The organism is Pseudomonas abyssi (assembly GCF_003444685.1).
Taxonomy (GTDB): Bacteria; Pseudomonadota; Gammaproteobacteria; order Pseudomonadales; family Pseudomonadaceae; genus Halopseudomonas; species Halopseudomonas abyssi.
Window position 1 is genome coordinate 1 of record NZ_LMAZ01000005.1, and the last position, 57671, is coordinate 57671.

The window sequence follows — 57671 nt, forward strand, 5'->3', positions numbered from 1 at the left end:
CCTAGGGCGCCTTTTTTACTTAGGTTAAAGGACGTATGAAAATGAGTCGGCCACTACACACAAGCGGCCGTGCTGGCAGGCAGTACTACTGGGCGGGATATTCTGCAACGACCTGATCAGAACCCGTCTTGGTCAAGCCAATGACCTGGTAGGCATGCTGTACGCCATCGACTTCCATGCCGGGGGAGCCCGCCGGCATCCCGGGAACAGCGATGCCCAGCAGATCATCGCGCTTGGTGAGTTCGATGACCTGAGCCGCCGGCACATGACCTTCGACGAACTTGCCGTCAATCACCGCGGTGTGGCAAGACGCTAACCGTGGCGCGACGCCCAGTCTTTGCTTCACTGCTGTCATGTTGCTTTCAACATGGTCGACGACTTTGAAGCCATTCGCTTCGAGGTGTGAAATCCACTTCTTGCAACATCCGCAATTGGCATCACGATGGACATCAATCGTCAGGGCATCAGCTGCTTGAACCGCAGACGTGACGGAGAGAGCGGCCAGTAAGGCCAGATATTTAGCTTTCATGTACGTGCTCTTTGCCATCGGCGTGGGTGTGGGTCTTGGGCGAGGCGTTCGGAGCCTGCTCGGCGTGATGATCACCTCCGTTGGACGACGCCTCATCCCCAGCATGGTGGTCATCGCCACTCATATCCGAATGGTGACCTGCCTTAGGTGCGGAGCCACCCTCGCTATCCGTAGCCGCGGCATCGTGATGACCAGGCTCTCCAGCATCACCTGATCCATGATGGTCATCGCCACCGCCACTATTGTCATGATGGCCAGGCTTGTTGTCGCCGTGCTGTCCTTCATGGTTATGCATCTGCGTTTCCCCACCACCGTGCTGATGGCCGCCACTGGATGCGACGAGTGTTTGGTATTGCTTGGCATCCATCGTCGGCAGTTGGTTGAGGAAGGCAACCATGCCCCAGATGTACTCGTCTCCCATGCTCTTGCCCCACGCAGGCATACCCGTTGCCTTGATGCCATGCTTGATCACCCAGAACGCTGCTGACGGATTGCCATCGACACCGATCTTGGCGAGGTTGGGGGGCGCAGGATAAAGCGATTGGCTTAGCTCGGTCTCCGCCACACCTGGCGCCAAATGACAGCCGATACACATGGAGTTGTAGTTGCCCGCACCGGCGCGAATAAGAGCTTGATCATCTAGGTTGGGAACCTCGATGTCCCGCGAACGGACTTCGATAGAGCGGTCACGGGCCATCGTGAGAAACGCATGCACTGCAGGAAAATGGGGATCGTCGGCCCCCACGTTGACCACGCCAAAGTAGGCGCCGGCCAGGACAGCTGTGCTACCGACCACGCCGGCCGCCACCAAAGTTTTAATTGTTCTTTTCATGTCAGGTTCTCAAAACCACATCCGGATACCGGCGACAAAACGCGCCTCGTCTACATCACCGCCCTCGTCGCGCACCATGTCTGCCGTGTTGCCATAGGAGCGGCTCCAGGAAACCCCGATATAGGGGGCAAACTCCCTGACAATCTCGTAACGCAGACGCAAGCCGAGCTCGGTATTTGCCAACCCAGACCCCACACCTCGCTCAGGATCGTTCTTGCCGTAGAAGTTCATTTCGGCAGTTGGCTGGAGAATCAGCCGGTTGGTCAGCAGAATGTCGTACTCGCCCTCCAGTCGGGCAGCAGTTTGGCCATTCTCGCCGACGAAGGCCGTGGCTTCGGCCTCAAAGGCGTAAAGCGCCATGCCCTGGATACCGAAGGCAGCCCAAGTCTGCGGCGACTCCGGTTTAAAGTCCTGGCGAACGCCCGCGACGACATCCCACCAAGGGCCGATCGAGCGGCCGTACAGCAGCTGTAATTCAGCGTCCTCGGTAACGCCGTTGGTACGCTCGCCTTCGGAGCGGAACCAGACCCGGTTGATATCACCGCCTACCCAACCCGACGCATCCCAGGCCAGGGTGCTGCCCTCATCTGCGTCTTGGTATTCGAGCTGATCGAGCAGGAAAAAGCTGTTGATGGCGCTGTCATGCACCTTGTGGCCAGGCAGTGGCGGGAAAGCCGCTTGGCGATCAGCATCCGTCAGAACGGGAATCGGCGTACGACTGGTAGTTCTCGGGGCTTCAGCGGAGCCATGGTTCATCTTCGAATGATCCATGCCCTCCATCTGTCCCTGCATGGTGCCGTGTCCCATCTTGCTGTGGTCCATGGCTGGGGCCTTCTCTTGGCTCTGGCTGTGGCCCATCTGGCTATGGTCCATGCTGCCCGATTCGCTCTGCATGGCACCATGATCCATCTTGCTGTGATCCATGCCCTCCATCGGCGCTTTGGCGGAACCGTGGCCCATCTGGCTGTGGTCCATCGACATGGAGCCGTGCCCCATTGCCGAATGATCCATTTCTTCCGCAGCCTGGGTAACGCCGCCGCTGAGTGCACTCAGCGACACGGCCAGCGCTATGAGGGACGGGCGTGAAAACCTAGTGGTCATGGTTCGAACCTGCTTCGGCTTCGGTGCCGCCATGCTTATCCATCATCTCCTCGTGCCCCATATCGTCATGGTTCATACCCTCATGATCCATGGCGCCATGATCCATCTGATGGCCAGCGGCCTTGCCTTTCGATTGATCTGCAGGCTTGTCACTGGCGTCGGGCGCAGCCGACTCGGCAGCATGTTGTTCGTGCTCGCTGTGTCCCTCACCTGCCAATGACGTCGGCGCGTGCAGAACAGCCAAAAGACTGAACATCGCTGCGCTGCCAAACAGGGCATTACGCTTCATAAAAGTACTCATCAGAAATCTCCTTTACTCATCCACACGGACTTCACGGAACATGCCCGTTTCCATGTGGAGCAACAGGTGGCAGTGATAGGCCCAACGCCCCAACGCATCGGCGGTCACCCGATAGCTGCGCTTGGAACCTGGCGGCATGTCGATGGTGTGTTTACGCACCAGGAAATTGCCGTTCGCATCCTCCAGATCACTCCACATGCCATGAAGATGGATCGGGTGAGTCATCATGGTGTCGTTGACCAGCGTGATGCGAACACGCTCGCCGTACTTGAGGCGTAGAGGCTCGGCGTCAGAGAACTTGATTCCATCGAAGGACCAGGAGAATTTCTCCATATGCCCGGTGAGGTGCAGCTCGATGGTGCGACTTGGCTCACGCCCGTCCGGATCAGGGAAGGTGCTGCGCAGGTCAGAGTACGTCAGCACGCGCCGGCCGTTATCACGCAGGCCGATACCTGGGTCGTCCAGCTTGTGCGTCGGCGTCATGGTCTGCATGTCGACCAAAGGATTGTTGGTCTCTGAGGCCGGGTGTGCCTGCATGTTGCCAGCCATGCCAGCCATATTTGAATGATCCATTCCGGCCATCTGGCTGTGATCCATACCAGCCATGCCACCCTGCATGCTGCCATGATCCATTCCCGCCATATTGCCCTGATCCATCCCGGCCATGTTCCCGTGATCCATACCGCCCATGCTGCCGTGATCCATACCCATGTCGCCCATGGCAATCAGCGGACGCGGGTCGGGGCTGGGTACTGGTGCACTCAACCCCTCCTGTACAGCAAGGGTGCCGCGCGCATAGCCAGTGCGATCCATGGATTGTGCAAACACGGTATACGCCTGTTCGCTGTCTGGTTCGACGATCACGTCGTAGGTCTCGGCCACGGCGATACGGAACTCGTCGACGCTGACCGGTTTGACGTGCAGACCATCGGCCGCGACTACCGTCATCTTCAGGCCCGGGATGCGCACATCGAAATAGGTCATCGCCGAGGCGTTGATGAAGCGCAGGCGGATCTTTTCGCCTGGTTTGAATATGCCGGTCCAGTTGCCATTGGGTGCCTGGCCATTCATCAGGTAGGTGTAGGTGTAGCCACTGACGTCAGCGAGATCCGTCGGGCTCATCTTCATCTCGGCCCACATCTTACGGTCGGCTACGGCGGCGGACCAACCCATCTCGCTTACGTCATCGATGAAGTCACCAACGGTGCGTTTGTGCTGGTTGTAGTAGTCCGACTGTTTCTTGAGCTTGGCCAGTACCCGCGTTGGATTTTCATCCGTCCAGTCGCTCAGCAACACGACGTAATCACGGTCGTAACTGAAGGGCTCGGGCTCCTTGGCATCGATGACCAGCGCACCGTATACGCCGACCTGCTCCTGGAGCCCAGAATGGCTGTGATACCAGTAGGTGCCGTTCTGGTTGACCTTGAACTTGTACTCATACATGCCATCAGGGGCGATGCCATGGAAGCTCAGGCCAGGAACGCCATCCATGTTCGCCGGCAGGATGATGCCGTGCCAATGGATGGAGGTGTCCTCCTTGAGGCGGTTGCGCACGCGCAATGTGACGGTATCGCCTTCGCGCCAACGAAGAATCGGCCCAGGGAGCGAGCCGTTGATGGTCATGGCCGTGCGCGCTGCGCCGGTGATGTTCACCGGGGTTTCACCGATGAATAGGTCGAATTCGTTACCAGTCAGTACGTTGGGCTGGCCGGGGCTGTTCACCGCCCAGACCGGCGTGCGCCACAGGCCAAGTCCGCCGATAATACCGGTGGCTGCCAGGCCTTTGACGAAGGTGCGCCTTGAGGTTTTGCTTTGCATGCCGTTTTGTCCAATCCGTCAAATGAGCCGGTGATGGTGTGCCCGGTCTCGGGTTCATGGCTGCTTCAATGTCGGGGATTTACCCCTCAACTTTCCACGTCGGTGCATTGCACAATGCCTTACCGACGATGAGCAGTATGAAACTGCCATATCCCAACCATCCGGGTGATTACATTTCTGTAAGGTAGATGACTTCAGCAGTTGGTGTGCTCTGCTTGCTCGGTTGGACTGCTGGCTACAGGAGCCTCAACTTTCTGCTGCTGGGCCACCCGGTAGGCCTCCAGAGACGTCTGGCGTGCCTGCTCCATGCGCGCGAAGATTCGGTCAGCACCACCTTCAGCCATTGCCAAGCTGGAGATGCTCAGAGCAGTAACTACAAGCAGAGCTTTGATCGATTTCATTTTGGGTATTCCTCGTAAGTTAAGTGGTCCCTGCAACTGCAGAGGCCGAGCTTTAGGCTCGATGTCACGTTAACTAAGAGGGCCTGTCAGCAACCTGAGTCGAACATTACGGTTCTGTCAGGTTGCTATTTCTTTCTTGTAGCCCATCCAGAAGGCTCGGTACTGTCTTTCATGCCCTCATAAAGCCTTGCGAATTTCTTGAGAGGGCATGCTCGGCAGCGATGCCTAAGCTACTCAGGGTCATTCGCACCCGCGGATAAGACCACCAACAATTAAGAGACATTGTCACTATGTCGAATAAATCCAACGTCGCTACCGGTGCCGCTCTGGCTCTCGTGGCCGCCAGCCTGTTTGCTACCCTGCCTGTCCAGGCCGCCCAGGACACCAAAGCAGCTGAAGTGAAGTGCTTCGGCGTCAACGGTTGCAAGGGCCAGAACGACTGCATGACCGCCAAAAATGCCTGCAAAGGCCAGGGAGAATGTAAAGGCCAGGGTTTCAAGCTGATGACTCAGGCCAAGTGCGATGAGGCCGGTGGTAAGACCAGCGAATAATGCCGTTGCGGGGAGTGCCTGCCACTCCCCTGCTGGAGTCTTGAATGAGTAAGCACAAAACACTGGGGTTCGGTCTTGGCCTTCGCAGTGAGTATTACCAGCAGATTCTTGAACAGCGACCTGCGGTCGACTGGTTTGAGATCATTTCCGAGAATTACCTGGTGGGCGGTGGCAAGGCCCTCTACTTTCTCGATGCGATTGGCGAGCAATACCCGTTGGTGATGCACGGAGTATCGCTGTCGATCGGCGGTTCACATAACCTGGACATGGGCTACCTACGACAGCTCAAGCAACTGGCGGACCGGATACAGCCCCAGTGGGTTTCCGACCACTTGTGCTGGAGTCGCGGCAACGCCCATCAACTCCACGACCTGCTGCCGCTGCCATTTACCCAAGAAAGCCTGCTGCATGTCGCCGCGCGGGTGCGTCTAGTGCAGGATGTTCTGGAACGTCCCATTGTGCTGGAGAACGTTTCCTCTTACGTGCAGTGGAAGACGTCCAGCATGAGCGAATCGCAGTTTCTCTCGGAACTGAGTTTCCTGACCGGTTGCGAATTGCTCCTTGACGTGAACAACGTCTACGTCAGCGCACGAAATCAGGATTTTGACCCATGGCAGTTCATCTTGGAATTGCCGCACGAGCGGATTCGTCAAATTCATCTGGCCGGGCATAGCGATTACGGGCAATACCTCATCGACACCCACGACCAGCCCATCGCTGACCCGGTTTGGGCGCTCTACAGCAAGACTTTGAGCTACTTGGGTCCAACGTCGACGTTGATCGAGCGGGATGATCATTTTCCACCGTTCGAGGATCTGTTATCCGAGTTGGAGCATGCCCGAGCTATCGCCAATGGCGTGATATCGAGGGCAACCCTTTGAGCCTGAGCGCCTTACAGACTGCATTTGAAACTTACCTGACAGATGGTGCCCTGCCCTCCAACGAGCTTTTGGAGCAAGTCCGGGGTTGCACTGCGCTGAGTGCCCTCGAAGGCCTGCGGATCTACCATAACGCCTATCGCTCGCGCCTGCTGGCGGTGCTGCGCGAGGATTTCCCGGCGCTGCAGCAATGGCTGGGAGAAGAGTCGTTCGAGCAACTCGCACTGGCCTATTTCACCGCCTGGCCACCACGGCATTTCAGCATTCGCTGGCTTGGTGAGAAGCTGCCCGAGTTTATTGGCAGCTACATTGCGGAACCTCAACTTTCACCGATTCGCGAACTCGCGGAGCTTGAGTGGACTTTTACACTGGCTTTCGATGCGCAGGACGTCGAAGCGCTTTCACTGCAGGCCATCAGTGAGTTTTCGGCTGAAGACTGGGTTTCATTCAGGGTTTCCCTGACTCCATCTGCCAGATGGCTGCGATTGCAGTACAACACCCTGGCGCTGTGGAAGGCTGCCAAGTCTGGGGATCTGCTTCCCGTTGCCACCCAACCAGCCGGGAATCGAGACTGTCTGGTCTGGCGTCATAACCTCGTATGCCAGTACCGAAGCCTGGAGCCAGAAGAGGCGTCAGCATTGCGGTTTTTCGTCGAGGGTGGATCGTTCGCCGAACTCTGCGAGTCATTGAGCGCAATACATGGAGAGCAAGCCCCCCTGCAGGCCGCAACTTGGTTGAAATTGTGGGTCAACGAAGGTTTGCTAAAGCTCAGGGCAACTATTCACGAATGACCCGGAACCTATAGGCTAGCGACTTCTCTTTGGCCACTCCCGAGCGCGTCTATGACACACCGCATCATTCATTTCAAACAGCAAGCCTTGCTGGACCCAGAGACTTACCAGGCGATGCTGGCCGACGGCGTAGGTCATTGGGAGGCGCTTGTAGGAAAAGTCGTCGGAATAGAAGACGAGAAAAGCCACGAGTTCGCCGCATTGAAAAGCCTGTTCAAGCGAAAGCGCTACTCCTATGACACGCTGGAAATGCGCGAGCCAGGCAATCACTCAAACTGGCTTCGCGGCCGAGATGGGGAAGAAGGTATTACTAACGAGGTCACCAGTATCCACGGGCTGAAAGAGCTCTCAGAACTGGAGATTTAGTCGGTCGGCAGGCCAGCGCTCAAGCGCTGACCTGGGCCGCATAACCAAGCTCCTGGATCAGCTCGCGGATCGATTCGGCACTTTCTGTGCTCTCTACAGTGACCTTGCCGGCTGCCCGATCCACCTCTACGCGTGCGTCCTGATCCAGCGTCTGGATGGCCTTCGTGATTTTGCTGACGCAGCTGCCACAACCCATACCCGAAACATTCAGGCTGAACATCTCTCTCACCTCATTTCGTCCGCGGCTCAAGTTACCGCACAGACAGTATCGACCTTGACACGATGGCAAGGTCAAGTGCGCAAACGCAACAATAAGGCTCAGCCGTTGTTCACAGGCATCAGGATGGGGTTCGATGAACACACCACTACGTGCCTTGCGCCCCTCGTCAGGGCGACATACAGATTCTGAGCGGTCATAAGTTCAGGATGCAGAACAACCGAGACATCCGCCTCGAGCCCCTTGAGAAGTAATGTGCTGCCTACCGAGCGTCTTGCGATGGGGCGGGCAAGGTGTCGATTGCGTTCTCGCGCTTGAATGGCTGCACTCAGAAAGTCGGCTGTACCTCCCGCCACAGCTTGCATAGCGGACCGGCAGCAGTGCAGAACTTCCGGTCGGTACACCCGTGCCCCCGGCTGTTCGGCGAGGGCGTTGAGCACAAGGAGTGCTCGCTGCGGTGTTGGCTCCCCGACGAATGCGACGGCCTCGGCCTCGGCCGGGGTCGGTGGCGTTCGGGCACGTCCTGTGCGCAGAGACTCCACACGCGTTCGCAGGTTTGCTGCACCCACCCCCGTCATCACGCTTGAAGCAAATTCCGCAAGTTGTGCCAGAGCATTGGCACCCTGCAGGTTAAAGTTCCTGGCGAAGTTGACGAGGTCCCTTAGGTCGACGGCTTCGACGGCCATGGCGCCGGGTGTCTGGCTCGTGAGCTGATGGCGACCTTGCACGTTGATGGAGTCCCCGATGATGAGGACGCTGCCCCGAGCGTTGGGTGACTCGGTTCTCGCGGCCACCAGCCGCTGCTTGACTTCGGTCCCGGCGTTGAGCTGCACCCAGCGCACTTCTGCCGGAGCCGTGCGCAGGTCCACCGGCTGGCCAGCTTGAAGTTGTTGCCGTATGGCGAGCAGCCACTGCCCAAGGTTCTCAGCTCCGGCCAGCCGCCAGCGCCAGGGTATCCTCAGCTCTCCCGCCGCGGGGAACAGGGGCTGCACCTCATTCGCCCAATGCACTAGTCGATTGCCACGGAAGTCGAAGATGGCTTGCATTGGGTCACCGAGCACGCAGGTTGGTAGCACCTGGGCCAAACCTGACACGATGGCGTGCTGGACGACGTTGCAGTCCTGGTATTCGTCGACAAGCAAGCGCGCGTAAGTGGCACGGAGAGGCTGAGCAAGGTGGCCTGCCTGCAGTAACAGCATGGCGGCGTGCCGAATTGCCGGGTAGTCGGTGTTGGGCTGGTGGAGCTGTAAGATCTGTGGGTTATGGCCGCTTCGCGCTGGGAACTTAGCGATGAGGCGCATCGAGAATCCATCAATGGTGGAGACTCGATATGCGGAGTTAGGAACGCCGGCTCGTCTCAGGCGTGCCCGTAAGGCCGCAACGCCTGCGTTCGTGTGCGTCAGTACGAGTATGGGTTTGCTCTGCCTATGCGCGATGAGCGTCTCGGCAATCAATTGCGTTTTTCCACAACCTGCGGGGGCTGTTATGGAGCCACGCTCAATAGCGAAAAGATCGATCTCAAGGGGCACTTGTAAACGTCCAGAGCTGATTCGTGACTGCCATGAAGCCCGGGTCGGCGTTCTGTAGAGACGGGCCGACGATGTCCCTTGCAACCTCCTGATAGGTTGTCAACGACTTGAACCACCCGCTGTTGCGGATACGAGATGCGGCTCCCAAAAGCTCTCGCGTCGCGGGCAAGTAGCCCTGAATAAGTCTTTCAGCTTTGATGTCATGTAGTGTCACACGTCCTTGGGACTTCGTCTGGATGTGCGCATTCATCAGCTCTGCACCCACTATTGTTTCGGCTTTCGCCAGAAGAGCATCGAGTGCTTGGTCACTGAGATGGCGGAAGATCTCGTCCTCCAGAGTGAGACCTGGTCGCCATGTCAGAATTTGTCCGCCTGCGGCCAAGAATGCTTCAGGTAGCCCTGCGGTCGAAGGTTTGTCGGCGTCTACAAAAACCATCACGCGATAGCCTAGGTTCTGAAGTGCCGTTCCACGGATAAGACTGTTATCGGGACTTCCCCCGCCGGCGTCCACATAAGCGCCACCATGAGCCAGGAATGAGGTAGCGCCAAGGCTGCCCCACCATTGGTCAAGGCCACGCGCGAAGCCAACCTCGCTGGCACCCTCGCAAACGATAATGGATTTGGCGAGGAATGCCTCTGGGTCCTTCCGAAGGGTACTTTGTACTTCGTTGGCCTCCCCTGCCGCCATAACGCTGTGGCGTTGAGGCCCAGACCGAACAACGAATAACTGGCTGCCGGACAATTCGCGCAGCGCGATCGGTGAGTGAGTCGTCATGAAGACCTGCAGCGGAGCGGCAGCGTACTTTGCGCCCAGGGAGTCCAAGAATCGCATGAGCCGATGAGGTTCAAGCCCATATTCCACCTCATCAACCAGGGCAATTGGCGCGGCGCTGGCCGCAGCCCTTTGAAGCCCTGCCACTAGCAAGCGTGACGAGCCCGTGCCAAGGGAGCGCAGCGGAATACCTGTTTCACTGTGCAGCGCGATCGCCCCCTCGCCAATCGACACAGAATGTGCGTCAAGGAGCGCCTGAGGCATAGCCCCGACCGAAACGCCAAGATGCTGTGCTGTGCGTTGCACGACCTCAAGCGTCTGGGTCAGATGTTCGGCTGCTTGATTGCCAAAGTTCGCTCTTGCTTGCCTAGCGGCGCGCGCCAGTTCAGCACCAAGCTCGGCGCGCTCATCGGTAAGTCGATTGAGCACTGAGCCACGACTCCACGACAAGTTCGAACTCGCAAAGCTGCCGATACGGGCGGGTGCTAGTGCCGCTCGTTCCTTCCAGGGAAGAGTGCGTTCGAGTTGCTGCTGCTCCGCACGCTCAGAAAAAAGTGTCCAGGTAGGTTCCAAATCGGCACCAACTTGCAGGAGCAAGGTGATAACGGTCTCCAGCCCCGCTCGCGGTTCGTCTTCGACTTCTCCCGTTCCTGGATTGAATCCACGCAAGAACTCGCCGTAAACATCGATATCCATCAGCGATACCGGCAAATCGCCAAGCGTCACACTGATGGTGATGGGTGTTTCGACGTTCAGAGCGAAGAAGTCCATGTCGCCGAACGTGCCGCCCCGGCGGGCACCGACGCAAAGGTCAATCGCATCTAGAATGCTGGACTTTCCACTATCGCCAGGACCTATGAGGCAGTTAATTCCTGAGGCCGGCACCCAGTCGAGCGCCTGGATAGATCGGAAGTTGCTGATAATCAGTCTGCGAATGCGGGCCACGGAGAGTCCTCATGGGTTAACGACGACCAGTCTCCTACCCGCAGCGGCAACAGTCCATCGAACGTCACCTCGTCACTATGTGTTGCGACAGATAGGTCGGACCGGAAACTACCGTACGGCATTTTCCGGTCAGATGCGCTTCTGAATAATCACCTGGTCGGTGGTATGGAAGCCTATCCGATGTCCGTTGATTTCAACCTCAGAGCATTGAAGACCACCGACGCCGAGCTGACACTCATCGCCAGCGCAGCAATCAAGGGCGACAGAAGATGCCCCGTCAGCGGGTACAGCAGCCCCGCTGCTAGCGGGATTCCCATCGCGTTGTAGAGGAACGCAAAGGCGAGGTTCTGCCTCATGTTTTTCACGGTTGCCACTGACAGGGTGCGCGCTCGCAGGATGCCCATCAGATCTCCCTTGACCAGCGTCACTTGGGCGCTGTTCATCGCCACATCGGTACCGGTGCCCATGGCGATACCTACGTCAGATCTGGCCAGGGCGGGCGCATCGTTGATGCCGTCACCCGCCATGGCGACACGACGGCCATAGCCCTGCAAATCGGCGACCAGTTTCTCCTTATCCTGCGGTTTGACCTCACCATGCACTTCCTCGATTCCGAGCTGCTTCGCCACGGCTCTTGCTGTGGTGAGGCCATCACCAGTGGCCATGATGACCTTTACGTCTTCGCTTTGAAGCTTGGAGACAGCCTGTTGAGAAGTAGGCTTGATCGGATCGGAAACGGCCAGGAGTCCCGCCAGGCGACCATCAACGGCCAAATAGATGATGCTGATGCCTTCCAGACGCAGTTGCTCGGCGCGATTGCGCAGCGGGGTAATATCGACGCCCGCCTCGTCCATCAGTGCGGTGTTGCCGAGCTGCAGCTGATGGTCATCGACCTGGCCGCGCACACCAATACCCGAGCCAGATTCGAAAGTGTCCGGTTTGACCAGTGCAATGCCCTGACCGCGCGCATGATCGACGATGGCATGAGCCAGCGGGTGCTCACTACCCTGGTCGAGACTAGCAGCCAGGCGCAGCACTTCATTGGAGTCGTAACCGCCTGTCCCTTCCGCACTATGAAATACGGGACGCCCCTCAGTCAGGGTTCCAGTCTTGTCGACGATGAGCGTGTCGATCTTGCATAGATTTTCGATGGCGCTGGCATCGCGGAACAACACACCGCTGCTAGCGGCCTTGCCAGTCGCAACCATGACGGACATCGGGGTTGCCAGACCCAGAGCGCAGGGACACGCAATGATTAGCACCGCCACCGCATTGATCAGGCCAAATACCCAGCCTGATTCCGGCCCTAATAGCCCCCAGCCGAAGAAGGTCAGAATCGCGATCAGGATCACCCCGACCACGAAATACCCTGCCACCGCATCAGCCATACGCTGCATGGGGGCCTTGGAACGTTGGGCTCTGGCCACCATCTGAACGATCTGCGACAGCATGGTCTCGGCACCGACCTTCTGCGCCTCCATCACCAGGCTGCCGTGGGTGTTCAGGGTGGCACCGATAAGGGCATCCCCTACCCGCTTGGTCACGGGTAACGGTTCTCCGGTAAGCATCGACTCGTCGACGGCGCTCTCCCCCTCTAGAACCGTACCGTCCACCGGGACTTTCTCTCCCGGCCGGACACGTAGGTGGTCGCCCTGATGGACATGTGTCAGCGGAATATCTTCTTCCTGGCCATCGGGCTTGATGCGACGCGCAGTCTTTGGTGCCAGCCTCAGCAGTGACTTGATGGCTGCCGAAGTCTGCGAGCGGGCCTTGAGTTCGAGCATTTGGCCCAACAGCGTGAGTGAGATAATCACCGCGGCTGCTTCAAAATAGACGCCGATACGTCCGTCCTGGGCAAAAGCCGCCGGAAACCACTGCGGAACCAAGGTAGCGGCCACGCTGTAGAGGTAGGCAGCGGCCGTTCCCAAACCGATCAGGGTCCACATGTTGGGGCTGCGGTGGCGGATGGAGTCAATGCCGCGGGTGAAGAATACCCAGCCACCCCATAGCGTCACGGGCGTCGCCAGAGCCAGCTCGACCCAGTTCTGGGTCGTGCCATGAAACAGTTGCAAGGAATGGCCGGCCATCGCCAATACGGTCACGATGACGGTCAACGGTAGGGTCCACCAGAACCGCAGCGAGAAGTCCTTCAGCTCTGGATTTTCCTCCTCTTCCAGCTCCGGGATGACAGGTTCCAGCGTCATCCCGCAGATCGGGCAGTTTCCGGGAGCCGGTTGACGGATTTCTGGATGCATCGGGCAGGTGTATTCAGCACCTACAGGTGTCGATGTGGGTGCTGGAGTCGCGTGCTGGTGATGCTCCCCATGAGACTGATGGCTCATGTACTGATGAGGATCTGCTTGGAATTTCTCTAGGCACTTCGCACTGCAGAAATGATAGGCCTTCCCTTCAAAGCTCTCGCGATAAGGGCCATCAGGTTTGACCTCCATGCCACACACCGGGTCGCGCTGGCTCTCGGAGTGGGCGTGCGAGTTATGTGAATGATCCTGGTCATGATGGCAGGAGGTCTTTTGCATGCGATCTATGTCCTTTCTTCGTCCTTGGAAACAGCGGTGCTGCTGGAGTGGGAGTGCCCGCCGTGATTGTGGCCAAACAGATGCATCAGCGGGCATAGCAGCAGGATGAGGTACGGCAGGGCCTGCGAAAGATGACCGTAATGCTCACGCGCTACATAGAAGATGCCGATTACGGCCAGCATGATCAGCGCAATGCCAATCTTGCTCTTCCAAAAAGGCGGCTCAGTGGTACTGGTGTGATGGGTATGGTCCACGACAATAGCCTCGTTTCAATGGCGGCCGGATCAGTATAGGTGTCTCAGACTGGACGGAGTTTACGAGTATCAATAAACGTCAGCGTACGGTCACCTTACCGACCATTCCCGACTGATAATGTCCTGGAATATTGCAGGCGAACTCCAGTTCGGTGGCGGCGGAGAAGGTCCAGATCAACTCTTCGCGTGCTCCAGGTTCGACAAGAACACTGTTGGGGTCATCGTGTTCCATACCGACCATCTTCATGCCGCCCATGGCATGGCCCATATTGCTCATGTCATGTGCACCTGTAGGGGACAGCGTGCCGTTCTGAAACATCGCGGCCATCTCTTTCTGGTGCGCGGCATGGGATGCCGCTTTGCCAAGATTGAATTCGTGTAGCAGTGCACCGTCATTTTTCAGGACGAAGCGAACTGTCTCGCCTGCTTTGATCTCCATTGCTTTGGGTTCGAAGAAGATGTCCCCCATCCGGACTTCGATGGTGCGATCTACTGCCTGACCGTCTCCCGGTTGCCCAATACTGTCTTTCTTGTGGCCCGGGCTGGCCAGCGCATTGGCAGCACTGAGCAGCAAGCCAAGGGTGGTGATTATGAAAGCGGGTCTGAGTTTCATGGTGTGCCTCTGAGGTGTTGAGGAGGGATGAGTCCCGATGCTAATGAGGTGCAGCTGGCGGTACGCTGACGTGAAAACTACATCGCAGTAAGGTTCGTCAGATCGGTGCTACCCAGCTCGCGGCCAACGGGTAGCACCGATGCCGGACTAACGCAGAGCAAACTCACCGACCATCCCCGCCTGGTAATGCCCAGGCAATGTACAGGCGAAGCTCAAACTGCCCGCCTTAGGGAAGGTCCACACGAACTCTTTGGTTGTGCCGGGCTCGACGAGAACCGCGTTCGGGTCGTCATGCTTGGCTTTGATGACTTCCGGATAGCCTGGAGGGTTGGAGTCTCCCGTGCCATAACGCTCATGCCAGACAATGCGCTCGGCCATGCCGGTCGGGGTCAGTGTGCCGTCCTTGAACAAGGACGCCATCTTGCGCTGGTGCTCCAGCTGGGACGCTGCCTGCCCGATGTTGAACTCGTGCATCAACGCGCCCTCGTTCTTCAGAACGAAGCGCACGGTTTCACCTGGCTTCACATCGATCGTTTTCTGGCTGTAGTTGATGTCGTCCATCTTTACCAAGATGGTACGAGTCGCTGGCGTCGCCTGGGCCTGCTGCCCAATGCCATTGCTACTGCCGCCGACCTCGGCAAATGCCGGAAAGGTGGTGCTGATGAACAGAGTGCTGATCAGCAGTTTAAGGGGTAAGCGTTTCATGGTGAGACCTCGAGATGGGTGCTGGAAATCTCATGCTATTCCCCGCTTGCTGCCAGGCCGCTGACCCCAAAACTACAATTGCGTCAGCTGGGAAAAAGCACGGCGCCATAAAGGCGCCACTAGGCCGAAGGAGCAATCACGAAAGGCCTGTAAGATGGGGGAAATCTTTACTGATGGCATTCCTTGTCGGCCATCATCAGCTTGTGCTCTCGAATCATTTGACCCAGCACGTCGTCTACCAGCTTGTCATGCTTTTCCATCCAGGCCAGATGCTCTTCGGCAGACATGTTTGGCGCGGGATGTTCGTTGTGCAGCTGGCTCATGATGTCTTCGAGCATGTTCATATGCTCCTTCATGTGCACATGCCGCTCGCCGACCGAGGCCTTCTCCGCCTGGATCAGCACGGCTTCTGCTTTGTCGCGCATCTGCTGGATGCGCTCGAATACACGGTCGCTGCCCCCTTCGGCCCAAGCCATGGAAGACAGCAGTAGCGAACCAACCAGAAGCAAAGGTTTCAGCGATTTCATGGGCAGTCTCCATCAGTGCAAACTATGGCCGGCACCTCTGCTTTTGGTCTGTCGGGGGCCGAGAGCACAACCTAGTACTCATGCTTGCACCCTAGACAAGCCCACCCTGTCAGTGAGCTGAAGTCAGAATTACATTTTCGTAAGCTTCTGGTTGGGGCCGCGGTTTGCCTGCAAACTCAGGCCAACCGACTTTTGGAGTATGCACACATGAAACTACTGGTAGCTGAAGACGAACCCAAAACCGGTACGTACCTCCAGCAAGGTCTAACCGAGGCTGGGTTCAATGTCGACCGGGTTATGACCGGTACAGATGCCCTTCAGCATGCAATTAGCGAAGCCTATGACCTGCTAATTCTGGATGTAATGATGCCTGGGCTGGACGGTTGGGAAGTGCTGCGCATGTTGCGCGCAGCAGGAAAAGACGTCCCTGTACTGTTCTTGACGGCACGCGATGGTGTGGAAGACCGCGTTAAAGGGTTGGAGCTGGGTGCGGACGACTACCTGATCAAGCCATTTGCTTTCTCAGAGCTTCTGGCCAGGGTCAGAACGCTGTTGCGCAGAGGTAATGGTTCGCCGACGCAGACCACCATGAAAATTGCCGATCTGGAAGTCGATCTGATGAAGCGACGTGCTGTCCGGGGCGGGAAAAGAATTGACCTGACGGCGAAGGAATTTTCACTACTGGAGTTACTGCTGCGCCGACGCGGTGAAGTGCTCCCGAAGTCGCTGATTGCCTCTCAGGTTTGGGACATGAACTTCGACAGCGACACCAATGTCATTGAGGTCGCGGTACGCCGGCTACGCGCAAAAATCGATGACGATTTCGATCTCAAGCTGATTCATACCGCCCGCGGCATGGGGTACATGATGGATGCTCCGGAGTGAATATGAAGCACCTTTCGCTGACCGCACGCATGAGCTTGATGTTCATGTCCGCGGTAATTGCAGTCCTGACGGTAGCAGGGCTGAGTTTCAATATGCTCAGTCAGCACCATTTCAAGATGCTGGATCGGCAGGCCCTGGTGGAGAAACTCGAATCTACCAAACATCTCCTCAACAATGCCCGCGGTGAAGCGAGCCTTTCGGAAGAATTACCGCAGTTGCGGGCCTTGCTGGGAGCCCATCAGGACCTGGCGGCCACCATCCTGGCTAGCGACGACACAGTGTTATTTTCCGACCCCAGAGCAGTCGAGGTGCCTGAGCGCTTCAGGCGCGCAAATGAGCAGAACATGTGGGAGTGGCAGAACGGCCAGCACATGTACCGCGGTATGACGGCCCAAATCTCGGTAGCCGATCAACCTGAGCCTCTCACAGCCCTGCTGATTCTCGACGTAACCAATCACACACACTTCTTCGACACGCTGCAGCGATGGTTCTGGATTGGACTGATCATCAGTGCCTTGGTCAGTGCCGCGCTCGGCTGGGTGGTAGCTCGCAGTGGCCTCAAGCCTCTGCGGCAAGTCACTCGCGTGGCCTCCGGGATGTCCGCCCGATCATTGCAGGAGCGAATTCCTCTCGAACCAGTACCGCAAGAACTTCAGCAGTTAGTTCTGTCCTTCAACGCGATGCTGGCTCGACTTGAAGAGGCCTTCATTCGACTCTCCAACTTCTCGGCGGACATCGCACACGAACTACGAACGCCCGTCAGCAACCTCATGACCCATACTGAGGTGGTCTTGAGCCATAAGCGCGACATCACCGCATACGAGGAGAACCTCTACTCCAACTTGGAAGAATTGAAGCGCATGTCTCGAATGATTGATGACATGCTGTTCTTGGCCAAGGCTGATAATGGCTTAATCATCCCAGAGCAGGCCAGGATCGAACTGGCTGACGTAGTCTACAAGCTGTTTGACTACTACCACCTCCTAGCCGAAGAGCGTGGCATTGAGCTATCGCTCACAGGCACAGGCCAAGCGCAGGGGGATCGGCTGATGCTTGATCGCGCGCTATCCAATTTGCTATCTAATGCGCTGCGCTACACGCCGGCGGGAAAGACAATTTCGGTTCTGATCCGCCAGGCAGCGGACTCAACCACATTCAGCATCGAGAACCCAGGGGACACAATCAGCTCAGAGCATTTAGAGAAGCTCTTCGACCGATTTTACCGGGTCGACCCCGCTCGGCGGGAGGGAAGCCCGAGCAACGCCGGGCTCGGACTTGCCATCACCCGGTCCATCATTGAGGCTCACAAAGGCCGCATCTGGTGCACCTCAGCCGCTGGCCTCACGGGCTTTCACATCGAATTGCCCCATTCCAGATGATGCCGGTCTGGCGGTAAGTAGGCTACAGCTAACCGCTAGCCCAACTTAAAAGGGTGGGTGCAACTCGACTGAGCGCAGATTGCACTCGCCATCCAGATAGGCAACGAGCGGTGAGATGACACCAGAGCACCCCATTCGCTCTCGGGTAGTAGTTTATGAAGTTTGGAAACGGCATCCCCCACGCTTGCTTCGCCAACCCAATCCAATGCTCGAATGGCGTCTAGCCTCATGGGACAACACAAAAAAGATCCTGAGTTCAACTCCAAAAAAGGGATTTGAACCCATTAGCGCGGATGAAAATATCCACAACAGGGCAGCATGATCAACGCCGTGCGCGCTAGCCATTTACAACTAACGCAACACCGTTGCTGACAGGTGGAGCGCTTCTTAAGAGCCTCTCTGAATACTTGACACGCAGCCAAGATCCCATAATATCTACCGCACACTTTGTGAAATCCACCAAGTCCAGAGTTCGCACGAAAATTGACTAGGATCCCCGGAATAGAGCGCTCAAGCAAAGATAGATTGCAGCTCCCCCCGGCTCCACCAAATATACATCTAAGGGCGTCCACGGACGTCCTTTTTTGTGCCTGAATCAACCAAAAATCAATAACTTACGATAAACAGGCGTCCATTGACGTCCATGGGAAGCCACGCTTCCTGGCATTCCACATGGTATTCCATCCCTCCTCTGTTATTTTTTTGGAATACCAAACCACTGATGGAATACCAAGAATGGGCGCCAAAGCTGTACGCCTCACCGAAGCCAAGATTAAAAACGCCGCACCCAAAGCATCAGACTGCGTGCTAGGTGAAGGTGACGGCTTTCAGATGCGAGTGAGAAGCAATGGCTCCAGGCTGTGGAATTTCAACTATTACCACCCCGTAACCAAAAAAAGCATCAACATGGGGTTGGGAGCTTCCTAGAGACAAGCCTTGCTCAAGTCCGAAAGCTGACTATTGATGCAAGGCAACTCATTGCCCAAGGTCTGGCCCAAAGAAGAGGGTGACAACGCCAGGCAGCAACTGCGGGCCGCCAGCGAGCACACCCTGAGAAAGGTAGCTGAAGCCTGGTTCGACCTAAAAAAGGAAGGCGTCACCCAGGCATACGCTGAGGACATTTGGAGCTCGTTGACGTTGCACGTCTTTCCCGACCTAGGCCATCTGCAAATTTCCAGCATCACAGCGCCTAAAGTGATTGAGCTGCTTCGGCCACTGGAGACAAAAGGTAGCCTTGAAACCGTTAAGCGGTTGTCACAGCGCCTCAATGAAATCCTGACCTATGCCGTCAATTCAGGCCTCGTGCAAGCCAACCCTCTCAGCGGGATCAGGGCAGTATTCAAGAAGCCCAAAAAGAAGAATATGGCAGCTCTGAATCCGGATGAGCTACCTGAGCTCATGGTTGCTATTGCCAATGCCAGTATAAAGCGCACCACAAGGGCGCTCATTGAATGGCAGTTGCACACCATGACCCGCCCAGCGGAAGCTGCTACGACATGCTGGGCTGATATCTACTGAGTACCCCTGTAGCTCCCGGCTCGGCAGCTACACCTCACGAGGCGACCAACCTCAATCGGTCTCTGAAACCGGTACCTTTGAAGAAGGGGTAGAAACCGAGTCAGCATAGAGTACGGAGACCCCCTCACTGGGATATCTGCTTCAATCGTCGCCATAGTGTAGTCTGACTTATACCTAGGTACTCGGCCGTTTGAGTCTTGTTGCCGCTAAAACGCTCAAGAGCTCGAACTATCTCTTCATGCTCTAGCTGCTGCAGGTGACCATGCGGTTCCTCTATGGTAGCGTCGGCACTGTGTAGGCGGTCAAATATCTCCGGCACCAAGCGTGGCAGAGCTTCCTTAAAGTGACTGATGTTGCCAAAGAGCGAGTAAGATACAACTAGCCGCTCAAGCAGATTTTCAAGCTGCCTGACGTTACCCGGCCATTCAAAGAGCCGGAAAGACGGAAGCAGTGCCTCTCTGAAGTCCTGCTGATTGATCGATAACTGATATTGCTCGCACAAACGCTCGGCGAAATAGTCGACAAGCAGAGGGAGGTCGTCAAGGCGCTCTCGTAAACAAGGCAATTTAATTGTGAATATGTTCAAACGGTAATAAAGGTCCTCACGAAAACGTCCCGCACTCACCTCAGCATGAAGATCCAGATTACACGCCGCAACAAACTTGATATCCAAAGCAATGGAACGCTTGGAGCCCACGGGCCTAATCTCCCTTTCCTGCAAAACCCGCAGTAGCTTTGCTTGCTGAGGCATAGGCATGGCGTTAATTTCATCGAGGAAGAAGGTGCCGTGATTTGCCGCCTCGAGTAGGCCTGATTTGCCGCCACTACGTGAGTGCGTAAAGGCACCATCAGCGTAGCCAAATAGCTCTGCCTCAAACAGTTCGCTGGGTATCGCTGCACAGTTTACAGCGATAAAAGGTCCATCGGGATGCTGGCTGGCGGCATGAATCTCCCGGGCGGCAAGCTCCTTGCCAGTGCCAGTCTCGCCCCGAAGCAACACGGTTCCAGGGGTAGCACCATACATGCGCAATAGCTGGTGTAATTCAGCCATTGGCGCCGAACTGAAAACCAGGCGGCGACCATCTGGAGAGCTGCTGCTACTGCGCACAGGACTGGGGTGCAGGTTGAACAGATAGCCGATACGCTCCTTGTTCAGATCAAAAGGGTCTTTGCTTATACGCACCAGTCGGTCGCCCAGGTTCACCCCTTCGACCATCAATTGCGACTGCTGCACAAAGCGTGCATCCAGATATTGCTCAATCGAGCGGTTTGCTGCGAGGTCAGGGAGCAAATGCTTTGCCATTGAATTGAAAGACACTACGTCGCCGCGACGATTGGTCAGAATCTGCGCGTAAGGACTATGCTCCACCAGAAACTGGGTGAGAGCAGACTGTTGTACGGAGCGCTTGTGACGGCCCGCAAGGCGCACTGCCTTGCGGATCAGGTTACGACAGGACTCCTTGGAATAGAGAAGCACATAGGGAAACCCCATCTGCTCTGCAAGGTCGCACACATAGCTTGACCCAACCACTACATCGCAGCCCTCCGAGCGCATACTGTGGAAAACTTCCCGCGCCTCTTCGGCGTTCGAGTAGGTGCGATGCACGACCTCAAGATCATCCAGCGCTCGCACGAACTCGATATTGGTTTCCTGCCGTGTGTAGGTCAGCAGTAAAATTCGGGAGCCATACCGCCGAGCTTTGAGAATGGCCGATATCTGGTCTGCCTGCTCTACCTTGAGTGCTACCACCGGCATAGGTAGGGTATCTTGCAGATAGAACGCGTTTGCCCCGGCGCTGATGAAAATATCTACCTGATTGCGCTCAACCCGCTCTCGAGCCGCCTTGACGGCATCAAAGAAGACATTGTCGATAATGGTGATTTCTGCGGCAGACTCAAATTCCGGGATCAGACTATGCACCATCTGGCTGAATTTGGAGTTACCCAGCATGCAGATGCGCACGCGCGATTGCTCTTCGTTCGCGAAGTTCATGGCTGCCTCTTCTTTTAATTATTCAAACAGCCAGGGCTCTATGGCCCTGCGCCTTTCCTCGTAAGCCTTTATGCTGGCACTGCGTTCTAGGGTCAAGCCTATTTCATCCAGGCCTTTAATGAGGGCTTGGGCACGCCCCTCATCAAGCTGGAACTCCCATGTTTCATCGGCACAGCGCATCACACCGCGCCCTACATCCGCTTCCAACATAACCCCCGGTTCATCGCGGGCCAGGGTCAGGAGATGATCGACCACTTCCTCGGGTTGAGTAATCGGCAACAGACCGTTGTTAAAGCAGTTGTTGCGGAAAATATCGCCGAAACTGGGGGCCACCAGCACCCGAATACCGAAGTCCCGTAAAGCCCAAACCGCGTGCTCCCGGCTGGAGCCGCAGCCGAAGTTGTTGCCGGCGAGCAGAACTGTACCGCGATCGTAGGGGGCCTGATTGAGTATGCAATCCGGGTTTTGCCGACGCGTTTCCACTGACACGTCCAGATCCCCAACGTCCAAGTAACGCTCATCGTCGAACAGGTATTCTCCGTAGCCCTCACCTTCGAGCTTCTTAAGATATTGTTTCGGCAGAATGGCGTCCGTATCGATGTTACCGCGGCCCATGGGAATCATGATTCCGCGGTGCTCTATCAAGGGTTCAATAGCCATTCACAGCTCCCTATGGTCACAGATGAAACCGCTGACTGCCGCCGCTGCGGCCATTTGCGGGCTCATCAGATGAGTGCGTCCGCCCTTGCCTTGCCGTCCCTCGAAATTGCGATTCGAGGTCGAGGCGCAGCGCTCACCATGCAAGAGTCGATCCGGGTTCATGCCCAGGCACATCGAACAGCCCGGGGCGCGCCATTCGAAGCCTGCGGCGGTGAATGTCTCGTCCAGCCCTTCCCGTTCCGCTTGCAGCCGCACCAGGCCGGAGCCGGGAACAACCATTGCCTGACGTATCCGGCCCGCCAATCGTTTGCCGCGCACCACCGCCGCAGCCGCTCGCAGATCCTCGATCCGCGCGTTGGTACAGGAGCCGATGAAGACCCGATCTATCGGCAATCCCTGCAGGGGCGTGTTTGCCGCCAGTCCCATGTACTCAAGGGCTCGCTCCAGGCCAAGCCGCCGGCCTTTGTCTGGCTCCTGTTGCGGGTCGGGCACCATGCCGCTGATGGGTCCGACCATTTCCGGCGATGTGCCCCAGGTTACCTGAGGATCGATGGCGCCAGCGTCGATCTGGTGTAGCGCATCGAAACGGCTACCGGGATCGGAGTAAAGCGTGCGCCAGTACTGCACAGCCCGATCCCAGGCATCCCCTTTTGGAGCGTATGGCCGGCCTTCCAGGTAGGCTTCCGTCACCTCGTCGTAGGCTACCAAGCCGACACGCGCTCCTGCCTCGATACTCATATTGCACAGGGTCATGCGTGCTTCCATGCTCAGCTTGCTGATGGTCTCACCGGCATACTCGATAGCGTGACCGCTACCGCCGGAGGTACCGATGCGACCGATGATATGCAGGATCAGGTCTTTCGCAGTCACACCCGCGGGCAACTTTCCCTGCACCAGCACGCGCATATTCAGCAGTTTGCGAGAACGTAAGGTCTGGGTCGCCAGGACGTGCTCCACTTCGCTACTGCCGACGCCCTGGGCCAAGGCTGCCAGTGCGCCGTGGGTAGCAGTGTGCGAATCACCGCACACCAGGGTCATGCCCGGCAACGTCAGCCCCTGCTCGGGACCAATCACATGCACGATACCCTGGCGCTGGTCCTGCAAATTGAAGAGCGGGATACGATGGGTCTCGCAGTTCGCCTCCAGGGTACTGACCTGTAGTCGCGCCAGCGGGTCGGCAATGCCCTGCACGCCCAGCTCGCGATATTGTGTGGGTACCGCATGGTCCGGCACAGCCAGGTTGGTGCTCAGGCGCCAGACTGGCCGTGCGTTTTTCTGTAAACCAGAGAACGCCTGCGGAGTCGTCACCTCATGCAGCAGATGACGATCGATATACAGCAAGGCGCTGCCATCGGGGAGTTCGTCCACCACATGGCGTGCCCACAATTTGTCGTAGAGAGTCATGCTATTCATTCTGTTCGCCCCGTTTTCGATAGAGAGCTCACTGCCCGTCCCAGGGCACCCACTGGTAGAGGTCCTCCCCATGGGTCGCTGTCACACGGTATCCGCAATAGCTATCGAGCTTTCCGCCTGGTAGCGGGTCGATCATGCAATTGGGTTTGCTGCACGCCTGCGGATCCGCACCTGCAGCCATCATTTGCGCGCGCACCGCTTCCAGATTCTGCTGATAGCTAGCCGGCAGGGGCGTTTCGCTACTCATTGCCTGAACGTTCGCCTTGAAGAGCGCCACCCAGGTATTACGAAATTCCCGACACATCGCCGGCTCAGAGGACAGCCGGGTCTGCATCGCAGCCTGACCCTCACGGGTAGGCCCTGCGGCACAGCCTGCGAGGACGATAACACCCAGGCTAAGCGAGCAAAGACAAACACGCTTCCAGGTTGACAACATCTGCATACTTGATCCCCATATCTTTCAGGTTGGCGTTGTGAGCGCCCTGGTCGCGGTCGCCTACCGCTTCCTGGGGTACCAGCACGCGAAAGTCATGCTGCAGGGCATCGACCACGGTCGCGCGCACGCAACCGCTGGTTGTCAGGCCGGTTACGACCACCCCATCCACCTGCTGCTGACGCAGACGCTCGGCAAGGTCGGTCCCGAAGAAGAAGCTGGCACCGTGTTTTACGATCACCTGTTCGCCGTCCAGCGGCGATACCCGCGGATCGATCTGGACCAGCTCGCTGCCGTGACTCAGTATGTCGAGTACGGGTATTTTTTCGCGAAAGACAGCCGACTGCTCCGGGCTGTCGTACATGACCGTAGAGAAGAACACCGGCAATCCCCGCGACCGAAAGGCCGTCAACAGGGTTTGATTGGCCTCGATGACCGCGTCCACCGGTGCGGCCAGCGGACTTCTGGCCGGATCGGTGAACCCGATGGAGAGGTCCACAAGCAATAACGCGTAGCGCTTGGCCGGTTTGAGCATCTGTGAATCCAACCCCATCGGACTCACCTCTCTCAAGCCCAGACCGGCGTAGCGGGAGCGGGCAGCCCCGTTTCCGCCAGGCAGCGTGATTTGATTTCATCGATAGTGCCGCCGCGATCAAAGAGCTCGACCTCGCCGCGCTCACTGGCCATTTTCTGGCGCAGTTCAGCGGTCTCGATTGCATCGACCTGCCCGTCCTTGATGATCACGCCATAGCGGCGCGCCCCTTCCACACTGACCAGCCCCCGTTCAATGTCCACCAGCACCATGGCCGGATCACGCTGGAGAGGGTCACCCCAGCCGCCGCCCCCCCAGGTATCAAAGACGATCAGGTCGCCCTTTTTCACCTGCACACGGTCACACTTGGAAGGCAGGATTTCGCGGCTGCCATCAGCGCGAATCAGTTCCTTGCGACTGCGCTGGCCGGGCGCTCCGCCGTTTACCCCCCAGGGATAAGTCAACCAGCGATCGTCGTGGATCGATACCTGACCATCGGCAAGCAGACGGTAGGAGGTGCGCAGGCCATTACCCCCGCGGTGCAGTCCGGCACCTCCGGAGTCGGCCAGGGTCTCGTATACCTCGACCCGCAGCGGGAAGTAGGCTTCGATGAATTCGTTGGGGACGTTGGTGAAGCCCGGCCACAGCGAGTGGCCATCCGGTCCGTCACCCACCGGGCGACCAGGAATGCCGCCAAAACCGATCTGGAACAACTGGAACCATTCGTCCTTGTCGTCGTAACCGGAATACATGAAGTGCGGGGAGTCGGAGAAGCCTGCCGCACTCATGGCATCTGGCGTTCCCTGGCCGAGCAGGCCGCCCATGATGTCGAAAATCCGACCAAGCAGGTGGGTACGGCATGACAGGGCAGCCGGCTCCTTGGGCTTAAGAATCGAGCCTTCGGGTATGCGCACATCAACCAGCTCATAGAAACCGTCGTTAAACAGGATCGAGGGATCGAAGAGATTGATGATGAAAGCGCCGAAGAACATTTTGAACATTTCTTCGTTGACGTAGAAGTTCACCGATGAGGGTGCCTGCGGGTCGGTACCGGCAAAGTCGAAGATGGCCTTGTCACCCTCGCGCCAGAACGAGCAGCGCAGGGTATAGGGGCCCAGACCAACGCCGTCATCACAGATGTAATCTTCAAAGCTGCGCTTGGTTTCCGGCACGACCATGCGGATGATTTCCTTCATCGCCACATAGTTCCGGTCCAGCATCATGCCCAGTGCGCTGGAGAAGATATCATCGCCGAATCGGTCGGCCAGTTCGACACAACGTTTGCCCGCGGTGCGGCAGGCAGCAATGATCGCGTTAAGGTCAGAGCGGTTCCAGCCGGGCATGCGCACATTGTGCAGGATCACTTCCAGCACATCGCTGCTCAGTTCGCCTTTCTTGTAGATCTTGATCGGAGGAATACGGATACCTTCCTCGTGAATCGAGCGGGCATCTACCGGTAGACTGCCCGGCACCTTGCCACCGACATCACTCATATGCCCGAACATGGCCGACCAGTTGATGATGCGACCGCCCTTGAAAACTGGGACCAGCACCAGCCAGTCAGGCAGATGGCTGACGGCGCCCTTGCACATGTAGGGGTCGTTGGTCAGGAAGATGTCGCCCTCTTCCACTGTACCGTTATAGGCCTCAAGGAAGCCGGTGATGAAAGAACCGAACTGGCCGACCACCATCTTGCCCTCGTGGTTGGCAATCATCGGGAAGGCATCGCCCTGCTCTCGGATGCCCGGGCTCATGGCGGTGCGGATCAATACGGCATCCATTTCATTGCGGGCATTTCCCATGGCATTTTCAATGATGTCCAGGGTCACGGTATCAACCGCGATGCGCTTGAGTGGCTGGGTATTGGGCTGAATCAGTTGAGCAGGCATCTCTTCACTCCTTGCTCGTGGAAACGGGATTTATAAGCAGATTGCCGATGTGATCGACACGGGCATCAAAACCAGGGAAGACAACGGTAGTGGAATCCATCTCCATGACGATGGCCGGTCCCGGAACAACGTCCCCCGGGCTGAGCTTCTCACGCTGATAGAGCGTCGCGTCGTGATGGACACCCTGGTAATAAAGCGGCGATTTATCGACGATCGCGTCTTCGAGCCTGGTCGCCCCTGCAGCACGGTCGCGTTCGGTGATATTCGGGCGCGGGGCTCGGGCGATGGCACGCAGATTGACCAGCTCCTGGCTTTCATCCAAGGCGAAGGAGAAGAGCTGTTCATGTTCGGCGTCGAACGCCTTGCCCAGGCGCTCCAGACCATCCTGCTCAAAGTCGGCGAGATCAACTTCGAGAGTCAGCAGCAACGCCTGCCCCTGATAGCGGATATCGGCTTCGTAATTGAGCTGTTGCTTTTCCGCGGGGATGTCCTGTGCGGCCAGTGATGACTTGACGGTATCTGCCAACTGATGGAAATACCCGACCACGGAGCTGTTATCCAACTCGCTGAAGCGCTTGATCAGGGACCGGGACGCTTCGTCCTTGACCCGCGTTGTGGCATCTCCGTATGCGCACAAGACCCCCGGACCGGGCGGTACGATAACCGGCCAGGCGTCCATCAGAATACCCAGCGCGTTGGCATGCAAGGGACCAGCACCACCGAAGCCGCAGAGGGCAAAATCGCGAGGGTCATAGCCCTGCTCGACAGAGATCAGACGTAGAGCGCCGAACATGTGCTCGTTAGCGATCCGCGTGATGCCCTCTGCAGCTTCGTAGATGTCGATACCCATGGCGTCGGCTACTTCTTGAACCGCTGCGGTTGCCAGATCCTTGCGTACCAGCATGTCACCACCCAGCTTCTGACTGGCTGGCAGGTAGCCCAGCACCACATTAGCATCGGTCACCGTGGCCTTGGTGCCGCCTCGGTTGTACGCTGCGGGACCGGGTACTGCGCCAGCACTCCCGGGACCCACGCGCAAGGCTCGGGTAAGCTCGGGCACAAACGCAATCGAGCCGCCACCCGCACCGACCGTCCGCACGTCCACGGAGGGTGCACGCACCGCCACATCGCCTACGCTGGTTTCCCGGCGGATCCGCGCGCTATTGTTTTCTATCAAAGCCACGTCGGTGGAGGTGCCGCCAACATCGAAGGTAAGCACTTTGTCGAAGCCGCCACGCGAACAGAACCAGATTGCGCCTGCCACGCCACCGGCCGGCCCCGACAGCAACAGGTTGACCGGAGCTTCGGAAGCGGACTGGCTGGTTGCCAGCCCTCCGTCTGAACGCAGAATCGACAGCTGCACCTGGGGGTGCAGGCGGGCTGATAGCTCTTCCTGCAGATGATCGAGATAATTGGCTACTTCGGGTCGGACGTAACTGTTCACGACAGTCGTCTCGGTACGCTCATATTCCTGCATCTCGGGGACCACGACTGAAGACAGCGAAATCGGGACATCAGGCATTACACGCCTCGCAATCGCGAGTACCGCCCGTTCATGCGCATCATTCGCATAAGCATTGATCAGACTGATGGTCAGGGCCTGAATCCCCTTTTCCGCCAGAGCCTCTAGGTCGGCACGCAATGACTCCTCATCCAGAGGAGTAATCACTTCCCCCTTGGCCCCGATGCGCTCCCTGGCTTCGATGGTCAATTCAAGGGGAGCAAGCAGCTCACGCTTGTTGAAGGTAACCCACCCGCCAAGCCCGCCGGGTACAAAAGACCGGGCGATATGCAGGACCTGCTTGTAGCCTGCTGTCGTAACCAGGCCTACCTTTGCCCCGCGACGGGTCAGAATCGCGTTGGTCGCCACGGTTGTCCCATGCATGACATAACGTATTTCCCGGGGCCCGACTCCAGAGGTTCGGCAAATCTTTTCAATCCCGTTCAACACCGCTTCAGAGGGATCCGTGGGGGTCGAGGGAACCTTTGCGGTATAGCTGGCGCCGGTCTCATCATTGATCAACAACAGGTCGGTGAACGTACCACCGACATCGACACCAAGTCGGTAACTCATAGTGGCTCCTAGGCATTATCTGCGCCTGGGCGTGGCCGATGCAGCCACGCCAGGACTCTTCTTTTTTTAACGGGCCGCGGCTCTTTCAAGCACGCTCAGGCTGACATCATCGGCAGTGATACCGGGGGTGTTCATCTTCCACGAGGGGTGCGAGAGAAACACTGTGCCGTGCCGACGCTGGTAGTCCAGGGAGAAACCTGCCGCTGAGTAGATCGCATTGTCGCCGTCCTCAGTTTCCATGGTACCCAGCGCAAAGTTGAAGAACTTCCAGAAGTCACCTTTGCGATCGTAAGCCTCGGAAAGGTAGAAGCGGGGAAATTCGACATCCATGTACATCACTTTCTTGCTGTACGGGTGCTCTGGCGGTGTAATGGCCTCGATGACCCAGACGTCCCGCGGCTCCCACCCGGCGGTCGGGTTCCAATACGGGGCGTTGGCCAGGTCGACGATGGGATAGGCGGCATCGCCGCTCGCGGATTCATCCCAGCTTGGCGTGTCGGCATTGGCGATCACGAGAATGCGGCGCTTGCCCAGCAGACGATATTCCGGATACCAGGTAGGGTGTGCATTGAAGATCTCGATGTCGTCATTCAGCTGATCTGTGCCACCGATGGGGTCCATCCAGGCCCCACCGGACAGACGGCGGGTGCGGCGTACCGACTTGAGGTAGGCCCATGAGTCTTCCAGCTTGGGCGAGTCGTAGCGCTGGGTGAACACGCCGAGTCCGCGAATATCATTGGGGTATGTTGCGTAGAGCAAGGTCTTGTGGAATATCTCGCCGTCGCCATCAACTGGACCGTCCTCACCTAGCCGGCCTTTCATGTAGTAGCGCAGAAAAGTCCAGTTCTGCACCCGCTCCAGACCCCGCTCCTCATCAACGAAAAGAAAGGCGAACTTGGGATAGTCCTGGGTGTTCTTTACCGGCTGAGCGTAATTGTGGTTCCAGATCAGCTTGTCGGCCGCATGGGGGTCATCGGCATCAACGTCGGGGAACGGAATACCGGCTACCCAGCCTTCAACCATGCGTGTGTCGGGGTTGTAAGTAGCCTTGCCCCGGTTGGCTTCGGTTGCCGCCAGATAGTCACGTCCGAGCTTGATCGGCTCCGACGCCTTGAGGCGAATGGTAAGACCCTCGCTGCGGATCAGTAGCTGTACCTTTTCCGTCAGCAGATCGCTAAGCGGTGTACTTTCAAAGGTATCGCTCAGATGCTGGTCGATGTTGGTCGCCGAAATGACAGTACCCGGATTCAGCTCGGCAGCCCAGGCCGTCTGCCCCAGGCTCCATACCAGGCCGCAGCCCAGAACCAGACCTTTAAGTGCGGAGATACTTGTTTTCATTGTTCGCTTCCTCAGAACTGGTAAGTGATACGCAGGGCCAACTGATCGTTGCCTGCGAAATAGCCGAACAGGTTGGTATCGTTGAAACCCGCCAGCGTGTTTTTCTGGCTCTTTTGGTCGAAGAAGATGTCGGCTTCAGCGCGGAAGCGCCAATGGTCGCCATAGATGTACTCGACGCTGGGAATGACAAAACCGCCGCCATACGTCAGATCCGTACCCACCGCCAGGGTCGGGTTGATCCGGTCGTTGGAGTAGTTCATTGCCAGGATGCCGGTGATGATCGCGCTATGCTCTTCGGTCTCGCCGCTGAACCCGGCCAGATTCACGACCCCATCGCTCTTGTCGTAATTGGTTATCCAGGTATCGAACAGCTGTACGGAGAAAAAGGAAGGCCGGCTGGTGCCGATGTAAGATTGCAGATTGACCTGCTTGTCGAGGCGGAACATGGTCTTGACCACGTCCTTCTCGGTGATCCCACAGAAACCCGGAAAAAATCCGCAACCCCCGGCTTCACCCGCAGCGACGCCCACGTTGTAAGGGTTATCGGGAATGTAGGAGACCTCGGTGGAAAACACCGCATCGATGCCTTCGATGTAACGGTTGGCGGTCACGCCGAAGACGTCGATCTGAGGGAATATCAACTCGCCAACGGACGCTGCCGGATCGGACTGATAGTCGCCTTTATAGGCTCCGAGGAACTGCTCGCCGTTCGCCCCATCGCCATTGGCTGCAGGATTGGGGTTGATGACCGGCACCTGTGCAGGGCCACGGAACCAGCCCAGCGAATACCCCCAATCCCCATAGAGTCCGCTCCAGCGGAAGCCGAAGGCCGCGTCGTCCGCGTCAGCAGCCTTGTGGTCATAGTTATACGGAACGTTGGCACCGAAGGGAGCTGACTCGAATGTCAGACCTTTGTTGGGGTTATTGGCCCAACGCCCGCCTTCCACGTCGTAGCTGTTGCCGCGTTGATCAGCGGCGTTCATGCGACCCGGTATGTAGAGCAACTGCAGGCTGCCGTCGACACTGTCAAAGCGCTCGGTAAAATTGACCATCCACAGCGGCTTGCGCAGTTCCTCGTTCTCGGGCTCAAGAAAGGACCGCCAGCGGAAATCGTAGCCATGTATCACATCGAAGGACTGAAAGAAGTCCGTCTCCCCCCAGACCACCTGTTGTTTGCCCAGTTTCAGGGTGCTGCTGGGGCGAATGTCGGTCTGCCACCAGAATTCGCGTATCTCGGCCTCGTTATAGACATCGTCCATCAAATCGACACCGGATTTATTCGCCCCTCCGGTCTGGGCCCACTGATCCATGACCTCCTGCAAATCTTCGAGATAGTCAGTCTCGTATTCCTGGGCTACCCGACCGGAAATAAACAGCTGAGAGTTGCCCATATCCTTGTACAGGTTCAGCTTGCCCACCGATCGAGCCATGGAGAGGTCGTACTTATAGTCACCCTTGCTCGTCGTCCCTCCAGTTGCAGGGTCCCCCAGATAGGGATCTTCAAGATTAAAAGACAGATACTGACGCAGGTAGCCATGCACCTCCCAGCCTTCTAAAAAACCTTCCTGCGCACTTACCATTCCGCTCTGTCCCGCAGTTACCATAAGCACCGCAGCTGAAAGTAACGAACGGCGTGCGAACTCGGTGTTCCTGTTGTTCTTTTTCGCGCTCATTTTTTAGTTCCCGATCGATTTAGGTTGGTTACTACGCTCCGATACCGCCGGGGCGCTATTCGCCTGACCATGCCCGAACACGAATGCCGGTTTGAGCACGAGGGCTAGCGAAGGCATGACGAAAAGTGAGGTGAACGCTGAGGTGACAAGCCAGAGACCAATCAGCATCCCCATCTCCGCCTGAAAACGAAGTGACGAAAAGGACCAGAAGAGCACCCCCGCAGCCAAGGTCACCGAGGTGAGCAGCACCCCTCGCCCGGCAGAGTAGAGAGCCTGCACCACGGCCTCCTCCGGGGACGCCATGGGGTTCTTTTCCAGGTACTCTTTGATCGAATCGATGATGTAAAAGGCGTAATCGACGCCCAGGCCGATGCCCAGGGCGACCACCGGAATCGTACTGATGCTCATGCCAATATCGTTGAAGGCCATGAAGGCAAAGGTCACGACATTGGAAATCACCACGGGGACGATAAAGAATATGCCGCTGGCTGAAGACCGGTAGACCAGCACACAGCACATAACTACCACCAGCAGTGCGAGACAGATCGCCTCGATCTGGTCAGCCAGGAGAATTTCGTTCACCGCGGCAATGATGCCGAGCACCCCCCCTGCCAGGCGCACATCCGCACCCTCAAGCGGGTTGTCGGTAATGAACTGGTTGGCATGGTAGGTGGCGTTACGAAGCGTATCGCCCTTGTGGTCACGGAAGTACAGCGTCACGGCCCCGTTCTGGAATCGGGCATCGGTGAACTGTGCCAGGTCGTCAGGATCGATGCCCTGGGCGTAGAAGCTGATCAGCTCACCATTTTCCTCAAGCGTGGCACCCAGTTCCCGGTAACGTGGGTTACCCTCAAACAGGTTGCGCCGCACATCAACCACGATGTCAGCCAGGGAAACACTACCGCCTATCTCCGGCATCCGCTCCATGTAGCGGGAAAAGTCCTGCATCCATTGCAGAATTTCCGGTGATTTGAGGCCATCCTCATCACGCGCCTCGACCACAACGAACATCTGTTCGGAACCGGGATACAGCTCGTTTATCAGCGCACTGTCGCGATTGAAGTCGGAGTCTTCCCAGAGAATCGGTGAGCCATGGCTGGCATCACCTATGGTCAGATCAAGCGCCTTATAGGCGCAGGCCAGGGTTAGAACGGCAGCCAGCGGGAGCACGATGAAGCGAGCGCGGGTGCGCACGACCTTCTCGGTCAGTCCGAGTATGCCCCTGAGAACGCCGTCGACCTTTACCGGATGAGCAAAGCGCAGAGGAGCGCGCACCCAAGACAGCAGCACAGGAGTCAACACCACGGCAGAAATACAGATGGTCATTACCCAGATGGTGGCGAGAATAGCGACCTTCTGCAGTAATGGAATTGGCGTGGCTATCACGCACAATATCGCGCCAGCATCCGAAACTATGCCCAGCAGACCGGGGCGGAACAGCTCACGCATGGTCATTTCTGCGGCGACTCGCGGTTCAAAACCGGCGTCCCCCAGATCGTCAAAGCGCACGATCATCTGCACCGCGTGAGAGAAACACCGGGCCGTGATGATGAAGGCGACAACAATGACCAGAGGGTCAAAGTTGAAACCCAGCAGAACGCCCGTACCCAGCGCCCAGATACAACTGACCAGGCCGCTGATCAGCGGCAGGACAGTGCCTCGCCAGGTTCGATTCATCAGGAAGAGCAAGGCCAGCATCGCGATCAGCGATATCATCGAGATGGTGAAGGTTTCTCCCAAATGATGGTTTACCCAGCCATACAGGATCGGCTCACCGACCATGTGCAGGCTGACCTGATCCGCAATGGGCGACGCATCGAGCAGGCCCTGGATCTCTGGAAAGATCTTGGTGTAGTCCACCAGTTGGTCGTAGAAGTCGACCTGGATCTGGGTCGAGCCAAGATTGTTGTCGACGTAGATGCCATACACCAGGGGGTTGTTCAGTACCGCTTGCCTCAGGGCCTGCACCTCTTCCTGACTGCTGGGAAGCTCTGGCCACATCAACGGCAGGGTCTCGATTCCTTCACTGGAAGCATTGACTCGCTTTAGCTTGCGACTGGCGATAGACACGATCTGTGTGGAGTTGACACCGGTAATCTGGGTAAGCCCCTGGGTGATACGCTGCACTTCTTCCAGCACGGGAATCCGGAAGATTTCGCCCTCGTTGACCTTGAGCAGGATGGTGACCTTGTTGCTGCCGGCAAAGGTATCGCGGTAGCGTTCATGTACCTGCACATAGGGATGATCGTGGGGCACCATATCGCTGAAGACGGTACGTACATCGATTCGCGTCAGGGTTGAAGCCATCGCCAGGGTAGCCAACGCAATAACAACGCTGACCACGACCCGATGCCGAATACAGAACTCTGAAAAGCGGCTAGCCAGATTGGTTGACATGTCCTATTCCCCCTCCGGCCAGGTGACCCAGCGATTATTGTTATCAACGAGACCCGGCCTCTTGCCCGCCAGGGCTATACCCGAGTCGACCGAAACCGCGCTCATGAAGAAACTCTTGCTCATTCCGCCGGGCTCGGTCTGCGTCCACTCGCCCGTCGCAGTCGGCGCGGCGAACACTTGCCCCTGATCGCCAACCGCTACCCAGCGGTCGCCATGACGGGTTACATCAAACAGATGTTCAGCGGTGAAGGGGGGCTGGCGATACCAGTTGGCTCCACCGTCCTCGCTGACATACACCTGCCCGCCGTTGCCAACGACCACAGCCTCCCCAGCGTGAAACTGGATGCTTCTGAGGGTTTCCTCGGAGAGGGAGATCCGGGACCAGTTATTGCCGTTATCCGCGCTGCGGAACAGATTTCCGTACTCGCCCGCCAGCCAAAGGGCGCCGTTTTCTGCACGGGCAATGTCATTGATGGTGAAGTCGTCACCGAGGCTGTAATCCTTCCAGGTCATGCCGTCTGCAGAGAGGCGGTAGACTGATCCAACCTCACCAACCACCCAGAACGCCCCGTCGAAGAACTGCACCTGATTGAGTTTGTTGGCGTAGTCGGGCAGCGGCAATACGTAGCTCTTCCAGCTCTGGCTGTTCACCGTCCCGACGAAGACCTTTCCCTGGTTGCCCACCACAACACGGACCCCCGCGGGGCTGACAGCCGTTGATTGCAGGTTCACTGCACCGGGCAGTTTCTGCCGCGCCCAGTTCTGACCGCCATCACCGGTTTCCAGCAAGACCCCGTCGCCGCCCACGAACCAGAGCGCGTTGTTGTTTGCGGCCGCACCGAAAAAACGATCACGTTTTTCCAGAAGCGGCTGGTCCAGGGCGCTGTCGTCAGCTTTGAGCTGAATGAACATCGCCGCGTAGGCGAGGCTGGCAATGAACATCCACGGACTGAGTCGAGCCAGCCAACGCAACAGGAACGAGGTCATGCCCCCCCCCCCTGCTCTTCGCTCTCCACTTGCCTGGCCAACCAGCGAAAGCTGTGACCGCCAAGCGTGATGCCGGTCAAGCGCTCTGCCGTGCGCACGACAGGCACCAGCCGTTGGGCGGCGAAGCCAATATCCATACCCATGCTTTCAAGCATCAGCGCCAGATCTTCGGTCGCCAGATTGCCGCTGGCGCCAGGTGAGAAGGGACAACCACCGAGACCACCAATGGAGCTGTCAAATTCACGAACCCCCTCATTCAGGGCCGCCAGCACATTGGCCAACGCCATACCTCGGGTATCGTGAAAATGACATGACAGACGTTCTGCGCTGATGCTGCCGACCAGGTCATGCATCAGACCGGTGACCTGCCGTGGATTGGCTGCGCCAATGGTGTCGGCAATGATGACCTTGCCGGCACCCGCTTCCATCATCCGGTCGCTCAGCGAACGCACGACGCTTTGCGAGGTTTCACCCTCGAAGGGGCAACTGAAAGCCACGGCAACATAGGCCTGGCCATTAATGCCGTCTTGCCGGCATCGCTGCATGATCTCCGCGCACACTGAAGTGGTCTGCTCGAGACTCATGCGGATGTTTTTCTGGTTCATGGTCTCGGTTGCCGAGAGCACCACATTGACTGTGCGTGCACCGGCGGCAACAGCCAGATCGTAGCCCCGCATATTCGGCACCAGGGCGGAGTACGCAACGTGCTCCGCAGCTGGAAGTAGGGCATAGAGCTCATTTGTGCCCGCCATTTGCGGCACGGCCTTTGGCGAGACAAAACTGCCAGCCTCGATAGCACTTATACCGGCATCCACCAGTGCGCCAATCAATTCTGCACGCTGCCCCACAGTCAGAGTCTTGCCCTGGCTCTGGAGTCCATCGCGAGGACCCACTTCATTGATCAGTACGTCGACACTCATGCTCAACCCCCTATGATCCTGTCAGCTTGCAATTCACTGATGCGCTGATCCGAGTAGCCCATGCGACTCAGGACTTCCCTGGTGTGCTGCCCCAGCAGGGGTGGGGGAGTAAAGCGGTCTTCGTTGTCGACCGAAAGCTTGATCGGATTACCCGGGGCGCGGACGGAGCCACCCTCGGGGTGCGGGATATCGACCACCATCTTGCGATGCAGAACCTGAGGATCAGAAAGGGCATCGGAGAACTTGTTCACCGGAGCACATGGCACCCGTACCCGATCCAATTGCTCCACCCAATGCGCAGTACCGCGCGTGGCCAGCACCGCGTTGAGTGTGTCTTCGATGAACGCCTGATTGGCCAGACGCCCAGGCTGCCCCTTGAAAACCGGATCACGCAGGGAGTCAACATCCAACAGCTCGACCAGGTTTTCCCAGAACGAATCAAAGATCACAGCGATAATCAGAAAACCATCTGCGGTGCGGAAGGTGTTATAGGGCACATGCACGAAATGCCCATTGCCGAGCGGGGTCGGATTCTCACCGCTGAGGAAATGCATGGTCGCCATGTAATTGAGCATGCTGATCTGGCAATCGAGCATGGAAATGTCGACATGCTGGCCATAGCCCTTTTTCTCCCTGGCCTGCAGCGCGGCCAGGATGCCCATGACAGCAAACATGCCGCCGCCTAGATCTCCGATTGGGATGCCAGCCCGATTGGGATGATCTTCATCCTGGCCGGTGATGGACATACCGCCACCGATGCCTTGCACTACCTGATCGAAGGCCGGACGCTGGAAGTTGGGACCGTCCTGACCGAAACCACTGACGGAGCAAGTGATGATTTTGGGATTGATCTTTGCAAGATGCTCAAAATCGATCTTGAGCTTGGCGGGAACGCCGGCACTGAAATTATCCAGTACCACATCTGCCTGGCGCACTAGGTCATAGAAGACCTCCAGCCCCTGTTCGGATTTCAGATCCAGGCACACACTGCGCTTATTACGGTTGAGGGTTAGAAAATAAGCCCCCATACCTTTGAACGAATTCCGTGGATCGCTGGCCAGAAGGCCCCGGGTTCCTTCTCCCTTGATCGGCTCGATCTTTATGGTGTCGGCACCTAGGTCCGCGAGGATCATCCCCGCGTAGGGGCCCGACAACATGTGGGTCAGGTCGAGGACCGTGACACCCTCTAATGGCTTGCTCATGGCATGGCTGCCTTATAGTTTGTTATGGAAAATTTTTTGTTACTTTCCTGATAGCAAACCGGGTGCCAAGTTAGACATGCCGCAAATCATTTTTTTATGATGTTGATTTTATTAAATATTCAATACAAACCCTGCTTTCAACTGCCCAGTTGAAACGCGGTAATTCTCGGCGGCGTTTCAATGTGAAAGGCTCTGAAAAATCAATTTGAAATACTCCGGCGAAAAAAAACCCGCGGCATATCGTCGCGGGCCAAATCACACAGGAGCATCACCTCAGGAGCTACTTCAAGACGTTGTCGCCACTCATGAACACGAACACGCGCTCGAACTTGCCATCGCGTACATACCAGAAATTGCAGTTGGACAGGCGTGTTTCATTGCCGGCCGGATCCTTCAGATACACGTTGAAGCGTGCGCAAACGGTTTGCGTCGCGTCATCTGCGGCCATTTCAAAATCACCGTGCCAGATTTCGTCGTAAGTACTGAACAGTCCTTCAAACATCTTACGCACACCCTCCACGCCCGGATGGGTCAGGTTGTCGGTCTGGATAGTGAACTGTACATCCGGATGAAAGCAGGCCAGCACCGCATCCATATTCTTGCAGTCGACATTGGCAAAATACTGCTTGGTCGCTAGGTCAATCAGTTGCTCTCGGTTCAACGTTGTCATTGTTTTCTCCATCACGCTTGGTTCAGTTGGTCGATAATATGGAATACCTCATCGCGAGGCGCCTGCGGTGCAGGATATGCTTTCTTGCTGTGACTCAACCCCAGTTGCAACAGCAGTTCGCAGAGCTTGTAACTGACCTGCCCGGGGTTGATGACGGGTACCGACAGCTTGCTGGCCAGGTAGGCATGGGATTGATGCATAGTAGTGGACCCAAGCACGATGACATCGGCACCGTCTTGCTCAATCGCCAGGGTTGCCTGTTGAAGCAACTTGGCGAAGACGACTTCCTCCTTGCCCGCAAGCAACTCTGCCAGGTCCGGCCGGGTCTTGATCGAACGCAGAGATGCTACCCGGGGCCATAGCTGGTATTCAGTGAGTGTTTTCTTGTACAGCGGAAACCATTCGTCCCACATGGTGATGATTGAGAACTTTTGCCCCAGCATGCAGGCAATATGGAAGCTCGACATACCCGGCGCGATGACCGGAATGGACAGACGCGAGCGCAGCGCATTGAGGCCCGAGTCACTCACGGTATCAATGCATACAGCATCGAAACCTTCCTGTTCGGCACGCAAGCCAGCCTCAGTGACGGAATAGTCCATCAGCAGGGTGTCGTAATAGCTGTCACCAAATGCTGCACCCGCCTTTACCGATTCGAACACCACCTCGTAGCCCGGCAGCACAAAACCATCGGGAATCTGTGCGGAGCGGTTTTCCACTCCAGCCTTGTCCATCGGGATCGGGACGATGATCTTTACTCTTTTACTCATGCTGCCTCCTGGCTTCAAATTAGTGTCATGTACCTCAGATCGCCACGGCGCGCCGGGGGTCAAACTGCTCAAGGGAGCCTGGCTCGACATAACGTGTCCAGTTGTCGAACATTTCACGACCGGCGAGGAATCCTTCAAAGATGGCGTGATCGGTTTGCCTGGGGGTGACGCAGTCGCCGACCCGCTCGACTCGCAAGCCTGCCGCTTTCAACTCGAAATACAGCGCCTCCAATGGCAGATGACGCACGGCCAGAATGACCGTATCAACCCCCTCAATACGCTCGGTATTTCCGCTATAGAGGTTGAACAGCTCGACACCAGCCTCATCAATCTGACCGATCCAACTGTTAAGGGTGTGCTGCATGCCTGCGGAAAACAGGTTGGCATAGACCACCGGCTGGTCGAGGGTATGGCCCAGTTTGTGAAACAGCGAATTCCAACGGGTTACCACATGCACCTTGTGGCCCTTTTCGCTTAGCAGCTCGGCAATACCGGCGGAATACCGATTGCCGTGCTCATCCAGGATCAGTACGTTATGGCCTACCTTTTCAGGCTCATTCAGCACATCGTCGATCACCAGCACATGGGGCAGATCAACACCCGGTATCGCCGCCTGCATGGGGTTGATGTCGCTATAACCGGTCTTATCAGGCACGGACCCGGTGGCGACAATCACCCCGTCGGGGTCCAAGGCCTTGACGGAATCCAGGGTGGCTTCGTGGTTAGTGCATACGGTTACCCCCAGCTTCATCAGCTGCACTTTCAGATCTTCGGTAATCCAGGCGAAGGAGTCACGGCGCGGCAACTGGATCAGCTGGTTTACCCGGCCCCCCAATTGCGTGTCTTTCTCCAGCAGGGTGACCTTGTGTCCGCGTCGCGCCAGCCCCTCTGCCGCCTTCATACCTCCGGGACCACCACCAACAACGACCCAGTGCGCGGGCTGCTCAGCTGGTTTAAGGGTCTCCGGGCCAAAGATCGCTTCGCGTCCAGTGGCCGGATTGATCTGGCAGGTCATTGAGGAACCGTGAAACAGTCGTGCAACGCAGCCCTGGTTGCAGCGAAGGCAGTGGTAGATTTCGTCTTCGCGGCCAGCCTCTGTCTTGCGGGCAAAATCCGGATCAGCGATCTGCGCCCGCGTCATTGCTACCATGTCAGCATCGCCGCGCTCCAGCAGCTCTTCACCGAGCTTGGCCGAGCCAACGCCAGAGACGGCAAAAACGGGAATCGACAGCGCTCTTTTCAAACGAGCGATGGGCGGCAACAGCCAGGCATCGGGTATATCGTAGGGTGGCATGATGTAGGTCGCTGACTGATAGGCACCCGCGGTGGTCATGACATAGTCGATCATGCCGGTGGCTTCGATGATCCTGGCAATCTCGATCCAGTCTTCGGTTTCAACACCGCCCGGAACCATCTCATCTACCGTCAGACGGATGCCCACCACCATATCAGGCCCGACCCGCTCTCTGACCGCACGAATTACCTCAAGCGGAAAGCGCATTCGGTTCTCGAGAGAACCCCCGTATTCATCCGTGCGTTTGTTGAATACCGGAGAAAGGAACTGGTGCAATAGGTAACTGTGCGCCAGATGTACTTCAACACCGTCAAACCCTGCCTCCTGGGTGTACTGCGCGGAGAGCGCCCAGCCATGGACGACTTCGTCCATATCACTGCGCTCCATGGCTTTGGCCATCTCGCCAAAAACGGGAGATTTGATATTGGATGAGGACCAGAGCACCCGGTAGTCATCCATCGCATGGGTTTCGCCCATGACGCCGAAGTGGTTGAGCTGGGCAAAGATTTTCGCGCCGTGTTTATGTACGGCATCGGTCAGCGCACGGTCACGCTCAACCATTTCGTCACGGTAACCATAGGGATAACCGCGGCAGAAGGTGTTTGATGTCGGATGCACGAGCCGATTACCGGTGATCATCAGCCCAATCCCACCCTTCGCCCGAGCGACGTGATAATGAATATCCCGTTCGGTAGTTATGCCATCGCGAGTATTGAACGCCATGGCGTGGGCGGACTGCATGATGCGGTTGCGGATGGTGACATTACGCAGGGTAATCGGTGTGAATAACTTGGGGTAACGTGCGTGTGTCATGATATGACCTTCTTGTCCTGACTATTGTTATTTTTCCCCGAGAATGGGTCGCTCGCAGGGTGTGAAAGCAATACCTGGAGACAAAGCAAGACATGGGCCAATCGACAATCAGCGCGACATTAATTTTTAACCTGCTGTTTTTGCTTTATATAATCGTCTCTGCGCAGACGCGTTCTCATCATCAGCAAAGGTTTGATATAACAACCTGAAATCCAGATTTCATTTTGAAAAGGCCGCACGTCTTCCTGTCTGGCTAAGAACAATCCCGACAAAAACCAGCAGCGCACCCAGCAACTGCCAGAACGTCAGAGTCTGCTCCGGCCAGGCATATCCCAGGATCAGCGCAGACAGGGGAGTAACGTACCGAGCACAGCGAGATAGAGGTACCCGCCCAGATGTCCCATGTGCCGGTCCGGTAGGGGCAGCTCCAGCCAGAGCATGAACGGCGACAAAATCAGCCCCCAGCAGCAACTGCCAGCCGGTGAAGGCAAACAGCGGCATATCCAACTGCCAGCGTCGGATCAGCAGCGTGCCCAGCGCCATGCTGCACGCGGCCAGCGTTGCCACCAGAATTCCGAGAATGTCCCACTTAAGCCGAGTGGGTGAAATCAGCGCCAGTGCCACTCCAGCAAAACCCAGCATCGCGGCCACCATCACCCTGGGCGAGGTGCGCTGGCGAAACAGGGCGAAGCCCAGCGCAACCACTATAAGCGGTTAGCAGCGCAGCCAAACCACCAGGCAGACGATAGGCACTGACGAACAGCGGCCAATGCAGGAGCGACATACGTAGCAGGCTAAGCGCTGTCAGTTTCAGCCATTGATTCGAACGCGGCCAGTGCCGGCTGAATAACACCAGCACTAGGCCCACGGGCAGAATCCGCATCACGGCCGCGGTCAACGGCCGGTCTGCGGGAAGGAACTCCGAAGTCACTAGATAGGTACTGCCCCAGATTGCCGGGGGCAGCGCCGCCATCAGCAGCGAGGAAACTCGACTCACAACAAAGCCTGACGCCAGCTGCCGTCAAATCCCTCGAGGGCGCCCTGTTCGATAAAGCGGTCGGGAGAATCGAGCATCTCACGGCCCACCAGCATTCCTTCGTAAATCACATCCTGCAAGGGACGAGGCAGCTGTGCATCACCGATGCAGTAGAGCCGGTCTACACGACCGTCCAGGGCGGTGTATAGATCGTTGACTGGCGTATGCCCGCACGCCATGACAAAGGTATCGGCGTCCAGCACCTGACTGTCGGTATCAGTAAACAGATTCATCAGTTGCGCGCTGTTACCGTCTATGTGCCGCACCCAACTGTTGATGGTGTATTCCAATCCCTTGCGGAATACGTGCTGGTAGTTCACTGGCAAATCCAAGGTCAAAGCCAGGTTTGGCGAAAGCGAGATAAAGCGGCTGACCAGATGTACCTGATGCCCCCGATCCAGCAGGAATTCCGCGGTGCCCAAGGCATAGCGACCGCCGTCCTCATCAAACAGCACCACGCGCTTGCCAACTTGCTTGGGGTTATCGAGCACCTCAATGACGCTCAGCACATTGGCCTGTTCAGTACCCGGCACTCGGTCAATGGCAGGTCGGGTCGAGGTAAAGCCGGTCTTCAACGGCTGCGAGCCGGTCGCCACGACCACTGCCTCCGCGCCGAAGGCAGCAATCTGCTCGGCATCCCAACGCGTATTCAGGCGGATATCCACGCCCGCCTTGCGTAATTGCCGCTCCATGTCCCTGGGGATAAAGCCAAACTTGTGGCGGCGTGGCAGACGCGCGGCATAGTTGAGTTGCCCGCCCAACTGCGCTCCGGCCTCAAGCAGCGTGACCTGGTGACCACGTTGCTGCAATACCAGCGCGGCCTGCATGCCTGCCGGGCCACCGCCGACGACCAACCAGGGTCGCCCTGTGGTAGCCGGTATCAGGGTATGACTGCCAAAACGCTGCTCGCGCCCGGCCGCCGGATTGACCACACAGGAAATGGCGTTGCCGACCATCAGACGGGCAATACAGGCCTGATTGCAGCGAATGCAGTGATTGATTTCATCCTCGCGTCCTTCGCGCAGCTTGTTGGCAAAGTGCGGATCGGCAATCTGTGTGCGGGTCATGGCCACCATGTCGGTGGCCCCCGAGGCAACCAAGGCCTCGGCCTTATCCGCATCGACGATATGACCAACGATAAACATCGGGATATCGCGAACCTCGCGAATTGCTTTGCGCATTCTTGCGCCATCGGCGACCAGCCAGTTTTCCGCATAGTCACCGGGTGGAATCTGATCGGCATGGGCGGCGTAGGTGCCGGCGGTGGCGCTGACATAATCAACCAGGCCGGTCGCGACCATGCGCTTGGTCATCTCGATCGCATCATCGGCATGCATGCCATCGACCGTACATTCATCCATCGACACGCGAATACCGATAACAAAATCCGGACCCACCGCCGCTCGCACGCGCTCCAGGGTTTCGATCGGAAAACGAACGATATTGTCCAGACTGCCACCGTACTCGTCGGTACGCTTGTTGTAGACAAAGGACAGGAACTGCTGATGCAGATAACCGTGGGAATAGTGCAGCTCCACGCCATCAAACCCGGCTGCCTTGGAGCTGATGGCAGTCTGTGCAAAGGCATCGGATACCTCGTCCATTTCCGCCTTGGTCATCTCCCTGGCCCACTCGTTGTAAGCCGGGGACTTCATCGTCGAAGGCCCCCAGAGCAGCCGGTAATCATCCTGTGAGCCGCTACGGCCTTGCGGACCAAAGTGAATCAACTGCGCAATAATCCTGCCACCGAAGGCGTGGACCGCAGAGACCATCTCCGCATCTCGCTCAATTATCTCCGGTCGGTTACCGCGGGCCAGCGTGCGGCTTGGGCCGGTTGAGTTGGGGTGCACATGACGTGCCCCCGTGACGATAAGCCCGATACCACCCTTGGCGCGCTCGGCATGGTAGAAGATATCGCGATTATTGGTTAGGCCGTCAGAGGCATGAAAGCCTTTGGCATGCGCAGTTTGCATCAGACGGTTGCGGACAACCACGTTGCCAATCTTGAGGGAACTGAACAGGTGTGGGTAGCGCGTGGAATCAATGTTGTTCTCGGAACTCATGGATCGGTCCTTATTTTGTTGTACTGTCATTAGGCCGTGACGTCATGCAGCAGCAGGAAGCAGAGGCCTGCTCGGCCTGGCTCAGCTGCACACGCCGAGTCATACCTTCAGCAACAATTACGCCAGCCGTCACTTTGTTTTTATTTCTGTTTTTTATCAGACAGTTAAGCGGGGTGTAGCGAAGGAGGAGGTAAATTCGAGATGCAGGATGAAACGCTTTTCTTTCAAATTGAAGAGCGGGAGAAGGACTACAACCGGCCGTACGGCGATCCCTTCACTCGGCCTAGCCAGTCAACAGGATAACCACGCTCGCTAGGATCAAGCTGCAGCCGAGCCATTCGTTCCAGCGTATGCATTCGCCAAACAGCCACCATGTCAACATCAAGGTAAAGAGAAACTCTACCTGGCCAAGCGTTCTCACCAGTGCGGGTTCTACAGACTCATGGCGGTAAACCAGCCGATCGAACCTACCGCACTGTATAACCCTACGAACAGGCTCCATGGCCAGTCGCGAACCACCGCCGCAATTGAGCCGCGCTCGAACAACGCAAGCCACAGAGCAATAACCGTTAACTGGATACAGACCATCACGGTGAGAACAAATGCAGCCGATAGCGGAGGCGCCAACCCCGTCAGGTTGCTGGATTGATAAACTGCCAGGGCGGAGACAGCAAAACTTAACCCGCAGAGTAGCCCCAATCCGGTCACCGGCGTCATACAGGACGACCAACTCAATCCCTGGGCCGGTAATATCAGAAAAAAGATGCCTGCCACCCCGACGGCGATCGCTATCCAGCCAGCTGTACTTAGGGGAATGGACAGAAATAACGCGCCCAGGACCGCAGTCTGGAGCGCCTCCGTTTTGCTGAAGATGGACCCGACTGCAAAATTGCGTTGGGTGAAAACTTTTACCAGCGCCCAGGTGCCTAGTACCTGGGTGAGACCGCCCACCAGAATCCAACCCCATGCGGCACCCTTCAGATCGCGGACATGGGCCGTACCTCCGCCTAACCAGATCACGTAGATCAATACCCAGGGCAGCCCAGACAGGTACCTGAGGTATGTTGCCGCCATAGCCGTCATGCGGGATGAAAGATGCTTCTGGGCAGCCGTTCGGGCTGATTGCATTATTGCTGCCAGCAGGGTGAAGAGGACCCAGGTCCAGGCCCAGCGCTCCATCAGCCGACCATCATGAATCGAGCCTCAACACCACCTTGCCCATATGACTGCCCGATGCCAGATAATCGAAGGCTTCACCGAGGTTATCAACAGAAAAGATCCGGTCTATGACAGGTATCAGCTGCACTGCTTGAATCGCGCCGCACAGGGCTTCAAGAGAACTGCATGGGCCTACCGCTATACCCCGGACCCTGGAGTGACTCTGCAGAATGAGCAGAGGGCTGACCTCACCACACTTGCCACCCAGATAACCTATGATGTTGACCTGCCCACCCAGCCTTAGGGCCTTGAAAGATTGCACCAGAGTGTTGGGGCCGCCTACCTCCACCACATGGTCAATCCCTCCCGTACGCAACTGCACCTCGGCGCCCCAATCGGGACATTCGAGATAGTTCAGGGTGATATCTGCACCCAGTTCCCGAGCGCGCGCGAGCTTGTCTTCACTTGAAGAGAGCAGTACAACACTGGCGCCGTGCAACTTTGCAAACTGAAGGGCAAACAGCGAGACGCCGCCGGTACCCTGAACCAAGACCCAATCGCCAGCCTTAACATGACCTTCAACTACCAACGCCTGCCAGGCTGTAACCGCCGCGCACGGCAAGCAGGCCGCCTGTTCGTAAGACAAATGTGATGGACATAGCACTAAACCGTTCGCGGGCAAACTCACAAACTCGCTAAGCATTCCGTCGAGGGGCCCTCCCATGCTCCTGGGCGCTATCGCGTTCTTGAGGTCTCCCGCTAGCCAGCCTTGCCAAAAACTACCAATTACTCTGTCTCCCGGCTGCCACCGGTCCACTCCTTCACCTACTTCAACCACCTCTCCCGCGCCATCGGAGAGGGGCACCATTCCAGAAGAAAATACTTCATGGTATTGACCGTTGATGACTTCCCAGTCTCGGTAATTCAGGGATACCGCCTTCACTTTAACTAATACTTCACCAACTGCAGGACGCGGTACTGTCGTTTTCTCACGCTTCAATTGGCTTACTCCAGGCTTTTCCCCCAGGGTAACTTTCCACATGTATATTCTCTCCCCGCTAGCCGACCGGCAGACGGCTCAGCAATGAATCAGTTCAGTTTGCTTTTACCCGCGCCGCGCACGGCAACAGCTTCAATTTCAAAAAGGAGTTCGGGCATCGCTAATGCACGAACCTCCACAATAGAATCTGCGGGATAAGGCGGGTTGAAATAGGTGCGCCGTAGCGCCACCACCTCGCCGAAGTAACACATGTCAGTCAGGAAGATGGTTACCTTGACCACATCATCCAGACTGGACTCGGCTGCTTCGAGCACTTCCCGCAGGTTGCAAAAGCTGGCATGAGCCTGAGCGACAAAATCAGTGCTACCGATAATCTCCCCTCTGTCGTCAATAGCCGCCTGCCCAGAAACGAAGATCCAGGGTTCAACAATAATCGCCTGTGAAAGCGCAAATTGCTCGAATGGGTCCACCGCTGTTTTTACGCCTCGAATACGATTTTTCATCAGCAACTCCTTCCGGGATGACTAATGAATTCGCAAGTTTTGAGCCAACGATGAAATTTTTTAAATAATTCACTAAGTAGTGATAATTAAAGCTTTTCAATACAGGCCAAAAAAAATGAAGCGGCATTCATATTCTCAAAATGAAATCAAGTGATTCATTCTGAAAAACGGTGACAGGTGTTCTTTCAACCGCTGAAGCGGCCCAGTTTCCGAAGGTTAAACCAGTAAGAAGATTAGCCCCCATACACTCGCAGCCGCCCTTAGCCTATGCTTGGACTACCCTCAGACATTCTTTTGCTTCATGACGAAGTGAACTGCCCCAGATTTCTTAGACACTTTCCAGCCGATTCAACTCCTCAAATGGGATTTGAACCCACCCTCCGCTTACCGCCGTCATGAGACAAACTCTTGGTTAAATCACTCTTTACAGCCTGTCAATAACCCATAAGATTCGCAGTGTCTTTGTGAAATCCACCACATCCAAATTTCATGCAAAATATCGCTGGAAGCTCCGGAATAGAGCCATTAAGTGCCAATAAGCCCCCAGCCCAACCAAACAAGCCATTGAAAACGTTGAAGCTTTTAGGGATTTTTCTTTTCCAGTGTCGAAAAAGTGTCGAAAACGGGCTGCTACGTGTTTTTGCCACCTGATCGATCAGGCATCAGCTGTTCAGCTCTAGCCTCAACACGCGTCTGAGACTCTGGTGACATTTGCTTTCGAAGGTCGCTGAATTTCTTTTTCGAAGTAGATAAAGGGCTGTAGCGAACAGCGTCGCACGGTACTCCGGCGCAAGATGCGCATAACGCACCGTAACGACGACAGTCGAATGCCCTAGGATTTTTTGCAGTGTCAGGATATTCCCGCCGTTCTGCATGAAGTGACTAGCCAAGGTATGCCGCAGGACGTGTGCGGCCTGCCCTTTCGGTAGCTTGATCGTGGTTCTAGCCAGTGCTCGCCGGAATGAGGTAATGGCCGGGGTAAAAGGACCGTGCTGACGCCAGTGCTTAAGCAGCAGTGTTTGCAGGTCGGCAGAGATCGGGACAGAGCTGACCTTCCCGATTTTGGTACCGCTGAAGGTAATCACGCCGTTTCTTACCGAGGCAGGGCCTGACCTTTCGGCCTCAGACCAACGTGCACCAGTGGACAGGCAGACCATCACTATCGGCTCAACGTGCGGGTTATCGCAGCCTTACCGTATGGCGTCCATCAGCTCGGCTATCTGGTCGTCAATTCAGCCAGCCGACGACGGTCGGCGGCTTCGGTGACCAATCGGTGCTTGCTGGACCAACTTGGCTCGGCAAGCCGCCTCAAAGCGAAGGGCCTCAGCCTTGGTTTTGCGTGTCTTGCGTAAGCCTTTCGCTTCAGCGGGTTCAACGTCCGCTTTCCAACGGCCAGCAGCTTGCCTGGCAATCGCCATCAGGCCGCCCTGCCCCCCTCTAACCTGGCATTGCTGAGCAGGTCACGGATATGGTGAGAGATCGCCCGTTTGCCCATATCACTTGCCGCAGAGCGGCCAGGAGCCACAGGCCAGAATGCCCATTCCAGCTCTGGCAGAACAAAAGCTGTGCATATCCACTGCCCCGCCGGTACTGAGCCAAGTGGAGGCCATGGCGGACTGCTGAATATGGGCATTGTGGTAGGCACGCTTGATACAGCAAACGCCTTGAACCGGGTATCAGGAAAGCACCGTATACCTGCCTAAGGGAGCCGTTACCGAACAGCTCAAAGCAAACTCGTTAGCCGGCACTCCAATAAAACATACAAAAAATTTACGCCCTGCGACTTCCTCAATCTAGAGCCTTTACCCCTCCCATTCCTACGCTGACTGCACGACCTAACCGTGGAGTAGTTCGCTATGAGTACCGTGCTGTTGCTGGTGTCACTGGCACTGATTATCTACCTGGGAGCCGTCATGCTCGCACCGGAGAAGTTCTAGGGAGGGGTAGCCATGTTTGAAGTTGCGTTAATTTTCGTCCTTGCCTTGGGGCTAGCCTGGCCATTGGGACGCTATATGGCTGGGGTCTTCTCTTGCCAGCCGCATGTCAGCGACCGGCTGTTTGGCCCGCTTGAGCGCATCACTTACCGACTCATCGGGGTGAACCCGCTGCAGGGCATGACCTGGCAGACCTATGTTTGGGCTTTGCTGTTGTGCAACCTGGTGCTGGGGGGAGTCGCTTATCTCATCCTGCTGCTCCAGCATCTGTTGCCGATGAACCCCGACAATATCGGCCCTCTGTCGTGGGACCTGGCGCTGCATACAGCGGTGTCCTTCCTCACCAATACCAATCAGCAACATTACTCGGGGCAGGCTCAGTTGAGCTATTTGTCACAAGGCTTCCTTATTGTGACCCTCCAGGTGGTAACGCCAATGACCGGCCTGGCCGCCTGCGTGGCGATATTGCGGGGTATGTTTGGCGGTCGCAACGCAGACAGGGCCAAAGAAGGCGAGCCACGTGACCTCGGCAACTTCTATGTTGACCTTGTAGGTGGCGTGCTGCGGGTGGCGCTACCCGTGGCACTGGTGACGTCATTGCTGCTGACCTGGCAGGGCGTACCGAGCACCTATCAAGGCGCTCAGGTGGCGCAACCACTGGATACGGCGGCCGAGATGCGCGAGCAGGTCATTCCTGTGGGCCCGGTGGCGCCCATGGTGGCGATCAAGCAGCTTGGCACTAACGGTGGCGGCTGGTACGGCCCCAACAGCAGCAATCCGCTGGAAAACCCAACGCCGGTTAGCAACGCCATCGAGACCGTCGCTCTTGTTCTCATCCCGATGTCGATTGTTTTTATGGCGGGCTTTCTGCTGCGTCGCCGCCGCTTTGCAGTGATGTCGCTGGCGGTGATGGGCGTGATGAGCGTTGCCCTTATTGCGGCGACGGTCTACAGCGAAATGCAACCCAATGCAGCATTTGCCGGCCTGAGTGCCGATGGCTCCAACATGGAGGGTAAAGAGCTGCGATTTGGCCCTGAACTGTCCGCGCTGTGGGGCACCTTCACCACGCAAACGTCGAATGGCTCTGTCAACGCCATGCACGACTCTTTCAACCCTCTCGGTGGCCTGGTGACCCGCGCGGGAATGCTCATCAACGCCATCTGGGGCGGCGTGGGCGTCGGTTTCATAAACTTCATCGTGTACGTCTGGATCGCAGTCTTCCTGTCGGGCTTGATGATTGGCCGCACCCCCGAGATTTTTGGCCGCAAGATCGAAACCCGAGAAATTACCGCGCTGGGCGCGTTAATAGTGCTACCGACCTTTGTGATCCTGGGCCTCACTGCCATTACCGTGGGTGTGCCGGGGCTGGCGCAAAACAGCAACCCGGGCTTCCACGGTATTTCCCAGGTGTTCTATGAATACACCTCAGCCTTTGCCAACAACGGCTCCGGTTTCGAGGGACTGGGAGACGACACACCCTGGTGGAACCTGACCTGCGTGCTGGCATTGCTGCTCGGCCGCTACCTTCCCATGGTCCTGCCTTTAATGGTTGCCGGCTGGCTTGCCAGCAAGCGTGTGACGCCTGCATCCAATAGCACCCTGCGGCTCGAAAGCGTCACCTTTGGCGCCACTCTGATTGCGGTGATTCTAATCCTCAACTTCCTTTCGTTCCTGCCTTCGGCAGTCCTGGGGCCTATTGGTGAAGGCCTTGAGTTGTCCTCCCCGCTTGTGAGTCAGGAGTAAGGTTATGCAAAAACAATCTCCCAACCTGTTGGACAAGACGGTCCTGCGTGCTGCAGCGTGGCTGGCCTTCAAGAAGCTGACGCCAAAAGCAGCAGCAACCAACCCGGTGATGTTTGTTGTGCTGATAGGCACCGTCATCACTGCCTTTTTCACCGTCCAGCGCCTATTTGCCGGCCAGCCCTTCGGGTTTGAATTGGCAACCACCCTGTTGTTGCTGTTCACCGTGTGGTTCGCCAACTTTGCCGAATCGGTCGCTGAAGCACGCGGGCGTGGACAGGCGGATAGCTTGCGCTCAGCCAAACGCGCGCTCAAAGCCCGGCGCATCAAGAACGGGAATGAACAGAACGTCGATGCGGATCTGCTGCGTAAGGGTGATCGGGTGCGCGTCGTTCAGGGCGAGTACGTACCCGCCGATGGCGAAATAGTGAAAGGCGTGGCCACCATCAACGAGTCGGCAGTCACCGGTGAGTCGGCGGCTGTACTCCGGGAAGCCGGTGGCGACCATTGTGGCGTGATTGGTGGCACCAAGGTGTTGACCGGTGAGTTCGAGTTTGAGGTGACTGCCGACCCCGGCCACAGCTTCCTGGACCGCATGATTGGTTTGGTCGAAGGCGCTCAGCGTCAGAAAACGCCGAATGAAATGGCTTTGACCGTGCTGCTCGCGGCGCTGACCATGGTCTTTATTCTGGTTGTTGTCACCCTGCCGCCGATGGCTCATTTCATGGGCGTGAGCCTGGACTACACCATGCTGATCGCCCTGCTGGTGTGCCTGATACCCACAACCATTGGTGGGCTCTTGCCCGCCATCGGGATTGCCGGCATGAACCGGGCACTGGCGGCGAATGTGGTGGCCAAGTCCGGCAAAGCCGTGGAAGTCGCGGGGGATGTCGATACATTGCTGCTCGACAAGACCGGCACTATCACCTTCGGTGATCGCCAGGCCACCCGGTTTATGTCGGCAGGCAATGCGCCTGCGGTGGAACTGGTCAACGCCGCCGTGTTGACGTCTTATGAAGACCCGACGCCGGAAGGCAAGTCTGTCCTGGAGCTGGCGGAACGTGAGGGGTATCGGGTACCCGAGCGCCCGGTCAGCGCAGACTACATCCCCTTTTCCGCAGAGACCCGTTTATCGGGCATTACCCTGGCCGACGGGACCACCTTCGTCAAAGGGGCCAGCGACGCGATCACGACCTGGGCTGACGCCCGCGACATTCGCATCCCAGACGATCTGAAAACCCTTGTCAAAGAGGTCGCGCAGAGCGGAGGCACACCGCTGGTCGTCGCCACCGATGCACAGATTCTCGGTGTGATCGCCCTCACCGATGTGATCAAGCCGGGGGTTGCAGAGCGCTTTGCGCGCCTGCGAGCGCTTGGCGTTCGTACCGTCATGGTCACCGGCGACAACCCCGTCACTGCCGGTGTCATCGCGGCGGAAGCCGGTGTGGATGACTTTGTTGCCGAGGCCAAACCCGAAGACAAGCTCAACCTGATCCGCGCCGAGCAGGCCAAGGGGCGTCTGGTGGCGATGGTCGGTGACGGCACCAACGATGCCCCGGCGCTGGCTCAGGCGGATGTGGGGCTGGCCATGAACTCCGGTACCCAAGCCGCGCGCGAAGCAGGAAACATGGTGGACCTGGATTCCGACCCGGCCAAGCTGCTGGCGGTGGTGGAAGTGGGCAAGCAGCTGTTGATAACCCGAGGCGCGCTGACCACCTTCTCGCTGGCCAATGATGTCGCCAAGTATTTCGCCATCATCCCGGCGGTGTTTGCGGGTGCGCTGCCAGCCATTGCCGCGCTGGATTTCATGGGGCTGCACAGCCCGGTCAGCGCCGTGCTGGCCGCCTTGATCTTTAACGCGCTCATTATCCCGGCGCTGATTCCGCTGGCTCTGCGCGGCGTGAAGCTACGCCCCATGACGGCGGAAAAGCTGCTGCGCAACAACATGCTTGTCTATGGTTTGGGCGGTGTCGCGCTGCCCTTCGTGGCGATCAAGGTAATCGATGTTCTGCTGAGCCTCGTGCTTTAACTGTTTGAGCTGACCCTGAGTTGAGGAATACTCCATGACGACTGATTTGTTCCGTACCCCATCGATATCGAGCCAGCTACTGACGGCGCTGCGTGCCGCCGTACTCTTCCTGGTGCTGTGCGGTCTTGGCTACACCGGCGTTGCCACCGTTCTGGGCGGCTTGCTCTTTCCCCACCAGGCAACGGGTAGTTTGATCGAGCGTAACGGCCAGATTGTTGGCTCTCGCCTTGTCGGCCAGGCGTTTGCAGGCGAGGCGTATTTTTATGGCCGTCCCAGCGCGGCCAACTACGACCCAACCGCGACGGGGGGCAGTAATCTGGCACCCAGCAACCCCGCGTTGCGAGAGCGGGCGATGGGCGACAGTGCGCGGATTCAAGCCAAAGAAGGCGTCAATGCCGATAACATCCCGGTGGAACTGCTGGCCGCGTCGGGCGCAGGCCTGGACCCCGATATTTCCCCAGCGGCGGCACGTCTTCAGGCTCCCCGTGTAGCCGCCGCGCGAGGCCTGCCAGAACAAACCGTCCTGGCTGCCATTGAGCAGCAGGTTCAAGGGCCGCAATGGGGCCTGTTTGGGCAGACACGGGTGAATGTTCTATTGCTGAACCTGGCGCTTGACGACCTCGCGGATAATGCAAAAGATCACCAATAAGGGTTAAAAACACAGCAACATGCAGATACTCGGAGCATTTACTGCCGTAACAAGGGGCCCGGTAACGACCATGACACGCAGGGGAACTCAGCATGGATGAGCGGTCTGGTCATGCTGACGCGCTGTTGCAGCGCATCAAGGACAAGGAGAGCGGCCGGCTCACGGTCTTTCTCGGTGCGGCACCGGGTGTCGGCAAGACCTACGCCATGCTCAGCGCGGCCCGCGAGCGGCAGCAGGAGGGCGTGAATGTGCTCGTGGGCCTGGTGGAAACCCATGGGCGCAGCGCCACCGAGTCCATGCTGGACAACATGGACGTGCTGCCGCGTACGGCAATCGACTACCACACCACCACCCTGACGGAATTCGACCTGGACGCGGCGCTGGCGCGGCATCCGCAACTGATATTGGTGGATGAGCTGGCGCATACCAATGTGCCCGGCAGTCGACATAAACGCCGGTATCAGGATATTGCCGAACTGCTCAGTGCCGGGATCGATGTCTACACCACCGTCAACATTCAGCACCTGGCCAGTCTCAACGATCTGGTGCTGCAGATCACCAACGTTCGGGTGCGCGAAACCGTACCGGATCAGTTTGTGGATGATGCTTACGAGATCATCTTTATCGATTTGCCCCCGGCGACCCTGATCGAGCGTTTGCAGCAAGGCAAGATTTACCTCCCGGAGTATGCCCGCTCAGCATTGGATTCCTTCTTTTCCCCGGCCAACCTCACGGCCTTGCGGGAGCTGGCCATGCGCGAAGTGATGGAGCGCGTGGATGCGAAGTTGACCACCGAGTTGCAGGCCGGTGCCAACGGACGTGCTTTCGCCATTCAGGAAAAGCTCCTGGTACTCGTGAGCCAGAACACCGATCACGAGTATCTGATCCGCATTGCCCGTCACATTGCGGACCGGCGCAAAACGCCCTGGACCGTGGTGTGGGTCGATACAGGGCGCGTAGCCAGCCGCCAGTCGTCGCTGCGCCTGCAATCGGCCTTTTCACTGGCCCGCGACCTGGGCGCCGAGACGGAGACGCTGCGCGGTCCCAGCACCTACCAGACCATAGTGCCGTTTATCCGGGAGCATCGGATCAACACTGTTCTGGTGGGGGCCGGCAAGCGAGGCCGGTTGCGCTTCTGGCGTAAACGGCTCTATCAGCAGCTGGTCGAGTCCGGCCTGCCCTTGGAAGTCTCGGTCATTCGCCCACCGGACGCCGCCTCCCGTCAACCCGCACAGGCACTGCCCACCGGCACTGCGCCTTTGGGCTCCTGGCGCGCTCACGGCTTTGCCGCGTTGGCGGTGATAGTCGCCACCGCGGTGGCGATTCCTCTGGAGCTAGTGGCCAATACCACGCTGGTGCTGGTGTATGTGCTGGCAGTGATTGCCGCCGCGCTGCGGCATGGCTGGCGACCTGCGATCACTGCGTCGCTTATGGCGTTTCTGAGCTTCAACTTCTTTTTCACGGACCCGCGCTACACCTTCCATGTCACCCGTCAGGATGACGTTGCCACGCTGTTTTTCTTGCTGGTCATCGCCTTTGCTTGCGGCCCCGCGGCCTCCCGGATTCGTCGGCAATTTATCTTGCTGCGCGACGCCAACCGCTACTCCGAAGCCATGCGGTTGCTGGGGCAGGCGCTCTCCATCGCCGAAGACCCCAAGGCTATCTGGCGAGGCATGCAAAAGGTCATTGCAGAATCCTTGCCGGTGGAATGCGTCATCGTGCCTACGCAGGGTGAAGCCTGGCCACGACCGACACGCCCCTTCACGCCCGTCGATCAGGCAGCCATTGACTGGACCACGCGCAATCAGCAAATCTCCGGCCGCTTCAGTGACACATTGAATGCGTCCGAGTGGACGTTATTCCCGGTCAGCAAGGACGATCAGTGCATCGCCTGTGCTGCCCTCAAGTTTCCCGACTCAGCCACGATTCTCGCGCCTGGCGACAAGACCCTGATCACGGCCATTGTGAACCAGGGCGCCGACACCTGGCGACGGACACAACTGGTCCGCGAGCTGGAGGCAGCACGCGTCAAAACCGAGGTGGAACAACTGCGCTCAGCGCTGCTGTCGTCGGTTTCCCACGATCTCAAATCACCGTTAGCGGCGATGATGGGCGCGGCCGAGAGTCTGCAGTTGCTGGATCAGCAACTCGAGCCCCAGGATCGGAAGGAGCTGGAGGACACCATCTTGCAGGAGAGTCGTCGCCTGGACAGCTATATCCAGAATCTGCTGGATATGACGCGGCTGGGGTACGGCACACTGAAGATCGAGCGCGACTGGGTGTCGATCGCCGATATCGTCGGCAGCGCATTGTCACGCCTCAAACGCTACTACCCCGGCGTACAAACCGAGACGCACTTTCCGGACACAGCGCCCGTCTTGTATGTGCATGCGGCATTGATTGAACAAGCCCTGTTTAACATTCTGGAGAATGCCGCGCGCTTTACACCCGCCAATGAAAAAATTGAGGTTGCCATTAAAACCAGCGACAAGCGCTGTACCATCGCCATCGAAGACCGTGGCCCCGGTATCCCGCAAGCGCTGCGAGAAAAGATCTTTGATATGTTCTTTGTCGTTGCCGACGGCGACAAGAAAAAACAGAACACGGGGATGGGGTTGGCGATCTGTCGAGGCATGATCGGTGCCCATGGTGGCAGCGTGCAGGCGACGGAAGGAACCAAACACCAAGGTACCCGCTTTGTCGTGGAGCTGCCGTTAGATGTGCCGCTCAAGGCCTCCCCAAGCGACCAGGAATAACCTAGACCGTGAGTATCAAGATTGTCATTGTGGACGATGAAGCCTCGATCAGGCGCATGTTACGCATCGCCCTGAAAAGCGAAGGCTACGATGTGACCGAAGCGGAAGACGGAGAGTCCGGATTGGTCGCGATTGCCCGTCAGCAGCCGGACCTTGTGGTGCTGGACTTGGGGCTGCCAGGTATGGATGGCCACGCCGTGCTGAAAGAACTGCGCACCTGGTCGAAAGCCCCGGTTATCGTACTGTCGGTACGCAGTGGCGACCGGGAAAAAGTTCAGGCCCTGGACGCAGGGGCACAGGATTACGTCACCAAACCCTTCAGTGTTGAAGAGCTCCTCGCGCGTATTCGCGCCAACGTGCGCGACCACATCAAGCCAGATTCCCCCGTGGTACTGGACGACGGCCATCTCCATATCAACCTTGGTAAACGCTGGGTGACGCTGGCCGGCGAAAAAATCGATCTCACCCCCAAAGAATATGCGGTACTGGCCATGCTGGCCCGGTCGCCCAACTGCGTGATCACCCAAACCCAACTGCTGCAGGAGATCTGGGGGCCACAGCACAAGGAAGATAGTCACTACCTGCGCATCGTGGTCAGCCATTTGCGCCAGAAACTGGGTGATGATCCGGCCGAGCCCTTCTACATACGTACCGAAGCCGGTGTGGGATATCGCATGATGATCCAAGAGAGCGCCCCCTGAACTGCCCGGCATTATCCGCAACCGCCAGGATAAGCGTCGCGCAGTTGGGCTGGCGCTTATCGGTTCTCTTGATCGAGAGGTAGCCCCGCACCCATGACTCGACGACGCGGAGTCAATCGCCCATGCCGATCCACTCGGCAAACTTGGGCCACGGCATCACTGCGGTGCGCCAATGAGGTTTTCCGGTCCTACGCCTTCCATATCCATACGCTTTGTTCCACTATGTTTGGCAATGACGAAAATCTCATTTCGGGTAATTATTACTCCGGAGTGATTGTTGCCCAGGCTCGACTTTCGAGCAATAGCTACTCGGGAATAAATTTCTATATGAATGGCTCTGCTAATAGAGCACGCGTATTGCTGAAGCTTTTAGGGCCAAAGAAAGCAAGTGCGCGAGGCGGGGACTACGAACGCTGGCGGAACGTAAGCAAAGGCGCAGTGCGGGTAAGCGCTGACGAAATAGACGTACTTGTGAGCGTGTATCCGCAGTACGCACTTTGGCTGGTCACAGGAAACACCGCACCAGAGATCGGGCAGACAAGCCCCGATTACGACGAAGCTAACTCAAAGTTGCCAACACACCACGCGGGATAGCGATCACTAAAGAAGCTGTAAGGCGCTGGTACGCCCGGGTAGAAGAAGAAATTGAGAGCTGCTAGAGATACAGATAACTTTGGCAAATGATAGCGAGCGCAAAATGAATATCCAAAGAGATAGATATGAAATCCGAATCCGTAAATAATGAGCATAATAAAAAAATTGAAAAGAACCTCGCATCTTGGTTTATCTATCTATGCTCAACCTGGATAACCATAGGAACTCCAATCGCGGCAGGGCTTTTCATTAACGATATTTATCAACGCACAGACATAAGCTCGCTCAGGCTATCATTTTATATTTGCTGCGGAATTGTGCACTTACTACTTTCATTCTTTCTATTCTACTCCACCACTAGAAAATCAGTATCAAGCCATTTCGATAAAGTTGTTGCAGAAAACGAAGAATACGAGAACGAGCTTTTACCAAACGCAAGAAAAGCGGCAAATGTATTTAGAAGACAAACACAGGTCATCTATTCAATGCTGCTTGAACTAGAGAAAACAATAGACCTCATAACCGCATGGCCCGTCGACTATCCAGAAGAAAAAAAGAAGGCCGAATTTAATAATGCAATCGAGAGCATGCTGTACCCTCTAACCCTCAACCGTGCTGAGCTTTTTGGCTACGAGGGGCATGACCTTTATAACTTTTGCTTCTACATCTATAACGAAGAGAGTAAAAAATTGGAAATCTATTGGCGTAACCACGACGATAGAATGAGCACGTCAAACAGAAACTGGGCTCCAGGACATGGCCACGTGGGGCTAACATATATACAGGACGAGCTGAAGATATGCCAAGACATTACGAAAAGCTCAGAACTCTCTTCGAGCTCAAGCAATAACAACGACCACAAGAACTATCGATCCTTTTTATCAATCCCTGTGAGGGATCCGCAAATATCTGCAGTTAGCGGAAATCCGTTGGGAGTGCTAGTATTTACTAGCAACAGGGCAGGACAGTTCTCAGAAAACAGAGATGCGATTTTTGGAACT

49 protein-coding genes and 1 pseudogene (1 of these 50 running past the window's edge) are annotated in these 57671 nt (G+C 57.1%); 14 read left to right on the forward strand and 36 right to left on the reverse strand.

The genetic code is table 11. From position 1 onward, the window contains the following. Positions 1–85 precede the first annotated feature (85 nt). The 6 genes from ASB58_RS14840 to ASB58_RS14865 form a co-directional block, all read right to left on the reverse strand. Positions 86–529, reverse strand: coding sequence for a DUF411 domain-containing protein (locus ASB58_RS14840; RefSeq protein WP_003246746.1), 444 nt, complete (start codon positions 527–529; stop codon positions 86–88). Beyond that, positions 519–1361 (reverse strand): c-type cytochrome, encoded by an 843-nt coding sequence (locus ASB58_RS14845; RefSeq protein WP_003139525.1) that lies wholly within the window; start codon positions 1359–1361, stop codon positions 519–521. Before ASB58_RS14845 ends, ASB58_RS14840 begins: the two co-directional genes overlap by 11 nt. 9 nt (positions 1362–1370) lie before the next feature. Continuing rightward, positions 1371–2462 (reverse strand): copper resistance protein B, encoded by a 1092-nt coding sequence (locus ASB58_RS14850; protein ID WP_088278002.1) that lies wholly within the window; start codon positions 2460–2462, stop codon positions 1371–1373. After that, entirely contained in the window at positions 2452–2763 is a 312-nt protein-coding gene (locus ASB58_RS14855; RefSeq protein ID WP_088278004.1) for a hypothetical protein, read from the reverse strand. The genes ASB58_RS14850 and ASB58_RS14855 overlap by 11 nt, the downstream gene beginning before the upstream one ends. Positions 2764–2775: 12 nt before the next feature. Continuing rightward, entirely contained in the window at positions 2776–4581 is a 1806-nt protein-coding gene (locus ASB58_RS14860; protein ID WP_088278006.1) for a copper resistance system multicopper oxidase, read from the reverse strand. A gap of 194 nt (positions 4582–4775) precedes the next feature. Next, on the reverse strand, positions 4776–4982 hold the full coding sequence (locus ASB58_RS14865; RefSeq protein ID WP_088278008.1) for a co-regulatory protein PtrA N-terminal domain-containing protein: 207 nt from the start codon (positions 4980–4982) through the stop codon (positions 4776–4778). A gap of 290 nt (positions 4983–5272) precedes the next feature. Here ASB58_RS14865 and bufA2 point away from each other — a divergent pair, with 290 nt between their 5' ends. From bufA2 to ASB58_RS14885, 4 genes are read left to right on the forward strand one after another with little or no spacing between them, the layout of a single operon-like run. Next, complete coding sequence (gene bufA2 / locus ASB58_RS14870) at positions 5273–5533, forward strand: BufA2 family periplasmic bufferin-type metallophore (RefSeq protein ID WP_004577564.1); 261 nt, start codon at positions 5273–5275, stop codon at positions 5531–5533. A 44-nt stretch (positions 5534–5577) separates the two neighbouring features. Next, positions 5578–6414, forward strand: a complete 837-nt coding sequence (gene bufB, locus ASB58_RS14875) for an MNIO family bufferin maturase (RefSeq protein ID WP_024616824.1) — start codon at positions 5578–5580, stop codon at positions 6412–6414. Further along, positions 6411–7202, forward strand: coding sequence for an HvfC/BufC N-terminal domain-containing protein (locus tag ASB58_RS14880; RefSeq protein WP_088278012.1), 792 nt, complete (start codon positions 6411–6413; stop codon positions 7200–7202). The genes bufB and ASB58_RS14880 overlap by 4 nt, the downstream gene beginning before the upstream one ends. 51 nt (positions 7203–7253) lie before the next feature. Next, positions 7254–7568, forward strand: a complete 315-nt coding sequence (locus ASB58_RS14885) for a hypothetical protein (RefSeq protein WP_024616822.1) — start codon at positions 7254–7256, stop codon at positions 7566–7568. A gap of 19 nt (positions 7569–7587) precedes the next feature. Here the strand turns inward: ASB58_RS14885 and ASB58_RS14890 are convergent, their stop codons facing one another. The 8 genes from ASB58_RS14890 to ASB58_RS14925 all read right to left on the reverse strand — a co-directional run bounded on the left by ASB58_RS14890 (position 7588) and on the right by ASB58_RS14925 (position 15667). Further along, complete coding sequence (locus ASB58_RS14890; RefSeq protein WP_003139539.1) at positions 7588–7788, reverse strand: heavy-metal-associated domain-containing protein; 201 nt, start codon at positions 7786–7788, stop codon at positions 7588–7590. A gap of 98 nt (positions 7789–7886) precedes the next feature. Further along, positions 7887–9314 (reverse strand): UvrD-helicase domain-containing protein, encoded by a 1428-nt coding sequence (locus ASB58_RS14895; protein WP_088278014.1) that lies wholly within the window; start codon positions 9312–9314, stop codon positions 7887–7889. Continuing rightward, a complete protein-coding gene (locus ASB58_RS14900) occupies positions 9304–11031 on the reverse strand; it encodes an ATP-dependent nuclease (protein WP_118131424.1) in 1728 nt (575 codons plus the stop codon). The genes ASB58_RS14895 and ASB58_RS14900 overlap by 11 nt, the downstream gene beginning before the upstream one ends. A gap of 173 nt (positions 11032–11204) precedes the next feature. Beyond that, positions 11205–13568 carry a heavy metal translocating P-type ATPase gene (locus ASB58_RS14905; RefSeq protein WP_012018611.1) on the reverse strand — a complete coding sequence of 788 codons (2364 nt, stop codon included), beginning with the start codon at positions 13566–13568 and terminating at the stop codon, positions 11205–11207. 5 nt (positions 13569–13573) lie between these two features. Next, positions 13574–13822, reverse strand: a complete 249-nt coding sequence (locus ASB58_RS14910) for a DUF2933 domain-containing protein (protein WP_003246761.1) — start codon at positions 13820–13822, stop codon at positions 13574–13576. Between the two features lie 79 nt (positions 13823–13901). Further along, positions 13902–14435, reverse strand: coding sequence for a cupredoxin domain-containing protein (locus ASB58_RS14915; RefSeq protein ID WP_003246762.1), 534 nt, complete (start codon positions 14433–14435; stop codon positions 13902–13904). Between the two features lie 147 nt (positions 14436–14582). Further along, complete coding sequence (locus tag ASB58_RS14920) at positions 14583–15140, reverse strand: cupredoxin domain-containing protein (RefSeq protein ID WP_043242880.1); 558 nt, start codon at positions 15138–15140, stop codon at positions 14583–14585. 167 nt (positions 15141–15307) lie between these two features. After that, complete coding sequence (locus ASB58_RS14925; RefSeq protein WP_118131425.1) at positions 15308–15667, reverse strand: co-regulatory protein PtrA N-terminal domain-containing protein; 360 nt, start codon at positions 15665–15667, stop codon at positions 15308–15310. 207 nt (positions 15668–15874) lie between these two features. Between ASB58_RS14925 and ASB58_RS14930 the strand changes: the two genes are divergently transcribed. The 3 genes and pseudogenes from ASB58_RS14930 to ASB58_RS14945 form a co-directional block, all read left to right on the forward strand. Continuing rightward, positions 15875–16552, forward strand: a complete 678-nt coding sequence (locus ASB58_RS14930; protein ID WP_088278078.1) for a heavy metal response regulator transcription factor — start codon at positions 15875–15877, stop codon at positions 16550–16552. Between the two features lie 2 nt (positions 16553–16554). Beyond that, a complete protein-coding gene (locus ASB58_RS14935; protein WP_172409682.1) occupies positions 16555–17931 on the forward strand; it encodes a heavy metal sensor histidine kinase in 1377 nt (458 codons plus the stop codon). Between the two features lie 735 nt (positions 17932–18666). Beyond that, positions 18667–19443: pseudogene (locus tag ASB58_RS14945) on the forward strand (phage integrase central domain-containing protein); the annotation flags it as partial. Positions 19444–19573: 130 nt separating this feature from the next. Here ASB58_RS14945 and ASB58_RS14950 read toward each other — a convergent pair. The 22 genes from ASB58_RS14950 to ASB58_RS20450 form a co-directional block, all read right to left on the reverse strand. Beyond that, positions 19574–21442: a sigma 54-interacting transcriptional regulator gene (locus ASB58_RS14950; RefSeq protein ID WP_118131426.1), complete on the reverse strand. Its 1869-nt coding sequence runs from the start codon at positions 21440–21442 to the stop codon at positions 19574–19576. An 18-nt stretch (positions 21443–21460) separates the two neighbouring features. Continuing rightward, positions 21461–22102 (reverse strand): 3-isopropylmalate dehydratase small subunit, encoded by a 642-nt coding sequence (gene leuD, locus ASB58_RS14955; RefSeq protein WP_202974641.1) that lies wholly within the window; start codon positions 22100–22102, stop codon positions 21461–21463. Beyond that, positions 22103–23515: a 3-isopropylmalate dehydratase large subunit gene (leuC, locus tag ASB58_RS14960; protein ID WP_118131427.1), complete on the reverse strand. Its 1413-nt coding sequence runs from the start codon at positions 23513–23515 to the stop codon at positions 22103–22105. It abuts the gene before it with no gap. A gap of 28 nt (positions 23516–23543) precedes the next feature. After that, a complete protein-coding gene (locus ASB58_RS14965) occupies positions 23544–23849 on the reverse strand; it encodes an isopropylmalate isomerase (protein ID WP_118131428.1) in 306 nt (101 codons plus the stop codon). 61 nt (positions 23850–23910) lie between these two features. Next, positions 23911–24501, reverse strand: a complete 591-nt coding sequence (locus tag ASB58_RS14970) for an isochorismatase family protein (RefSeq protein WP_118131429.1) — start codon at positions 24499–24501, stop codon at positions 23911–23913. A gap of 14 nt (positions 24502–24515) precedes the next feature. Next, positions 24516–26369, reverse strand: coding sequence for a hydantoinase B/oxoprolinase family protein (locus tag ASB58_RS14975; protein ID WP_118131430.1), 1854 nt, complete (start codon positions 26367–26369; stop codon positions 24516–24518). 4 nt (positions 26370–26373) lie between these two features. After that, the gene (locus ASB58_RS14980) at positions 26374–28443 is read right to left on the reverse strand and encodes a hydantoinase/oxoprolinase family protein (RefSeq protein WP_118131431.1); all 2070 of its coding nucleotides are present in this window, start codon (positions 28441–28443) and stop codon (positions 26374–26376) included. Between the two features lie 66 nt (positions 28444–28509). Further along, on the reverse strand, positions 28510–29781 hold the full coding sequence (locus ASB58_RS14985) for a DUF1329 domain-containing protein (protein WP_118131432.1): 1272 nt from the start codon (positions 29779–29781) through the stop codon (positions 28510–28512). A gap of 11 nt (positions 29782–29792) precedes the next feature. Continuing rightward, a complete protein-coding gene (locus tag ASB58_RS14990) occupies positions 29793–31454 on the reverse strand; it encodes a DUF1302 family protein (RefSeq protein WP_202974642.1) in 1662 nt (553 codons plus the stop codon). 3 nt (positions 31455–31457) lie between these two features. Further along, positions 31458–33851 (reverse strand): efflux RND transporter permease subunit, encoded by a 2394-nt coding sequence (locus ASB58_RS14995; protein ID WP_118131433.1) that lies wholly within the window; start codon positions 33849–33851, stop codon positions 31458–31460. A 3-nt stretch (positions 33852–33854) separates the two neighbouring features. Next, positions 33855–34838, reverse strand: coding sequence for a WD40/YVTN/BNR-like repeat-containing protein (locus ASB58_RS15000; protein WP_118131434.1), 984 nt, complete (start codon positions 34836–34838; stop codon positions 33855–33857). Continuing rightward, positions 34835–35758: a hydroxymethylglutaryl-CoA lyase gene (locus ASB58_RS15005; protein ID WP_118131435.1), complete on the reverse strand. Its 924-nt coding sequence runs from the start codon at positions 35756–35758 to the stop codon at positions 34835–34837. Before ASB58_RS15005 ends, ASB58_RS15000 begins: the two co-directional genes overlap by 4 nt. 2 nt (positions 35759–35760) lie before the next feature. Then, a complete protein-coding gene (locus ASB58_RS15010) occupies positions 35761–36960 on the reverse strand; it encodes a CaiB/BaiF CoA transferase family protein (protein ID WP_118131436.1) in 1200 nt (399 codons plus the stop codon). 280 nt (positions 36961–37240) lie between these two features. After that, positions 37241–37630: a nuclear transport factor 2 family protein gene (locus ASB58_RS15015; RefSeq protein ID WP_181977948.1), complete on the reverse strand. Its 390-nt coding sequence runs from the start codon at positions 37628–37630 to the stop codon at positions 37241–37243. Between the two features lie 11 nt (positions 37631–37641). Next, entirely contained in the window at positions 37642–38400 is a 759-nt protein-coding gene (locus ASB58_RS15020) for an aspartate/glutamate racemase family protein (protein WP_118131438.1), read from the reverse strand. A 34-nt stretch (positions 38401–38434) separates the two neighbouring features. Next, positions 38435–40507: an oxidoreductase gene (locus ASB58_RS15025; RefSeq protein WP_118131439.1), complete on the reverse strand. Its 2073-nt coding sequence runs from the start codon at positions 40505–40507 to the stop codon at positions 38435–38437. 219 nt (positions 40508–40726) lie between these two features. Next, the gene (locus ASB58_RS15030) at positions 40727–41149 is read right to left on the reverse strand and encodes a DMT family transporter (protein ID WP_147336844.1); all 423 of its coding nucleotides are present in this window, start codon (positions 41147–41149) and stop codon (positions 40727–40729) included. 351 nt (positions 41150–41500) lie between these two features. After that, positions 41501–43606: an oxidoreductase gene (locus ASB58_RS15035; RefSeq protein WP_181977949.1), complete on the reverse strand. Its 2106-nt coding sequence runs from the start codon at positions 43604–43606 to the stop codon at positions 41501–41503. Positions 43607–44038: 432 nt separating this feature from the next. Continuing rightward, the gene (locus tag ASB58_RS15040; RefSeq protein ID WP_118131442.1) at positions 44039–44785 is read right to left on the reverse strand and encodes an EamA family transporter; all 747 of its coding nucleotides are present in this window, start codon (positions 44783–44785) and stop codon (positions 44039–44041) included. A 10-nt stretch (positions 44786–44795) separates the two neighbouring features. Then, entirely contained in the window at positions 44796–45806 is a 1011-nt protein-coding gene (locus tag ASB58_RS15045) for a zinc-dependent alcohol dehydrogenase family protein (RefSeq protein WP_118131443.1), read from the reverse strand. 47 nt (positions 45807–45853) lie between these two features. After that, the gene (locus tag ASB58_RS15050; RefSeq protein WP_118131444.1) at positions 45854–46267 is read right to left on the reverse strand and encodes a RidA family protein; all 414 of its coding nucleotides are present in this window, start codon (positions 46265–46267) and stop codon (positions 45854–45856) included. Positions 46268–46929: 662 nt separating this feature from the next. Then, positions 46930–47352, reverse strand: a complete 423-nt coding sequence (locus tag ASB58_RS20450) for a tyrosine-type recombinase/integrase (protein ID WP_407920684.1) — start codon at positions 47350–47352, stop codon at positions 46930–46932. Positions 47353–48123: 771 nt separating this feature from the next. On the opposite strand from ASB58_RS20450, the gene ASB58_RS20455 reads away from it, so the two are divergent. The 7 genes from ASB58_RS20455 to ASB58_RS19945 all read left to right on the forward strand — a co-directional run. Further along, positions 48124–48204 carry a potassium-transporting ATPase subunit F gene (locus tag ASB58_RS20455; protein WP_088277195.1) on the forward strand — a complete coding sequence of 27 codons (81 nt, stop codon included), beginning with the start codon at positions 48124–48126 and terminating at the stop codon, positions 48202–48204. Between the two features lie 12 nt (positions 48205–48216). Continuing rightward, positions 48217–49944 (forward strand): potassium-transporting ATPase subunit KdpA, encoded by a 1728-nt coding sequence (gene kdpA / locus ASB58_RS15065; RefSeq protein WP_118131445.1) that lies wholly within the window; start codon positions 48217–48219, stop codon positions 49942–49944. Positions 49945–49948: 4 nt separating this feature from the next. After that, positions 49949–51970, forward strand: coding sequence for a potassium-transporting ATPase subunit KdpB (kdpB, locus tag ASB58_RS15070; protein WP_118131446.1), 2022 nt, complete (start codon positions 49949–49951; stop codon positions 51968–51970). Positions 51971–52004: 34 nt separating this feature from the next. Then, positions 52005–52619: a potassium-transporting ATPase subunit KdpC gene (kdpC, locus tag ASB58_RS15075; RefSeq protein ID WP_118131447.1), complete on the forward strand. Its 615-nt coding sequence runs from the start codon at positions 52005–52007 to the stop codon at positions 52617–52619. A 92-nt stretch (positions 52620–52711) separates the two neighbouring features. Continuing rightward, a complete protein-coding gene (locus ASB58_RS15080; RefSeq protein WP_118131448.1) occupies positions 52712–55375 on the forward strand; it encodes a DUF4118 domain-containing protein in 2664 nt (887 codons plus the stop codon). Positions 55376–55431: 56 nt separating this feature from the next. Further along, the gene (locus ASB58_RS15085; RefSeq protein WP_200818476.1) at positions 55432–56076 is read left to right on the forward strand and encodes a response regulator; all 645 of its coding nucleotides are present in this window, start codon (positions 55432–55434) and stop codon (positions 56074–56076) included. Positions 56077–56795: 719 nt separating this feature from the next. Further along, a protein-coding gene (locus tag ASB58_RS19945; protein WP_147336845.1) for a GAF domain-containing protein crosses the window boundary here: on the forward strand, positions 56796–57671 show its 5' portion. It continues 63 nt past the right edge of the window; the window shows 876 of its 939 coding nt (coding positions 1–876); it begins with the start codon at positions 56796–56798; its stop codon lies beyond the right edge, outside the window.

Excerpts from the sequence above, each read along its gene's own strand:
- kdpA (WP_118131445.1), top strand. The coding sequence starts at position 48,217 with ATGTTTGAAGTTGCGTTAATTTTCGTCCTTGCCTTGGGGCTAGCCTGG.
- ASB58_RS15000 (WP_118131434.1), bottom strand. The coding sequence starts at position 34,838 with ATGACCTCGTTCCTGTTGCGTTGGCTGGCTCGACTCAGTCCGTGGATG.
- ASB58_RS15010 (WP_118131436.1), bottom strand. The coding sequence starts at position 36,960 with ATGAGCAAGCCATTAGAGGGTGTCACGGTCCTCGACCTGACCCACATG.
- ASB58_RS14920 (WP_043242880.1), bottom strand. The coding sequence starts at position 15,140 with ATGAAACGCTTACCCCTTAAACTGCTGATCAGCACTCTGTTCATCAGC.
- ASB58_RS15025 (WP_118131439.1), bottom strand. The coding sequence starts at position 40,507 with ATGACACACGCACGTTACCCCAAGTTATTCACACCGATTACCCTGCGT.
- ASB58_RS15080 (WP_118131448.1), top strand. The coding sequence starts at position 52,712 with ATGGATGAGCGGTCTGGTCATGCTGACGCGCTGTTGCAGCGCATCAAG.
- leuD (WP_202974641.1), bottom strand. The coding sequence starts at position 22,102 with ATGGCTATTGAACCCTTGATAGAGCACCGCGGAATCATGATTCCCATG.
- ASB58_RS15050 (WP_118131444.1), bottom strand. The coding sequence starts at position 46,267 with ATGAAAAATCGTATTCGAGGCGTAAAAACAGCGGTGGACCCATTCGAG.
- ASB58_RS14860 (WP_088278006.1), bottom strand. The coding sequence starts at position 4,581 with ATGCAAAGCAAAACCTCAAGGCGCACCTTCGTCAAAGGCCTGGCAGCC.
- ASB58_RS15020 (WP_118131438.1), bottom strand. The coding sequence starts at position 38,400 with ATGAGTAAAAGAGTAAAGATCATCGTCCCGATCCCGATGGACAAGGCT.
- ASB58_RS14990 (WP_202974642.1), bottom strand. The coding sequence starts at position 31,454 with ATGAGCGCGAAAAAGAACAACAGGAACACCGAGTTCGCACGCCGTTCG.
- ASB58_RS14865 (WP_088278008.1), bottom strand. The coding sequence starts at position 4,982 with ATGAAATCGATCAAAGCTCTGCTTGTAGTTACTGCTCTGAGCATCTCC.
- ASB58_RS14995 (WP_118131433.1), bottom strand. The coding sequence starts at position 33,851 with ATGTCAACCAATCTGGCTAGCCGCTTTTCAGAGTTCTGTATTCGGCAT.
- ASB58_RS15035 (WP_181977949.1), bottom strand. The coding sequence starts at position 43,606 with ATGAGTTCCGAGAACAACATTGATTCCACGCGCTACCCACACCTGTTC.
- ASB58_RS14925 (WP_118131425.1), bottom strand. The coding sequence starts at position 15,667 with ATGAAATCGCTGAAACCTTTGCTTCTGGTTGGTTCGCTACTGCTGTCT.
- ASB58_RS15040 (WP_118131442.1), bottom strand. The coding sequence starts at position 44,785 with ATGGAGCGCTGGGCCTGGACCTGGGTCCTCTTCACCCTGCTGGCAGCA.
- ASB58_RS14855 (WP_088278004.1), bottom strand. The coding sequence starts at position 2,763 with ATGAGTACTTTTATGAAGCGTAATGCCCTGTTTGGCAGCGCAGCGATG.
- ASB58_RS14950 (WP_118131426.1), bottom strand. The coding sequence starts at position 21,442 with ATGAACTTCGCGAACGAAGAGCAATCGCGCGTGCGCATCTGCATGCTG.
- ASB58_RS15015 (WP_181977948.1), bottom strand. The coding sequence starts at position 37,630 with ATGACAACGTTGAACCGAGAGCAACTGATTGACCTAGCGACCAAGCAG.
- ASB58_RS15005 (WP_118131435.1), bottom strand. The coding sequence starts at position 35,758 with ATGAGTGTCGACGTACTGATCAATGAAGTGGGTCCTCGCGATGGACTC.
- ASB58_RS14840 (WP_003246746.1), bottom strand. The coding sequence starts at position 529 with ATGAAAGCTAAATATCTGGCCTTACTGGCCGCTCTCTCCGTCACGTCT.
- ASB58_RS14935 (WP_172409682.1), top strand. The coding sequence starts at position 16,555 with ATGAAGCACCTTTCGCTGACCGCACGCATGAGCTTGATGTTCATGTCC.
- ASB58_RS14975 (WP_118131430.1), bottom strand. The coding sequence starts at position 26,369 with ATGCCTGCTCAACTGATTCAGCCCAATACCCAGCCACTCAAGCGCATC.
- kdpB (WP_118131446.1), top strand. The coding sequence starts at position 49,949 with ATGCAAAAACAATCTCCCAACCTGTTGGACAAGACGGTCCTGCGTGCT.
- ASB58_RS14930 (WP_088278078.1), top strand. The coding sequence starts at position 15,875 with ATGAAACTACTGGTAGCTGAAGACGAACCCAAAACCGGTACGTACCTC.
- ASB58_RS20455 (WP_088277195.1), top strand. The coding sequence starts at position 48,124 with ATGAGTACCGTGCTGTTGCTGGTGTCACTGGCACTGATTATCTACCTG.
- ASB58_RS14845 (WP_003139525.1), bottom strand. The coding sequence starts at position 1,361 with ATGAAAAGAACAATTAAAACTTTGGTGGCGGCCGGCGTGGTCGGTAGC.
- bufA2 (WP_004577564.1), top strand. The coding sequence starts at position 5,273 with ATGTCGAATAAATCCAACGTCGCTACCGGTGCCGCTCTGGCTCTCGTG.
- ASB58_RS14985 (WP_118131432.1), bottom strand. The coding sequence starts at position 29,781 with ATGAAAACAAGTATCTCCGCACTTAAAGGTCTGGTTCTGGGCTGCGGC.
- bufB (WP_024616824.1), top strand. The coding sequence starts at position 5,578 with ATGAGTAAGCACAAAACACTGGGGTTCGGTCTTGGCCTTCGCAGTGAG.
- ASB58_RS14890 (WP_003139539.1), bottom strand. The coding sequence starts at position 7,788 with ATGTTCAGCCTGAATGTTTCGGGTATGGGTTGTGGCAGCTGCGTCAGC.
- ASB58_RS14915 (WP_003246762.1), bottom strand. The coding sequence starts at position 14,435 with ATGAAACTCAGACCCGCTTTCATAATCACCACCCTTGGCTTGCTGCTC.
- kdpC (WP_118131447.1), top strand. The coding sequence starts at position 52,005 with ATGACGACTGATTTGTTCCGTACCCCATCGATATCGAGCCAGCTACTG.
- ASB58_RS14850 (WP_088278002.1), bottom strand. The coding sequence starts at position 2,462 with ATGACCACTAGGTTTTCACGCCCGTCCCTCATAGCGCTGGCCGTGTCG.
- ASB58_RS14885 (WP_024616822.1), top strand. The coding sequence starts at position 7,254 with ATGACACACCGCATCATTCATTTCAAACAGCAAGCCTTGCTGGACCCA.
- leuC (WP_118131427.1), bottom strand. The coding sequence starts at position 23,515 with ATGAATAGCATGACTCTCTACGACAAATTGTGGGCACGCCATGTGGTG.
- ASB58_RS14965 (WP_118131428.1), bottom strand. The coding sequence starts at position 23,849 with ATGCAGACCCGGCTGTCCTCTGAGCCGGCGATGTGTCGGGAATTTCGT.
- ASB58_RS15030 (WP_147336844.1), bottom strand. The coding sequence starts at position 41,149 with ATGCTGGGTTTTGCTGGAGTGGCACTGGCGCTGATTTCACCCACTCGG.
- ASB58_RS15085 (WP_200818476.1), top strand. The coding sequence starts at position 55,432 with ATGTTACGCATCGCCCTGAAAAGCGAAGGCTACGATGTGACCGAAGCG.
- ASB58_RS14980 (WP_118131431.1), bottom strand. The coding sequence starts at position 28,443 with ATGAGTTACCGACTTGGTGTCGATGTCGGTGGTACGTTCACCGACCTG.
- ASB58_RS14905 (WP_012018611.1), bottom strand. The coding sequence starts at position 13,568 with ATGCAAAAGACCTCCTGCCATCATGACCAGGATCATTCACATAACTCG.
- ASB58_RS15045 (WP_118131443.1), bottom strand. The coding sequence starts at position 45,806 with ATGTGGAAAGTTACCCTGGGGGAAAAGCCTGGAGTAAGCCAATTGAAG.
- ASB58_RS14970 (WP_118131429.1), bottom strand. The coding sequence starts at position 24,501 with ATGGGGTTGGATTCACAGATGCTCAAACCGGCCAAGCGCTACGCGTTA.